Source organism: Pseudonocardia sp. EV170527-09, from assembly GCF_008369905.1.
Taxonomy (GTDB): Bacteria; Actinomycetota; Actinomycetes; order Mycobacteriales; family Pseudonocardiaceae; genus Pseudonocardia.
This window is the reverse complement of sequence record NZ_VRMC01000028.1, coordinates 1-57,671: the sequence shown is the minus strand read 5'-3', so window position 1 is coordinate 57,671 and position 57,671 is coordinate 1. Positions and strand designations below refer to the sequence as shown.

The window sequence follows — 57,671 nt, the reverse complement described above, 5'->3', positions numbered from 1 at the left end:
GGTGACGGCGCAGCGCGCACAGCATCTCCGGGTGGGCCCGGTCCAGGTGCTCCAGCCATGCCTGCTCGACCCGGCAGAACGGGTCGGGCTCGGCCGCCGCGAGCTCGGCCGGCGAGACCGGTGCGCAGCCCTCGGCGTCGGAGTACACCGCCGACGACGGGCGCAGCCGCAGCAGGGTGGCGCCGCGGCCGGCGTCGAGGAGGTTGGGGTGCGGGGCCTTCTCGGCGAGCCGCAGGGCCCGCTCCCGGCCGGTCGTCGGATCCGGCTCGCGCAGCGTCCCGACCAGCCACAGCAGCTCCCGGACCGGCTCGTCGAGCGGCACCGGCGTGCTGCCGGTCAGCTCGAGCATCACCGGGAGCCCGCCCGCGGTGAGCCGGGTGCGCTCGCGGAGCACGTGGTCGTCGGGCAGCAGCAGGTCGGTCGTGCCGTCCGGCCAGGTGTAGTGCATCAGCGGCGCACACGGTTCCGGCTCACCGGTGCCGACGAGTGCCGCGCGGCCACCACGGGTGACGAGGCTGCGGGCTCGCTCGGCGACGGCGGGCGTCGGGGGGCGGCGCACTCGGGTCGTTCCCACTCTCACCTCCGATTAGGTAACCCTTACCTAAGCAGGAGGAAGTGTCGCCTGTCCAGTGCCGCGTGACACAGGGGGACAACCCCCTCTGCGTGCGCTCCGTGACCCGACCGTTAGCGTCTGTCGACGTGATGACCGTGCCCTCGGGTTCCTCAGCCGACCCGTGGCCGATCCGTCCGCTGCTCGCCGCGCTGGTCGACGACACCAGCCTGCTGCAGCCGAGGACCGTCGCACCGGGCGTCGACGCCGTCGTGTCGCGCTATCTCGCCGCCCGCGACGGCCACTACGGAGGCCTCGTCGGACGGCTGGTCTGCCCCGCGTCGCAGCTGCCCGCCGTCGTCACCGAGCTCGCCCGGTCCGCGCCGAGCAGGCCCGCGGAGATGGCCCTCGTCGTCGACACCGGGCTGGGCGCGGTGCCGAAGGCGCTGTCGACGGTGTTCTCGCGCTCCAGCCTGCTCACCCCGAGCACCGTCGAGTGCGTCGCACCGCCGGACGTCGACGGGGTGTGGCTCGAGCGCGTGTCGGAGTTCGTGCCGGACGAGGTGACCCCGGTCGTCGAGCCGCGCCGCCCCGTCGAGGGCGACGCCGACGGCACGCTCGCCTGGCTCGCCGCCGTCCGCAAGGTCGCCGAGCACGGCTGCACCCCGAAGATCCGCCTCGGCGGGCCGCGCGCCTCCGACGTGCCGGAGATCGTCGACGTGCACAAGTTCCTGCTGGCGGGCCTGGAGAGCGGCACCGGCGGGATCTCCGCGCAGGGCATCGACCGGATCGTCCGTGAGGACCCGTCCGCCTCGACGCCCCGCGGCCGCCACGGCCTGCTGAACCTGATCGCCGCCGTCGCCCGGATGACCGGGGTCAGCGCCTCGCCCGACCCGGCCGAGGACGCCCTGTCCTGCACCGACGGCGAGAAGCTCGCCCGGGAGCTCGACGAGCTGCCCGAGGCCGCCGTCGAGCAGGTCCGCACCGTCCTGCCGCGCTGCGGGGTCGACCCCGATCCGGTCCCGATCGCCGACCTCGTCGCCCTCGGGCTGCTGGACTGATCAGGACGCATCGGATGCGGATCGGATTCCTGGGGCCGCACGCCACGTTCACCGAGCAGGCCCTGCTGACGCTGCCCGAGTCCCGTGGCGCCGAGCTGGTGCCGCTGCCCGGCGCCCCCGCGGTGCTGGCGGCCGTCCGCGACGGCTCCGTCGACGCCGGCTGCGTGCCGATCGAGAACACCGTCGAGGGCGCCGTCCCGCCGGTGCTCGACGGGCTCGTGGCCGACCCGCCGCTGGTGATCGCCCGCGAGGCCCGGATCGCGGTCCGGTTCTGCCTGATGGGCCGCGCGGGCACCACGCGGGACGCGATCCGCTCGGTCGCCTCCCACGGCCACGGCATCGCCCAGACCCGCGGCTGGCTCGCCGAGCACCTGCCCGCCGCCGAGGTCCGGGTCAGCTCCTCCACGGCGGAGGCCGCCGCCCAGGCCGCCCGGGGCGAGGTCGACGCCGCCGTCGCCGCCCCGCTCGCCGCCACCCAGCACGGGCTGGAGGTGCTGGCCGACGACATCGCCGACAACGCGGGAGCCGTCACCCGGTTCGTGCTGCTCACCCGCCCCGGCCCGCCGCCGCCGCCGACCGGCTGGGACCGCACCACCATCGCCGCGACGACCACGAACCGGCCCGGCACCCTGCTCGGCCTGCTCACCGAGATCGCGGTCCGCGGGATCGACCTGACCCGGATCGAGTCCCGCCCGGTGAAGGACCGCCACGCCGAGTACTGGTTCCACCTCGACTGCTCGGGCCACGTCGCCGACCCGGCGATGGGGGAGGCCCTGGCCGCGCTGCACCGTCGCTGCGACCGGCTGATCTACCTCGGGTCGTTCCCGCGATCCGATCCCGCACCGGCCGCCCCCGCGGCCGGGGTGGGGAGCCCCGTGGCGGCGCTCGGCGTCGCCACCACCGACGACTACGCCGCGTCCGAGCGCTGGCTCGCCGCGGTCCGACGGGGAGCCGACACGTGAGCCACCCGACCGACGACGAGCACGACGGCGCCGCCTCCTTCGCCGCCGTCGGCACCGGCAGCCGGACCGCGCAGGTCCCGCCGGACGACGACATGCTGCGCCTGGTGCTGGTCCGGCACGGCCGCACCCCGTCCAACGTGCGGCACCGCCTCGACACCGCGTTGCCCGGCCCCTCGCTCGACGAGCTGGGCCGCGCCCAGGCCGAGGAGGTCGCCGGCCTGCTCGCCGGCTGGCCCGTCCGGGGCCTGTACGCGTCACGGGCGACCCGCGCGCAGGAGACCGCCGCCCCGATCGGGCGCGCGCTCGGCCGCGGGGTCACCCTGCTCTAGGGCCTGCACGAGGTGTCGGTCGGGGACCTCGAGGGCCGGGAGGACGACGACGCCCGCGCCGCGTTCGACGAGGTCTTCGAGGCCTGGTGGGACGGCGACGTCGACCGCGCCATGCCCGGCGGCGAGTCCGCCCGCGACGTGTGGGACCGGGCGCTGCCCGACCTCGCCGCGGCGACCTCCGGCGTGTCGGAGGGTGCGGTCGTCGTCGTCAGCCACGGGGCGGCGATCCGGGTCCTGTCGCTGGCGCTGCTCGGCGGGCACGACGGCTCCGGGCCCGGCCACTCCGACGTCACCTACGGCCGCGAGCGCCCCGTCCCCAACACCGGCCGGGTCGTGCTGCGTCGCGACCCCGGCGGCTGGGTCCCGGAGCTGTGGGACGCGATGCCCGGCGGGCGGCGCGCCACCCACCGGTAGCGGCCGGGCGGCGGCTCAGCCCCAGCCGAGCTCGTGCAGCTTCTCCTCGGAGATGCCGAAGTGGTGCGCGATCTCGTGGACGACGGTGATCGCGACCTCGTCGACGACCTGCTCCTCGTCGTCGCAGAAGTCGAGGACGGCGTCGCGGTAGACGGTGATCCGGTCCGGGAGCTCGCCGGCGTAGTCCGCCGTGCGCTCGGTCAGCGCGATGCCCTCGTAGAGCCCGAGCAGGTCCGGCTCGTCGGGGTGGCGCGGCTCCACCAGCACCACGACGTTGTCCATCGCCGCGGAGAGCTCGGCGGGCACGAGGTCCAGCGCCTCGCCGACCAGCTCGTCGAACCGGTCGGCGGGCATCGCCACCGGCACGTCAGTTGTCCGACAGCCCGGGCAGGCCGGGTGGGATGTCGAGGTCCGGCCGCCCGGCACCGCTGTCGGGGGCGGCGGGCTGTTCGGCGTCGGGCTGCTGGACCGGGGCCTGCGAGCCCGGGGCCGGAGTGGCCGCACCGTCGGTGGGTGCGCCCCCCGGGGTGCCGGGCGCGGACGGCGCCGGGCCGGCGGGCTGCCCGGACACGACCAGGTTGCCCTTCACCGAGCCGGTGATCGAGGCGAAGCCGCTCTTGTCCGGCAGCAGGGTGCCGATGCTGCAGTTGACCTTGCGGCTGCCCGCCTTCCAGGACTCCTCGGAGAGGTTGCCCCAGTAGACGACGAGCCCCTTGGCGTCGATCACGGTGTCGTTGCCGGCGAAGGTGTTGGCGGCGGTGGTGCAGGCGGGCTGGAGGAACTTGTCCTGGTCCTCGACGGTGGGCCAGGCGTCCGGGAACTGGGTGCCCAGGTCGACCAGCCCGACGGCCTCGGCGGCGTGCGGACCGGCGCAGTCGGTCGGGTCCCCGACGGTGCGGCCGTCGATGGCCAGGCAGGTGCCCACCGGCTGGACCGCGGACTGGTCCTGCGCGGCGACCTTCCCGGTGATCGGGAACATCTCCCCGCTGCGCGAGGCCATCTGCAGGCCGCAGCGCATGCCCTTGTCGCCGCCGTCCCAGCGCTGCTGCGACGGCTTGAGCGCGCCCACCCGGAACTTCCCGTCCGGGTCGAACTTGCCGTTCAGGTACTTCGTGACCACCGGGGTGCAGCGGTCGGCGACGAGCTTCTGCCAGGCCCCGTCCGCCGGGAACGTCGGCTGGTCGGTCAGCACGACCCGCCCCGCCTGCTCGAACAGGTGCGGCCGGGCACAGTCGACGGCGGCGGTGTCGGTCGCGTCGGACCGGGTCCAGTTGAGGCAGGTGCCCGGGGTGTCCGGTGGGGGCGGCAGCGGCGGGGGCTCCTCCACCTTCGGGACCCCGGAGGACGCGAACGACCCCAGGACCGGCACCTCGGCGCCGAGCAGCGAGTCGACCGACGCGACGGTCAGCATCAGCAGCGCGCCGACGAGGATCCCGATCCCGACCCGGCGGGCCCCGAGGAACCCGCTCCGCCCGGCGCCCGCCCCTCCCGAGGCGTCCGACGACCGTCGCCGACGGGTCGGGACCACCGGGGTGGCCGACGGCCGGGACAGCACCGAGGTCGTGCCCTGCCCGCCGTGGACGGCGGTGCGGCCGGTCACGTCGGGCCGGTCGGAGCCGGCGGGGGAGCGGGAATCCATGACGCCCCCATCATGCAGCCGGGGTCGGCCCGGCTTCACCCGGCCGGTGCCCCGGCGCGGCGGTCGGTCGGCCGGATGCTGTGAACGAGCAGGTCCGTCCGGTGCGACGGGGTGGCGCGGCCACTCGTCCGGGTGGTCGTGGGCGAACCGCCGCCGAATCGTCATCCGGGAACGGCCGGTGGTCGTCGGTCGGTCCCGGTACGGTGCGCGCGGGGGGACAGGAGTGACGATGGGGGACCAGCGATGACCGACGGACCGCGCACCGGCGGCGGCCCGGACGACAGCACGCCGCCCGCCGGTACGCCGAGTGCGACACCGGGCGGCGCGCAGCCGTCGGGCTCGCAGCCGGCGACGCCGGCACCGCAGACCGACGGATCGGCGCCGGCGCCGTGGGCGAACCCGCCCGCCGAGCAGCCCGCCGAGGCCCCGCGCGGCCGGATCCGGCAGCAGGACGGCAGCACCACGCCCCGCGAGCCCACGCTCGCCGAGAAGCGCGCCCGCGAGCAGAAGCTGCGCGCGGACCGCGAGGCGGTGCGGCTGAAGGAGGCCCGCTCCAAGACCACCAAGCGGGTGCTGATCGGCGCCGGCTCGACCGTCGGTGTCGTCGCCCTGATCGCCGCGGTCTACGCGGCCTCCGGTGGGGCCGCGGAGGACGAGGAGCGGATCGCCGACGCGCGCTGCGTCGACAACCAGGGCGTCGTCGTGCCGGACGAGAACTGCAGTGGCACCCAGAGCCAGGGGCAGGTGTCCACCGGTGGCGGCGGTTTCGCCTTCGTGCCGATCTTCCTGGGCGGCGGCGGGCGCCAGTACCACTACAACTACGGCGGCGCCGGCGGTGTCGGTCAGGTCGCGACCGGGGGGACCGTGACCCCGCCGCCCAGCGGCACCACGGTCCGCAGCGGCACGACCGGCTCGACCATCGGCTCGGCGACCCGCAGCGGCACGATCTCCCGGGGCGGTCTCGGCGTGGGCGGCGGATCGTCGTCGTCCTCGGGCGGGTCCGGCTCGTCCAGCGGGAGCTGAGGGCGTGCGACGCGAACGCGGCACCCCCCGCCCGGACTGGCAGCGCACCGTCGCCGAGCAGGGGCTCGCCTTCGGCACCCCCGGCCGGGACGGCTCGGGCAACGAGCGGCCCTACTGGGACGAGTCGGTGCACTACGTCTTCGAGATGGACGAGATCCTGTCCCTCGAGGCCGACGTCGAGGTGCTCCAGTCTATGTGCCTGTCGGCGGTCGACCACGTCGTCACCACCGAGCGGTTCCGGGACTTCGCGCTGCCCGAGTGGTGCTGGGAGCAGGTCGCGCAGTCCTGGCGCCGCTCGGACCCGCACCTCTACGGCCGCTTCGACCTGCGCTACGACGGGTCCGGCCCGGCCAAGCTGCTGGAGTACAACGCCGACACCCCCACCTCGCTGCTGGAGGCCTCGATCCTGCAGTGGCACTGGCTGCAGGACGTCCACCCCGGCGACGACCAGTGGAACTCCCTGCACGAGAAGCTCGTCGAACGCTGGAGCGAGCTGAAGGGGCTGCTGCCGTCGTCGGAGGTGCACGTCACCTGGTCCGGCGCCGAGTCCACCGGCGAGGACCACATCACCGTCGGCTACCTCCAGGAGACCGCCGCCGAGGCGGGCCTGGACACCGTCGGACTGTCCATCGAGGACATCGGCTGGGACTCCGCACTGGACCGCTTCGTCGATCTCGAGGAAGCTCCGATGTCGACGGTCTTCAAGCTCTACCCGTGGGAGTGGATGCTGACCGACGAGTTCGGCAAGCACGTCACCCGCAGCCTCCCCGAGACACTGTGGCTCGAGCCGCTGTGGAAGACCCTGCTGTCGAACAAGGCGCTGCTCGCGGTGCTCTGGGAGATGTACCCCGGGCACCCGAACCTGCTGCCCGCCTCGCTCGGCAACCCCGGGATCCTCACCGAGTACGTCCGCAAGCCCCTGCTGGGCCGCGAGGGCGCCAACATCGCGATCGTCGCCCCCGGCTACGAGACCGCCACCGGCGGCGTCTACGGCGACGAGGGCTTCGTCTACCAGATGTTCGACCCGCTGCCCGAGTTCGACGGGTTCCGGCCCTGCCTGGGCGCCTGGCTGGTCGGTGACACCGCCGCCGGCCTCGGCATCCGTGAGACCGCCGGCCTGATCACCGACGACGGTGCGGCCTTCGTGCCGCACCGCATCCCCGAGTCCTGACCGTTCCGCTCTGCTCCGCTCCCTGCACACCCCCGCTCCCGGAGGTACCTCCCGTGATCCTCGCCCAGGCGTTCGACGCCACGTACTGGGGCTTCCTCGGCCGCGGTGTCGGCGCGATCCTGCTCTACGCCGTGATCGGCACCCTGCTCATGCTGATCGGCTTCTGGGCCATCGACCTCACCACGCCCGGCAAGCTCCCGGCGATGGTGCGCGGCGGCCTGCCGAACGCGGTGACCATCACCTCGGCCGGCATGCTGTCGATGGCGTTCATCATCGTCACCGCGATCTACGGCTCCTACGGCTCGCTGCTGCAGGGTGTCGTGTCGTCGCTGGTGTTCGGCCTGATCGGGATCGTCGCCCAGGTCGCCGCGGTGCGGCTGCTGGAGTGGGTGACCGGCATCGACATCGGTGAGGTCATCCAGTCCGACGAGCCGCGGGCGGTCGCGAAGGTCGTCGCGGCCGCGCACGTCGCGCTCGGCCTGATCGTCGCGGTCGCGGTCTTCTAGACGCCCGTCCCGGCCGGACCCGCGTCCCGGCGCCGCTCAGGCCAGGGCGGTCAGCACCTCGACCCTGGCCTGCGGCGGTGGCATCGCGGCGATCTCCGCGCGCACGTCGCGGGCGGCGGCGGCGAGTTCGCCGTCGTGCAGCAGTCTGCGCAGCGCGTCGGCGGTGAACGGGCCGCCCAGTCCGGCGCCGCGGGCCGCGACCAGCTCCGCGTTGTGCCGCCGGTCGCCCGGACCGGGCAGCGCGAGCTGCGGGACGCCCGCGGCCAGCGCGGCGAGCACGTGCGCGGCGCTGCCGTCGTGCAGCACCGCGGCGCAGGCGGGCAGCAGCTCGTCGAGCGGGACCCGCCCGACCGTGCGCACACCGCGTCGGCCGTGGCGCAGCAGCCGCCCCGGGGGCCGGACGAGCACGAGCTCGCAGTCCGGCCCGTCGTCGCGGACGTCGTCCAGCGCGCGTACCGCCGAGGCCTGCAGATCGCCCCGCAGTGGCCCGCCGCCGCGCAGCACCAGCACCCGCGGCCGCACCGAGGGGCCGCTCAGCCACGCCGGCAGCGCCGACCGGCCCGAGCCGCGGGCCCGGCCCGGCCGCACGGCCAGCGCGTCGCGCGCGCCGACCAGGCTCGACGGGGCGATGGTCAGGGCGATCGCCGGTGGCGGGACCCCGCGCAGCCCGTGCCGCAGCCGGGCCCGCTGCAGCGGGCGGGAGTCCAGCAGCGTGCGGACCAGCGCGAACCCGTCGAGCAGACCGTTCTCGTGCAGCACCGCGGGGACGTCGTGCCGGGCCGCCGCGAGCGCCCCCGCGACCGCGAGGGGCTCGTACACCACGACGTCGGGCCGCCACTGCTCGGCGACGGTCACCAGCGCGTCGGTCAGCTCCTCGTTCACCGGGCCGAACAGCGAACGGACCCCGGCGTCGCCGCCGCGCCCGGCCAGCTCGGCCCGCGCGGTCACCGGGTGCGCGACGAGCGAGCGCGCGGCGAGCCTGCCCACCCGCAGGCTGCGCGCGACGTCGATGAACGGCAGCGGGTCCGCCCCGGGGAGCGGGTGCGCGTCGCCGCCGCCGGCGAGCAGCACCTCGTGCCCGGAGTCCCAGAGCGCGTGGGCGAGCGGCAACAGCGGTGTCAGATGCCCCGACAGCGGGGCCGCCACCACCAGAACACGCACCGTCCGAGGGTAACCGCCACACGGTCGTCCGGGGGCCGTCTCCGGGCGGTTCCGTACGCTCTGGGTGTGATCGTCGAGAACGCGCCCCGGCTCGTCGCCACCGACGTCGACGGGACCCTCCTCGACGACGGCGGCGTGGTCACCCCGCGCACCGTCGCCGTGCTGGAGCGGGCGGTCGCCGCCGGCGCCGGGTTCGTGCTGGTGACCGGCCGCCCGCCGCGCTGGATCCCGCCGGTGCTCGCGCGGCTGCCCGAGGGCCTGGTGCGGCTGTGCGTGTGCGCGAACGGCGCGGTGCTCTACGACGCCGTCGACGACGTCGTGCTCGGCGCGCACACCCTGGATCCGGCGGCGATCGGCGAGCTCGCCGCCCTCGCCGCGGAGCTGTTCCCCGGCTGCGGGTTCGGTGTCGAGCGCGTCGGGAACGCCGAGGGTGACGACGGCGTGCGGGGCATCGTCGACCAGTTCCTCACCGACCCCGGCTACGTGCACGCCTGGGGCGAGCACGACGGCGGCTCCACCAGCCGCGAGGACCTGCTCGGACACCCGGCGACGAAGGTGCTGATCCGCTCCCCGGAGCTGACCAGCGAGCAGATGATGACCGCACTCGCGCCGAAGGCGGGCGGGCTGGCCGACCTGACGTTCTCGCACCCGTCCGGGCTGATCGAGGCCTCCGCGCCCGGGATCACCAAGGCGACCGGTCTGGCCGAGGTCGCCCGCCGGCTCGGCGTGACCGCGGCGGACACCGTCGCGTTCGGCGACATGCCCAACGACCGGGAGATGCTGCGCTGGGCCGGGCTCGGCGTCGCGATGGGCAACGCCCACCCCGACCTGGCCGGCCTCGCCGACGAGGTGACCGCCCCGCACACCCACGACGGGCTCGCCGAGATCCTGGAGCGCTGGTTCTGAGCGGACCCGGCGGCGTTCACCTGCCCGTCGACGAGCGGTCATGCGCGGTCCGCCGGGCCGCCCCGGCCCGGCCCACCACCCCGCCCGCGCGTACCATCACCGGCTGTCATCGCCCGCGAGCCGGGTGCCAGCGCCCGCGCCAGGAGGCCCCCACCCGTGGCTGACACGGCAGACACCCTGGACCGGTCCGGTCCGCAACCGCCCGCCGACGTCCCGCCCACCGGCGAGGTCGCCGTGCTGGCGTCCGTGCAGCGCGCTCTCGGAGGCGACACCACCGTGCGCGTCGCCCGCGGGATGTCGCTGTTCGGCGAGCACGCCGCCGGCTGGCTGGCGATCGGCGTCCTGGGTGCCGCGCTGGACCGTCCCCGCCGTCGCGAGTGGCTCGGCTCCGCCGCCGCCGTCGCGGTCGCGCACGGCGCCTCGATCGGGATCAAGCGCGTCGTCCGGCGCCGCCGACCCGACCACCCCGCGGTCCGGGTCCTGGTGGGCACCCCGAGCCGGCTGAGCTTCCCGTCCTCGCACGCCACGTCCACCACCGCCGCCGCCGTGCTCTACGGCGGCCTGCTGGGCAGGCGCTCCCGCCCGGTGGCCGCGGCGGGTGTGGGCCTGATGGCGCTGTCGCGCCTGGTCCTCGGCGTGCACTACCCGACCGACGTCGCCACCGGCACCGCGCTCGGCGCGGCCGTCGCCTGTACCGCGCGACGCGTGATCTCACGCAACCCCACCACCGGAGGGTGAGCGCATGACCAGCACCGACCCCACGAAGGTCGACCACGACGACTCCGAGAAGGAGAAGGTCGCCCGGGCCGCCGACCCGCAGACCCCCGTCGTCCCGGACGCCCCGGACGACGCGGGCGCGCCGGAGGGCCACGAGGACGAGGCGGCCCCGACCGTCGCCGCCGAGCACGCCCCGCACGTGCCGATGGACCCGTCCGAGCGGACCACCGCGATGGTCGCCCGCGGCCTGCTGAAGACGATGCGCCCGCGCCAGTGGGTGAAGAACGTCCTGGTCTTCGCCGCGCCGTTCGTCAGCGGCCAGCTCTTCGACGTGCCGGTCCTCGTCGACTGCCTGATCGCCTTCGTCGCGTTCTCGCTGGCCGCGTCCGGCGTCTACCTGGTCAACGACGCGCTCGACGTCGAGGCCGACCGCGCGCACCCGACCAAGCGCCGCCGCCCGATCGCGTCCGGCATCGTCCCGGTGCCGCTGGCCTTCGTCGCGGCGGGCGTGCTGTTCGCCGGCTCGATCGCGCTGTCGTTCGCGGTGACCTGGCAGCTGATCATCGTGCTCGCCGTCTACGTGGCGGTGCAGCTGTCGTACTGCCTGTGGCTCAAGCACCAGCCGGTGCTCGACATCTGCATCGTGGCCTCCGGCTTCCTGATGCGGTCCATCGCCGGTGGTGTCGCCACCGGCATCCCGCTGTCGCAGTGGTTCCTGCTGGTCACCGGGTTCGGGTCGCTGTTCATGGTCGCCGGCAAGCGCTACGCCGAGATCAACCTCGCCGAGCGCACCGGCGCGAAGATCCGCAAGTCGCTGGAGAACTACACGGCGTCCTACCTGCGCTACATCTGGTCGCTCTCGGCCACCGTCATGATCGTGATGTACGGGCTGTGGGCGTTCGAGATCCGCGAGGACCACAACTCGGTCTGGTCGGTGCTGTCGATCGTGCCGTTCGTGGTCGCGGTGCTGCGCTACTCCGTGGACGTCGACCGGGGGACCGGCGGCGAGCCGGAGGAGATCGCGCTCGGGGACCGGGCGTTGCAGGTCCTGGCGCTGGCCTGGATCGCGATGCTCACCCTGGCCGTCTACAGCTGACGCCGACCGCCTCCCGGGCCCGGTTCCCCGTACGGGGGCCGGGCCCGCGGTGTGTCAGAACCCGTGGTGTCGGCGCCCGGTGTGCCAGGACCAGGTGTGCGCGAGTCCCTCGGCCAGCGGGGTCGGTGCGGGCAGGCCGAGTGCGGCGATCCCGCGCGAGGGGTCGAGGCAGCTGCGGCGCAGCTCCCCGGGCCGGGCCGGCAGGAACTCGGGGGCGAACTCCTCCGGCGCGAGGCCGGCGATCGTCCCGATCGTCGCGGCCAGCTCGACGATCGTGGACTCGGTGCCGGTGCCGACGTTGAACACCTCACCGGCCAGCTCCCCGGCCGCGAGCCGGTCGGCCGACGCGAGCGCCGCCCGCGCGACGTCGCCGACGTAGAGGAAGTCGCGGGTCTGACCGCCGTCGCCGAACACGGTCGGCCGGGCTCCGGTGCGGGCCCGGTCGCAGAACAGCGAGACCACACCGGCGCCGCCCGCCGGGTGCTGGCGCGGCCCGTAGACGTTCGCGAACCGCAGCACCAGTGCCGGCAGACCGTGCGTCCGGACGAAGAACCGGGTGTAGCGCTCCGCGGCCAGCTTGCTCATGCCGTACGGCGACTCCGGCTCGGCCGGCTCGGCCTCGGTCGTCGGCAGGGGAGCGCCGTCGCCGTAGATGGCACCGCCGGTGGAGCACACGACGACCGCGCCCGCACCCGCGTCGCGGGCGGCCTGCAGCACGCTCAGGGTGCCGAGGACGTTGACCGAGGCGTCGTGCACCGGGTCCGCCATCGAGCGGCGCACGTCGATCTGGGCGGCCAGGTGGAACACCGCGTCCGGTCGGAACTGCGCGCCGAGCGCGGTCAGCGCGGCGGTGTCGCGGATGTCGAGCTCGGCCACCGTGACGCCCGGGGCGAGGTTGTCCCGCGTCCCGGCGGAGAGGTCGTCGACGACGAGGACGTCGTCGCCGCGGGCGAGCAGGGACTCGACCAGGGTGGAGCCGATGAAGCCGGCTCCGCCGGTGACGAGCGCGCGCATACCTGCCTTCCTCCGGGGCGGACGGTGTGTGCACCCGGCTGCGGCACACGGTAACCGCGGGTGCCCGGGGCGCCTCAGCCGGTGGAGCGGGCGGGCTCCGTGCCGCAGGCGGTGATCCGGTAGAGCGTGCTGCCGCCCCCGGAGAGGACGGGCTCGAACCCGGGTGCACGGTCGATCTCGGACAGCCCGGGGTAGGTGTCGGCCCGCGGGTCCCACGGCCACCAGGTGACCGGGCCGTCGATGACGTAGCCGACGCCGGTGGCCCGCACCGCGGGACAGACGACGGGGTCGCGGGCGGCGTCGTGCAGCCGCAGCCGGATCAGCTCCTGGTCGGGCGTCCAGGTCCCGGACAGGTGCGGGAAGAGCACCTCGCGCCCGGTCAGCGGGTACAGCAGGCCGTTGCCGCTCCACGGGTTCGCCGCGACGACGGTGCCCGGTTCGGTCGCCCGGCCCGCCGCCTCCAGGAACTCCCGCTGGCCGGGCTGCAGCACCCGGCCGGTCTCGTAGCGGTAGGCGTCGGCAATCACGGCGGCGTGCACGCCGATGCGGAACCCGTCGGTGAGCAGGACCAGCGCCGCGGCGAGGACGGCGACGACCGGGACGGCCGTCAGCCGTCGTCGCTCCGGGGTGGTCTCCGCCCGCCGCACCGCTGTCACCGCACGGGCCACCAGACCCGCCGCGCCGAGCACGCCCAGCGTCGCCAGCGGCACCCCGGTGATCGGGACCATCGCGGCGAGCCGGTGCGAGTCGTTGTACCAGGCCCCGGTCAGCGCGGTGACGAGGTCGCCCTCCCGGGCGACGGCGAGGGTGTAGAGCAGCGCCGAGGTCAGGTGGGCCGGCACCAGCCACGCGGTGCGGGCGTGCCGCAGCGCCAGGACGGCGCCGACCACGACCAGCACCGACACCACGACCAGCTCGGGCCGCTTGTTCGTCCCGTTCCACAGCACACCGGTCAACGCCTCGCGAGCCCCCATCGAGGCCTGCCAGTCGAACGTCCGGACGCTGGCGAGGAAGGGCGACCACGCCAACAGCCACACCACGGCGGCGACCGCGGCGAGCGCACCCGCCGGGGCGAGGGCCGCCGTGGCGAACCGGCGCTCGCGCACGTGCCGGACCGTGCTGAGCCCGGCCGCGACCACCACCGGGGACAGGCCCAGCACGAGCAGGCTGACCGCGGCGTTCGGATGGGCCAGCGCCAGCGCCGGGACGGTCGTCGCACCGAGCAGCAGCGCGCGGATCCGGCCGACCACGCTGTCCCGGGCCAGACCCAGCACGGTCACCACGGCGGCCAGTCCGGCGGGCACCAGGGCCAGCCCGAGCAGGTTGGGCCACAGGACGCCCCAGTTCATCAGCAGCCACGGCATCGCGGTGAACGCCGTCGCGAGCACCGGGGTGACCAGCAGGGCGCCGGCCCGGCGCCCGACGATCTGGCGGACGAGCAGCGTGCAGGACAGCGGCCACACGACGGCCGCGGCGGTGAACGCGGCGAGGTTCGACGCGGCCGGGATCGACGCGCCGGTGCTCGCCACGACGAGCGAGACGACGTCGTGCCAGGCCGCGGGGTAGGCCGACGGCAGGCCGGGGCTGTTCAGCTCACCCAGCGTCAGCGACGACGCGTCGCCGGTCTGCAGGATCCGGGCGACCGCGCTGTAGTGGTAGATCGCGTCGTAGGTCGGGGAGACCGCGTCGACGGGGCCGAACGCGAGCATCACGGTCAGCCAGCCGATCGCGACGGTGACGGCCACGCCGACCGCCAGCGCGATCCCCCCCGAGGGGGCCGTCGGGTCCCGCGCGCAGCAGGAACGGCGGACGGTCGGCGGGATCGCCCGCGTCGTCCCCGGGTCCGGACCGGGACCGGCCCGCCCGCAGCCGGAGCGCCGCGGTCACCGCGGCGCACAGGAGCGCGAGCACGGCGGTGACGCCCAGCACCGGCCACGGTCCCCACGGCACCCCGGCCCGGCCGGCCAGCACGGCGGTGGTCGCGATCAGCGCGACCGACCCCAGCGGCCCGGCGCCCCAGCAGACCGCTCCGCGCAGTCCCGCGGCGCGGGCGACGAGCGCCCCGGGCAGGACGCACCAGGCCGCGGTCACCAGGGCCACGGGGACGGCCTGTGCCCACGTCATCCCCGGCTCCGCGCGTCGTCGATCGGCAGCCGCATCCGGCGCACCCTACGAGCGTCGTGCCGCGCGGCGGGACGCGCGGTCGCCGTGTCACCGTCCGCGACCGGATCGTGTCCCGTGCGGATCGCCGCTCAGCTCCTGGTGGAGCGGGCCGTCCCCACCTCGTCGGCGGTGGGCTCGGTGACGGCGGCCCGGTGCCCGTTGGTCCCCGCAGCGCGCTCCTCCAGGGCGGTCAGCCGCTGCTCCAGCTCGCTCTCCCGCCGGGTCAGCTCCGCGTCCCGGACGGCGATCTGGCGGGCCAGGTTCGTCAGGTGCTGGCTGATCTCCCGGTCCCGCAGGTAGGTGTTCAGCATGCCGAACACGAAGGCGACCACGAGCAGGTAGACCAGCAGGTCCGTGCCGCGGCCGATGCCCACCGCCCGGGCCAGGTAGGTCAGGTCGTCCGGGCGCAGGACCGCGTAGATGTTCAGCACGATGAACGCGCCGAAGGCGATCCGCTTGCTCGCCCGCACGCCGACGCTCTGGCCGCTGCGCACGAAGTAGACGAGCGCGCCGACCGCGGCGGCCAGGAGCAGGATCTGCAGGATCACGGTGTTCGCCTCCTGGGTCATCGCTGCCGTACCGACAGGTCGAACAGGATGTTCACCCCGTTGAACAGCGACTGGCCCTTGGATCGTGAGTACTCGGTGTAGCGGATCGTGACCGGGACCTCGCGGATCCGCCACGACGACCGGGCCAGCGACGCGACGATCTCCGACGCGTGCGCCATCCCGTTCATGGTGATCCGCAGGTCCTCCGCGACCGCCCGGTTCATGGCCCGCAGCCCGTTGTGGGCGTCGGTGAGCTTGAGCTTGCGGCTGGCCGGGGACAGCGCCGCGACGGTGCGCAGCACCAGTCGCTTGAGCGGCGGGACCGGCTCGGTCGACTCGAGGAAGCGCGACCCGAGGACGACGTCGGCCTCGCCGCCGCGCAGGATCGCGGCCATCCGGACGGCGTCGGCGACGTCGTGCTGGCCGTCGGCGTCGAAGGTGACGATCCGCTCCGCCCCGCGGAGCAGGGCGTAGTCGATCCCGGTCTGCAGCGACGCGCCCTGCCCGAGGTTGATCGGGTGCCGCACGAGGTGCGCCTCGGTGCCGGCGATGCGTTCGGCGGAGGAGTCCCGGCTGCCGTCGTCGACACACACGACGTTCGGGAAGGCCGTGCGGATCTCCGCGACGACCTCGGCGATGACGGTGTCCTCGTTGTACACGGGGACCACCACCCAGGTGCCGGTGTCGGCGACCACGTCCCACTCCCTCGTCACTGACCGGCGGCCGTTCACGGCCGCACCGCAGAGGCTATCGGTCCGGGTATCCGAGCCGTGCGACGGTGGGCAGGGTTCGGGGCGAACGTGATGTTCCGTACCGTTCGTGACATGGACCCGAGAACGCTGCTCGAGGTGATGCTGGCCGATCTGGACAGCGCGCCGGAGCTGTACCGGCCGACGGACTTCTGGCGGACCGGGCTGGAGAGAGTGGTCGCCGACCTGCGGGAACGCGGGTTCACGGAGTTCCGCAGGCACCCGTCGGCCACGTTCTTCTACGCCCCGCAGTACGCGCCGGTGTCCAGGCCGGCGGCGATGCTGTCGCGAGCGTTCGGGATGCTGGGTGCCCCCGGCGCGCTGCTGCGCGGGCGGATCGACCAGGTTCCCGTCGCCCGGGCCCACCACGCCACGGTGACCGCCCTCGACCCCGCCGACCGGTCGCCGTCGCTCGCCGGGTTCAGCGAGTCGACCGCCGGCGCCCCCGCCGAGCAGCTGGAGTTCGACGGCCGCCGGTTCAGCCGGTCGTCGCTGAACTACCTGCGCGGGCTGGTCATGCTCAAGCGCGCCGTGCCCGACCTCGACGTCTCGACCGTCCTGGAGATCGGCGGCGGGTTCGGCACGCTCGGGGAGATCCTGCTGTCGGGCAACCCCGGACTGCGCTACATCGACGTCGACATCCCGCCGGTCGCCGCCGTCGCCACGCACTACCTGCGCGAGGCCCTCGGGCCGGAGAAGGTCGGCGACTACGCGGCCACCCGCGAGCGCGAGAAGATCGTGATCGACGAGCTGGAGCACGCGGCGACCGTGCTGTGCTCCTGGCAGCTGCCCCGGCTCACCGGGACCGTCGACCTGTTCGCCAACTTCATCTCCTTCCAGGAGATGGAGCCCGAGGTGGTGGCGAACTACGCGAACCTGGTCACCGACCTGGGCGCCCGCTGGCTGCTGCTGCGCAACTCCCCGACCGGGAAGCCAGGAGTGCGCGAACCCATGCTGCGGCGCCACTACCTGGAGATGTTCGACCGGTTCGAGCTCGTCGACTCCGACGCCGGGCTCTACGGCCAGGACTCCGAGGGCACGGTGTCCGAGGTGATGGTGCTCGCGCGGCGCTCGTAGGGTGGCGCGCATGCGCACCCCGGACCCGATCGAGATCGGCGGCCACCTCGTGGGACCCGGCGAACGGCCGTTCGTCATCGCGGAGGTCTCCGGCAACCACAACGGCTCGCTGGACCGGGCGCTGGAGATCGTCGACGCGATCGCCGGGACCGGGGCGCAGGCGGTGAAGTTCCAGACCTACCGGGCCGACACGATCACCATCGACGCCGACGGCCCGGCCTTCCGGATCCGTGACGACCACGGTCTGTGGGGCGGGCGGAACCTCTACCAGCTCTACGAGCAGGCGCACACACCCTGGGAGTGGCACGAGCCGCTGTTCGCCCGTGCGCGGGAGCACGGCCTGGTGCCGTTCTCCAGCCCGTTCGACCCGACGGCGATCGAGCTGCTGGAGTCCCTCGACGCGCCGGCGTACAAGGTGGCCTCGGCCGAGCTGGTCGACCTGCCGCTGATCCGGGCGATGGCCGCGACGGGCAAGCCGATGGTGATCTCCACCGGGATGGCGACGCTGGCCGAGATCGACGCCGCCGTCGCCGCCGCCGGAGAGGGCGGTGCGACGCAGATCGTGCTGCTGGCCTGCACCGCCTCGTACCCGGCGGACCCGGTCGACGCGAACCTGCAGACGATCCCGGCGTTGCGCGAGGCGTTCGGCGTGCCGATCGGGCTGTCCGACCACACCCCGGGCATCGGGGTGCCGGTCGCCGCCGTCGCGCTCGGCGCGGTCGCGATCGAGAAGCACGTGACGCTGCGGCGTGACGACGGCGGCGTCGACTCCGACTTCTCCCTGGAGCCCGCCGAGCTGGCGTCGCTGGTCACCGAGACCGACGTGGCGCGCCGCGCGATGGGCCCGGCCCGGTTCGGCCCCCGCGAGTCCGAGCGCGACACCCTCGCGCTGCGCCGCTCGCTGTGGGTGGTCGCCGACGTCGCCGCGGGCGAGAAGGTGACCGCGGACAACGTCCGGTCGATCCGCCCGGCGGGTGGTCTGCACACCGACACGATCGGCACCGTCCTGGGCCGGACCTTCACCCGCGACGTCGCCCGCGGCACCCCGCTGACCTGGGACCTGATCTGAGCGGACCGCTCAGTCCAGGGTGCCCAGCGCCGCCTTGGTGAAGGGCACCAGCTCGGACTCGCGGCCCTCGAGGACCTTGCGGCCCCACTCGGGGTCGGCGAGCAGCGCCCGGCCGACGGCGACGAGGTCGAACTCGTCGTCCTCCAGCCGGTCGAGGAGCTTCTCGACGCCGCTCACGTCGGCATGGGCGTCGCCGCCGGCGAACATCGCCGGGTCGAAGACCTGGTCCAGGCCGACCGAGCCGACGGTGATCGTCGGCAGCCCGGTGACCTTGCGGGCCCACCCGGCGATGTTGAGCTCGGCGTCGGCGTCGGGGAACTCCGGCTCCCAGTAGCGGCGCCCGGACGCGTGGAGCGCGGTCACCCCGGCGTCGGCGAGCGGGGTCAGCACCTCGGTCAGCTCGTCGGGGGTGGCGGCGAGACGCGCGTCGTAGTGGCCGCCCTTCCACTGGGAGAACCGGAACACGACCGGGTAGTCGGGAGCGACGCGCTCGCGGACCGCGGCGACGATCTCGGCGGCGAAGCGGGCGCGCTCGGCCCGGCCGCCGCCGTAGCCGTCGGTGCGGCGGTTGGTGCGCTCCCACAGGAACTCGTCGATCAGGTAGCCGTGCGCGCCGTGCAGCTCGACGCCGTCGAAGCCGATCCGCTCGGCCTGCGCCGCGGCCTCGGCGAACGCGCCGACGATCCGGTCGATCCCGGCGAGGTCCAGCGCCTGCCCGGCGCCCTCGGTGCCGTCGAGCGCGACGCCCGACGGGCCGACGGACGGCGCCTCGGGGAACGGTGGTTTCCCGGCCTCGCGGGTGATGCCGACGTGCCAGAGCTGCGGCATGATCCGGCCGCCCGCGCCGTGCACCGCCTCGACGACCTTCGCCCACCCGGCCAGCGACGCCTCGCCGTGGAAACGCGGGACGTCGGCGGAGTCGCCCGCGGACGGGTCGTCGATGTAGGTCCCCTCGGTGATGATCAGGCCGGTCCCGGCGGCAGCCCGGCGGGCGTAGTAGGCCGCGACGTCGTCGCCGGGGACGCCACCGGGGGAGAAGTACCGGGTCATCGGGGCCATGACGATGCGGTTGGCCAGCTGCGCGGAGCCGAGCGAGTACGGACGGCCGAGCAGCCGTGCGGCGCGGGTGGACACGAGGCACTCCAGGAGGGATGAGCCGTCCAGGCACGTCGGCGGGTCCGGGCGGAGGCGTCAAATGGTTCCTGTCAAAGATACAGATGGGCCGGCGAACTGCAACAGTGACCATCGCCTTTTCGTCCGGGCGGGTAGTCTGGGGCTCCGACCGGGGAGGTGACGTGGTGCTGGACATCCGGTTCTCCCGTGCCCTGCAGGCGATGCTCTACCTCGCCGCGGCCGCGGAGGGTGACGGGTCGACGGTCAGCTCCGGGCGGCTCGCCGAGGCCCTCGGGACGAACCCGAGCCTCGTGCGCAGGCTGCTCGTGCCGCTCGGGGCCGCGGGCCTGGTCGAGTCGACGAGGGGGCGCAGCGGTGGTGCCCGGCTGGCCCGGCCGGCCGGGGAGATCACCCTCGCCGAGATCCACCGCTGCGCGGTCGGGGAGAAGCCGCTCTGGGCGTGCAGCCCGGAGACCGAGCACGTCTGCCCGGTCACGCCGCACGCCGCGGCGTACTTCGCCGGGCTGACCGCCGACGTGGAGCAGGCGGTGCAGGCGTCGCTGGAGGGGCGGACGCTGGCCGACGCGCTGCGCGAGATGCGCGGCCTGGCGAGCGCTAGCGGTCCAGGAAGTCCCTGACCAGGGCGTTCACCTCGTCCGGGGACTCCCGGTTCGACCAGTGGCCCCGCCCGGGCAGCAGCACGAACCGGGCGCCGGGCACGGCGTCGGTGGCCGCGTGCGTGGTCGCCACGGGGACGCCGGCGTCCCGGTCGCCCTGCACGAACAGCGCGGGGCAGCGGATCTCCGAGAGCCGGGGGCGCAGGTCGACCCGCATCCGGCGGAACCCGATCGAGCCGTTCTGCCAGTCCGAGCTGCCCGCGTTCCCGGACCGGGCCTCGGCGAGGACGGCGTCGACGATCTCGTCCAGGTCGGGCACGCGGCCGGCGTCGCCGAACAGGGCGCGGCGGGCGAACGCGGTGACCGCGGCCCGGCTGCGGAAGGCCAGGTTCGGCAGGGTCCGCGACAGCAGGGGCACCCGCGCGGTCAGCCACAGCAGCTGGTGCAGCCCGGGCGGGAAGCTCAGCGTCCCGGCCGGGGCCAGCGCGACGACCCGTTCCACCCGCTCGGGGTGCTCGATCGCGGTCGCCAGTGCGAGGGCGCCGCCCTGGGACAGCCCGACGACGGCGATCCGCTCGATGCCGAGGTCGTCCAGCACGTCGACGACCGTGCGCAGCAGAACCTCGTGGGTCGCCCGGCCGTGCCACGGCCGGCTGCGCCCCTGCTTCGGCCAGTCGGGGGCGACGACGCGGTGGTCGCGCGAGAGGTCGGGGATCAGGTGGCGCCAGCTGAGCAGCGCGTTGTCCAGGCCGGCGCCGGAGAGCAGCAGCACCGGCGGGCCGGCGTCGCCGGCGAGGTGGACGTGCAGGTCGCCCTCGGGACGGGGGATCACGTGGTCGCTCAGGTCGGTCATCGGCGCCTCTCGGTCGGCGGGTCCTCGTCGCCCCACCCGCGTGCGGCCAGTGCCTCCCCGAGTGCGTCGGCGTGCCGCAGCGTGCGCACCAGGAACGGCACCGCGAACGCGGTCGGCGACCGGTCCGCCCCCCGTGCCTTCGCCGCGGCCCGGACCTGCCCCGCGATGCCGGACAGGGTTCCGATCGACTGCACCGTCAATCCGACGAGAAGGCCGAGGCGCTCGGGTGCGAGACCGAACCGGCGCAGCGGGCCGAGTCCGCGTTCCACCGCGCTGACCAGGTCGTCCACCCGGGTGGTGAGGGTGAACAGGGTCGCCGCGCCCATCGCGGCGAGCAGCCGGAGCACGATCACCAGCGTCCGCTCCGGACCGAGCAGCCACCACTGGACCACGCCGAGCAGCACGGCCAGCAGCACCAGCGTGCGCAGCACCGGCCGGACCCGGTGCCACGGGATCCGGGCCACCACGTAGCCGGCGGCGACGGCCAGGCACAGCCCGCCGAGCACCCGCGGGTCCCCGGTGAGCACCGCCCCGATCGCGAGGGCCAGCACCACCAGCAGCGACGGCCCGGCGGGCGCCCGGTGCAGCAGGCTGTCACCGGGCGCGTAGAGCCCCAGCGGGGTCACGACCCGCAGAGCCTGCGGTAGTACGCGACGGCCGGTCCGGGCTCGTCGTCGGCGACGACCCGCCCGCCGTCGAGGACGACGACGCGGTCGAAGTCGTCGAGCAGGTCCAGGTCGTGCGTGGCGAGCAGGACCTGCTGGCGCAGGCCGGCGAGCCGCTCGGCGAAGGCTCGCTTGTTGCGCAGGTCGAGCAGGGTGGTCGGCTCGTCGCAGACCAGCACGTCCGGGTCGAGGACCAGCACCGAGGCCAGCGCGAGCAGCTGCTTCTGCCCACCGGAGAGCTGGTGCGCGGGGTGCTCCACGTGCTCGCCCAGGCCGAACCCGGTGAGGGTCTCCGCGGCGAGCCGGGCCCGCTCGGCGCGGTCGCGCACGGTGCGGCGCAGCGAGAACGCGACGTCCTCACCGGCCGTCGGCATGACGATCTGGGAGTCCGGGTCGGAGAAGACGAACCCGACCCGGCGGCGGACGGCCGCGCCGTCGCGTGCCGGGTCGCGGCCGTCGACGCGCACGGTGCCCGAGGTCGGTGCGACGAGCCCGTTCACGGTCCGGGCCAGTGTGGACTTGCCGGAGCCGTTCGCCCCGACCAGCGCGACCCGGGGCTCGGCGAGGGCGAGGGTGACGCCGTCGAGGACGGTGCGCTCGCCGTAGCGGTGCCCGACGTCGGCGAACTCGATCATCGGACCACCCGCCAGCTCGTCGCGACGCCGAGGCCGCCGCCGGAGGACAGCGCGGCGATCCCGGTCTCACCGCTGCCCTGCACGACGAGCCGGTGGAACAGCCGCACGACCAGCACCGCGCCCGAGGCGCCCCACGGGTGACCGAGCGCGATCGCGCCGCCGTCCTGGCCGGCCAGGTGCTCGTCTATCCCGGCCGCGTCGAGACAGGCCAGCGCCTGCCCGGCGAACGCCTCGGTGAACTCGACGGCGTCCGGGGCCGTCGGCCGGTCGCGCAGCGCGGCGAGCGCGGGGACGGCGCCGAGGCCGAGGTCGGCCGGGGGGCAGCCGCGGGTCGCGGCGGAGACCAGCGCGAGGCCGGGCACGCCCAGCTCCCGGCGTCGCCACTCCGGCACCAGCGCGACGGCGGCGGCCCCGTCGTTCACCCCGCAGGAGTTCGCGGCGGTGTGGACGCCGTCGGGGGTGAACGCGGGGCGGAACCGGGCGAGACGGTCGGCGGTGTAGCGGTCGCGGGGCCGCTCGTCGGCGGTGAGGGGCCCGCCGACACCGTCGACCGGGACGAGCTCGTCGTCGAAGCGGCCGGCCCGCTGCGCGTCGACGGCGCGGGCGTGGCTGCGGGCGGCGAACGCGTCGAGGCGGGTGCGGGGCAGGCCCGCCCGGGCCGCCGCGTCGTCGGCGGCCGGGCCCATGTCCGGGTCCGGGTCGCCGGCCGGGGCGAACGGCGCTCGGGTGTAGACAGTGCCGTCGGCCCACGTCCGGGTGGGTGCGGTCGACGGGGACTCGGCACCGCCTGCCAGGTAGCCGATGCCGTCGCCGGCACGGATCCCCGCGGCCGCGGTGAGGATCGCGGCCAGCCCGCTCGCGCACTGCCGGTCCACGGTCATGCCGGGCACCTCGTCGCCGAGCCCGGCGGCGAGCGCCGCGACCCGGGCCGGGTTGCCCCCGGGGCCGAAGACGTTGCCGAGCAGCACGTCGTCGACCGGGCCGCCGAGGGCCCCGGCCAGTGCGGCGAGCACGGGTGCGGCGAGCGCGTCGACGGTCACCGCGCGCAGCGCGCCGCCCGCGGTGCCGATCGGGGTGCGCCGCGCGGCGACGACGACCGGGGTGTCGGCCGGGGTGTCGCTGCCGGGGACGGTCACTCCGGGCCCCCGAGCGGGACCGCGTCGAGGGTCCCGTCGCGCAGCGCGGCGTCGACGGCGGCGCGGGCGGGCTTGCCGGAACCCAGCCGCGGGAGCGCCCGGGTGACCAGCCACCGGCGTGGCCGCTTCGCCGGGGACAGCCCGGCCCGCGCCGCGGCGCGCAGCGCCCGACGGTCCGGGACACCGTCACCGGCCTCGACGACCGCGGTGACCACCATCCCCAGCGACGCGTGCGGGGTCCCGGCGACGACGACGTCACCGACGCCCGGCACGCCGCGCAGGATCTGCTCGACCTCCTCGGCGGCCACCAGCGTGCCGCCGGAGGAGATGGTGGTGGCGGCGCGGCCGAGGACGGTCAGGCCGCCGTCGGCGGTGAGCTCGGCGCGGTCCCCGACCGTCGTCGGACCGGGACCGGCCGGGACCAGCTCGCCGCGGGTGAACCGGCCGCGCACCGACTGCGGGCTGTCCACCCACAGCTCGTCGTCGCGCACCGTGAGGTGCACGCCCTCGACCGGGCGCAGCGGGCCGTCGTCGCGGCGGGTGGCGATCAGCGAGTGCTCGGCCGAGCCGTAGTACTCGAGCAGCGTGGTGCCGGGCAGCAGCCGCGCGCACCGCTCCCGTATCCCGGGCGCGACGTGCGCACCGCCGCACACCACGACCTGCGGTGCCGGGCCTCCCGGGCGGCGCTCGCGCTCGTCGAGCAGCGCGGAGAGCTGGGCGGGGACGAGATGGACCGAGCCGCCGTCGGGCAGGTCGGTCGGGTCGAGCCGGCCGCGGGTGACCAGGCCCAGCCCGTGGTGCAGGGCGTGCAGGGCCCCGAACAGGTACAGCGTCGACGACGGCGGCCCCGGCACGAGGACCGGTCCGGGCAGCGCGCCGAGGATGTCGAACCCGATCCGCCAGGAACGCCGGTCGCGGGCCAGCACGGAGGGGACACCGGTGCTGCCCGAGGTCGTCGGGAGCAGGAACAGCCCGGGTGTGCGCGGTCCGCCGTCGGCGGTCTCGGCCCGCCCGTCGGTGCCGATGACGTGGTGCGGCGCGGCGTCGGCGAGCACCGCGTCGCGTTCGCGGCCGGTCCAGCCGGCGTCGGCGAGCAGCGACGCCGCGCCCAGCCGGTCCGCGGCGAGCAGGTAGGGCAGCACCGCCCAGCGGGCCCGGGTGGGGGTGTCGAGCACGACGCGCTGCCCGCTCCGCACCCCGAGCCGGGACAGCCGTTCCCCGGCCGCTCCGACGGCGTCGGCCAGCCCCCGGGGCAGCCAGGGTGCCGGGACGACGGGCGCCGTGTCGTCGTCGGCGTCCGGGGCGTCGATGCCGGCCCCGCTCACCGGGCCCGGGACTCGGACGCAGGGCGGACCGGCAGCAGGTCCGGCAGGGCCCGGTGCACCAGCGACGCGATCAGCGCGGCCAGCACCACCTTGATCAGGTCACCGGGCACGAAGACGAGGGACTGCACGATCCCGCCGGTGACGTCGCCGATGTAGACGCCCAGCCACGGCATGCCGACCACGTAGTCGGCGAGCAGCCCCGCCAGGCAGGCGAGCAGCAGCACGGGCAGCGACCGCGACCGGAACCGCTGCACGATCAGGCCCGCGACCAGCGCGGACAGCAGCCAGCCGACGAGGAAGCCGCCGCTGGGGCCGAAGAACGCGGCGCCGTTGCGGCCGCCGGACAGCAGCGGCAGCCCGACCGCGGTGAGCACCAGCAGCAGCGCGACCGATGCCGTGCCGAGCCGCCACCCGAGGATGACGCCGGCCAGGACCGGGCCGACGTTCTGCAGGACGATCGGCACCCCGGCCACTCCGGCGAAGCCGGGGAACAGCCCGAGGACGGCGATGAACGCGGCGAACACGACCACGCGGGCGAGGTCGGCCGCGGGGAGCGCGGGACGGGATCCGGACACGCGCGAAGGGTAGGTCTCGTCGGCGTGCCGGAGGTGCGTCGTGCGGGTTGCGTCACGGCGCCGAGCGCTCACAGCACGCGATGGAGTGTCCGGAATCCGTCGGCGTCGGGGGTGCCGGGCTCGCCGTAGCCCGCGCGGGCGAACAGCCGGGCAGAGGCGTCGTTGCGGGTGTGTACGACGGCGGTCACCGCGGTCCCGGCGCCGGTCCGGGCCCGCAGCGCGTCCTCCCCGGCCCGCAGCATGGGCAGGGCCAGCCCCTCGCCACGGCGCTCCGGGGCGACGGTGATCGAGACCTCCCAGCCGCTCCCGTCCCGGTCCCAGCGGACGGTGCCGACCGGCCCCCGGGCGTCGGCGACGACCAGGAGCAGCCGGTCGTCGCGATCCAGCGAGCCGGCGAGCCAGCGGCGGTGGGTGGCGAGGTCGACCGCGTCGTGGCTGCGTGACCAGCGACGGGTGTCGGGGTCGTTGCGCCAGGCCAGGAGCAGCTCGGCGTCGCCGGGACGGGCGGGGCGGGGCCGGACCACCCGGGCGAGCACCCTGCCCTCGGCGGCGACGCGTGCCTCCCGGCCGCCGGCCGTGCCCACCGCGGTGGCCACGGCGTCGACGACCCGGCCCGCGCCCTCGCCGTCGACGACGGTCGCGGCCCGGTCGGCGAGCGTGGCGCGGTCGCCCGGGCTGGTCAGCAGGGAGCGCAGCACGGCCGCGGCGGCGGCCGGGTCGACGAGGTCCGCGGTTCCGCCCAGCCCGGCGGCGGCCCCGGCGTCGACGACGGTCCGGTAGCCCTCGGTCTGGTTGTCCGCGGCCCGGACCAGCGCCATCGGGACACCCACGCAGCACAGCTCCCACACCGTCGTCCCGGCCGCGCTGACGACGAGGTCGGCTTCGGCCATCGCGGCGGGCAGGTCGGGCAGCGGCGGCACCGCCCGGAACGTCGCCGGCCCGTCGGCGGGCAGGTCGAGGGGCCGTCCACCGGGGACGACGACGTCGACCTCGGCGGGGACGTCCGCGGCGGCGAGGGCGGCGACCACCTGGGGCAGCAGTCCGGCGGCGTCGGTCCCGCCCATGACGACCAGTACACGGGGCGGCCCGGTGCCGGGGGCGTCGGCGGCCCGCAGGGCCCGCCGGGTGCGGGCACGGCGGACGGTCAGCCGCAGCGGGGCGTAGCCGGGGCCGCGGAGCAGGAGGGGGGAGCCGTCGTCGGGGCGGGGGTGGTCCTCGGCACCCATGTTCGGGTCGACCACCACGTCACCGGGACGCCGGCCGGTCGCGAAGTCCTCCACGGTGGACAGCACGACCCCGGCGGCGTTCAGGGCCGGACGCAGGTCGTCGCCGAGCAGGTAGTGGTCGACGTGCACGGCGTCGATCCGGTGCTCACGGGCCAGCGCCGCGAGCCCGCCGGCGGTGTCGGCCGAGGGCAGGACGGGGCCGGGCTCCCGGACCAGCCCGGACCACAGCCAGCCCAGCCCGTCGAGCCGGCCCGACCAGAACACCTCGTGCCCGGACAGCAGCGCCGCCTCGGCGACCGCGGCACACCGCACCGCGTGCCCCACCCCCGTCGACGGTCCGGCGTCGCAGCGCAGCAGCAGACGCATCCCGCTCACCCCTCGGCGAGGGACTTCTGACGGACGTGCGCGTTGCGCTCCACCAGGTCCGGCCGCGACCGCAGCACGTCGACGACCGCCCGCCACCCGGTGCGCCCGTCCAGGGCCTCGACCAGCCCCGTCAGGGCGTGCAGGTCGTCGACGGTGTCCAGGGTGACGCGCAGGTCGTCGGCAGCCGGGGCGACGACGAGCCCGAGGCAGCGGAACCGATCCGGGTCTCCGTAGAGACCGGAGGTCACGTGGATCCGGTCGTACCCGGTCGCGGTTCCGGCCAGCGCGCGCAGCGCGTCGACGCGGGCGAGCTCGACGTCCAGGCCGCGCGGCAGGGTGCGCACCAGGGTGGTGGCGACGTAGTCCTGCTCCGGCGCGGACCGCCAGGTCGCGGCGACCAGCGACACCAGCGCCGGGTCGAGCAGCGGGCAGTCCGCCGTCAGGCGCACCACGGCGTCGCAGGGGTGCTCGTCGACGGCCTGTACGAAGCGGGCCAGCACGTCGTCCTCGGAGCCGCGCACCACCGGGACGCCGATCGTCGCGGCGCGCTCGGCCACGGCGTCGTCGCCCGGGGCGGTCGAGGTCGCGACCACGACCCGGTCGACGCCGGAGGCGGCGCGGGCGGCCCCGACCACCCGGTCGAGCACCGGTGTGCCGCCGAGATCGGTGAGCACCTTGCCCGGGAGCCGCGTCGACCCCGTCCGCGCCTGGATGACCGCGTTGACCCGCACCCGTACCTGCTTCGATTCGTCCGATCGATCGCGTGCCATCATGCCGGGCGGACGAAATTCCGCAGATCTGGAGGCGTGATGTCGGTACTCAAGGGCTCGTCGGTCCTGGTCACGGGCGGGACGGGGTCCTTCGGGAAGGCCTTCGTCCGCACCCTGCTCGACCGTTACGAGCCGCGCCGGCTGGTGATCCTCTCGCGCGACGAGCTCAAGCAGTACGAGTGCCGGTCGCTGTTCGACAACGACCCGCGGCTGCGCTGGTTCCTCGGTGACGTCCGGGACCAGCCGCGCCTGCGCCGCGCGATGCACGGCGTCGACTACGTCGTGCACGCCGCCGCGCTCAAGCAGGTGGACACGGCCGAGTACAACCCGTTCGAGTTCATCCGGACCAACGTCGAGGGCTCGCAGAACGTCGTCGAGGCCGCGATCGACGCCGGGGTGAAGAAGGTCGTCGCGCTGTCCACGGACAAGGCGTCGAGCCCGATCAACCTCTACGGCGCCACCAAGCTGTGCGCCGACCGGCTGTTCGTGAGCGCGAACCACTACGCCGCCGCCTACGAGACCCGGTTCGCCGTGGTCCGCTACGGCAACGTGCTCGGCAGCCGCGGGTCGGTCGTCCCGCTGTTCAAGAAGCTCGCCGCCGACGGCCAGTCGCTGCCGATCACCGACAAGCGGATGACCCGGTTCTGGATCACCCTGCCGGACGCGGTGCAGTTCGTCATCGACTCCTTCGACGCGATGCAGGGCGGCGAGCTGTACGTGCCGCGCATCCCGTCGATGCGGATGACCGACCTCGCCGAGGCCATCGCCCCCGGCGCCGCGACCCACGAGATCGGGATCCGGCCGGGCGAGAAGCTGCACGAGGAGATGATCGCCGCGGACGACTCGCGGCGGACCCTCAAGCTGGCCGACCGCTACGTCGTCGAGCCCTACATCGCCGGCTGGGGCTACACCTCCCCGGCCGACGGCGAGCCGGTCCCGGACGGGCAGGCCTACCGGTCGGACACCAACGACCTGTGGCTGTCCCCCGAGCAGCTGCGCGCGATGGTCGAGGCGCTCGACTGATGGGCGGCGCCTGATGCTCCCGTACGGCCGGCAGTCGATCTCCCCCGCCGACGTCGAGGCGGTCACGGCGGTCCTGGGGACCGACTGGCTGACCACCGGCCCGGCCGTGACCCGGTTCGAGGACGACCTCGCCGCCGTCTGCGGGAACCCGGCGGTGGCCGTGACCAGCGGCACCGCGGCGCTGCACGTCGCCTACGCCGCGGCCGGGGTCGGCCCGGGCCAGGACGTCGTCGTCGCCCCGCTGACCTTCGTCGCGACGGCGAGCGCCGCGGCACTGCTCGGCGCGAACGTCGTGTTCGCCGACGTCAGCCCGGACACCGGGAACCTCGACCCGGACGCGGCGAAGGCCGCGCTGACACCGAACACCACCGTCGTGGCCGGGGTCGACTACGCCGGCCACCCGATCGACGCGGCACCGCTGCGGTCGCTGGCACACGACGCCGGCGCCCTGCTGCTGGAGGACGCCGCGCACTCCGTGGGCGGCACCTGGCACGGCCGCCCGGTCGGTGACCTGGCCGACCTGACCACGCTGAGCTTCTTCCCGACCAAGAACCTCACCACCGCCGAGGGCGGCGCGGTCGTGTCCCCGCGCGCGGACCTCGTCGCGGGTGCCCGGTCGTTCCGCAACCACGGCCTCGTCCGCGACAAGGACGCGCAGCGCTTCCCCGACGAGGGCCCGTGGCACCAGGAGGTGCACGCGTTCGGGCTGAACTACCGGCTGCCCGACCTGCTCGCCGCGCTCGGATCCTCCCAGCTCACCCGGCTGGCCGCGTTCACCGCGCGGCGCAGGGAGATCCACGCCCGCTACGACGCCGCGCTCGCCGACGTGCCCGAGGTCCGCACCCCGGTCCGCCGCGACGGTGCCGAGCCCGCCTGGCACCTCTACCCGCTGCGCGTGCTCGACGGCCGCCGCCGCGCGCTGTTCGAGCACCTGCGCGAGCACGGCATCGGGGTACAGGTCAACTACATCCCCGCCTACTGGCACCCGGTCTTCGCCGACCTCGGCCACCGCCGCGGCCTGTGCCCGAACGCCGAGGAGTACTACTCCCAGCAGATCTCGCTGCCGCTGTTCCCCGATCTCGCCGACGCCGACGTCGACCGGGTCGCGGGCCTGGTGCGGGAGTTCCTCGGGCACTCGGCGTGAGCGCGGGGTGAGCGCCGTGGACGCCAGCCGGGAGGTGCTCGGGCGCGGCTCGCTCTACACCCTGGGCAGCGTCGCCCCGATCCTGGCGAACGTCGTCGTCACCCCGTTCGTGACCCGGCTGCTCGGCGACGCCGAGTACGGCGTCGTCGCCGTCGGGCTCATCCTGGTGCAGGTCGGCGCGATGGTCGTCGGGTTCGGCCTGGCGTCGTCGATCACCCGGCACGGGATCCTGGAGAGCTCGGGCACCGACGGAGCGCGGGCGCTGGTGCTGCAGGGCAGCGCGCTGTCGCTGGCGGTGGTCGTGCTCGCGGTGCTGGCCGGCCCGTGGTGGAGCCTGCCGGTGCTGTCGGTGCCGTGGCGGGCCGGGCTGGTGTTCGCCGGGCTCGCCGCCGCCGGCTTCGTGGTGGTGCTCAACGCCCAGGCGTTCCTGCGGGTGCAGGACCGGCCGGTGCCGTTCGTCGTCATGTCCGGGGTGGCGACGCTCGGCGGACCGCTCGCCGGGCTCGCGCTCGTCGCGTGGCGGGCGAGCGACGCCGACGACTACCTGTTCGGCCTGCTGCTCGGCTACCTGGCGGCCGCGGTGATCGGGCTCGCGCTGGCCCTGCGCGGTGGCCGCCCGCACACCGCGCGGGGCGACTTCGGCCGGGCGCTGCGGATCGGGCTGCCCGCCGTCCCGCACCTGGTCGCGCTGCTGCTCGTGCAGAACGCGCTCGTGCTGATCGTGAGCCGGTACTTCGGGGTCGCCGACGGCGGCCGCATGCAGATCGCGCTGCTCCTCGGCTCCGCCCCCGCCATGATCGTCTCCGCGCTGAACAACGCCTGGGCGCCGGTCATCTACCGGACTGCTCCCGAGGCCCGCGGCGCCGCGTTGGAACGCACCGCCCGCGACGTCGGCGTCGTCACCGCCGCACTGGCCGGCGGGGTCGCGCTGCTCGCCCCGTTCCTGCTGCGGATCCTCACCCCGGCCTCGTTCGCCCCCGAACAGCTGGTGCCGGTCACCGCGGTCGCTACGCTCGGCGCCGTGGTCAGCGTCGTCTACCTGGCCAACGTGCACCTGGTGTTCGCGTCCGGCCGCAGCGGCGGGCTCGCCCTCGCGAGCCCGGTCAGCCTGGTGCTCGGGGTGGTCGCGGCGGTGCTGCTCGCCCGGACCGGGTCGCTGACCGCGGTCGCCGCCGGGTTCCCGCTGATCTACCTGGCCCTGGCGGCCGGGACGTCGCTGCTGCGTCGGCGGGTGTCACCGACCCGCTGGCGGGAGGCGGTGCTGGCCGGGCCGCTGGCCGTCGGCGTCGTCGTGTGCGGGGCCGGGGTGCTGCTGCCGTCCGACGGCGTGCTGTGGCTGTCGGTGCGGTTCGTGCTGGCGGCGCTGCTCGGGGTGGCCCTGCTGGTGCTGGTCCGCCGGATCTTCCGACCGTCATGATCGCCGGGAGTGGAGCGCGGGGAGCAGTCGGCTGCGTCCTCCGCTCCGCTCCCGGCGATCATGGTCAGGCGTCGAGGGGCTCCTCGGTCGCGACCGGCGTGGGCAGTCCGCGCGGCAGCGGCCTCGGCAGCGCGGCCAGCGGGTGGCGCAGCCACAGCAGCGGGTTCGAGCTGCCCGCCGACATGGCCTGCGTACTCGCCGCGGAGCGCTGGGTCAGCCCGAGCACCATCGCGGCCTTCGCCAGCGGCGACGCCGCGTAGTACTGCAGGCCGGGCCCGACGCTCGGGGTGCGGCCCCAGCCGAGCACGGTGCGCAGTGCGTCCGGGTCGAGCAGGTGCTCGGCGCCGAGCTCGCGGCGGGCGAGCGCGGTCGCGGCGGCGTCGGCCTCCGCGGCGCCGGACTCCGGGCGGGCCCCGTCCGTCGGATCGACCGTGTGGAACTCCGGCCAGGTCGCGCGCAGCTCGTCGACCGCCGACGACGACTGCGCCCCGAACGTCAGCGGGTCACCCCACACCCCGGCGGGGGTGCCGACGGCGGCCGCGTACAGCACGGCCGTCGACAGCCGGTTCGACGAGACCCGGCTCGCGTTCCCGACCAGGTGCATGATCCGCAGCAGGAAGTGCGGGTCGTCGCGCCGCCCGGCGGTGACCAGCGTGTGCCCGGCGTCGCGCCAGGAGGTGGTGATCTCCGGGTCGGTCATGTCCTCGTGGTGCAGGCACACCGTCGACGGACCGTCCACCTTCGCGACCTGACGGGCGAGGTCGGCGTGCGCACCGGTCACACGGACGAGCCGGGTGCCGTGGAACGGGACGAACACCGGCCCGAGCCGGTCCGACGGCGTCCAGCCCTGCGCGCGCAGCAGCGCCTCCAGGTAGAGCACCGGGGCACCGATCGGGGTCGTCTCGCGGTCCTCGTCGGCGGGGGACCAGCCGCGGCAGCCGTGCGACCACACCAGCAGCCGTCGCCTGTGGGGGTCGGTGCCGACCTTCGGGAAGTCCGCGAAGTGCGCGGCGACGGGGGAGACCGCGGTCCAGCCGTGCTGCAGCAGACCGGCGATGTGCCGGGGCCGGGACAGTCCGGCGTAGGCGGCGAGGACGGCCGAGTGGCCGTAGTAGTGGTTCTGGATGTCCATCGCCGTGCTCCGGGTCGTGGCTGGTGTCGTGGCCGGTGAGGCCGGGTGATCCTAGCCAGGGGGCGGCTCGCTACCGTCGGGTGCGTGCCCGTCGACGTGATGCTCCCCTTCTACGGCGACCCGGAGCTCCTGCGCCGCGCGGTCCGCAGCGTGCAGGCCCAGCGCCGCACCGACTGGCGGCTCACGGTCGTCGACGACGGCTACCCCGACGACTCGATCGGCCCCTGGTTCGCGGGCCTGGGCGACGACCGGATCCGGTACCGCCGCAACGCGACGCGGCTCGGCGCGCAGCCCAACAACCGGTACTGCATCGAGGCGGTCGAGCTGCCGTACTTCGTGATGATGGGCGCCGACGACCTGATGGAGCCCGACTACCTCGACACCGTCCTGGCACTGCACGAGCGTTGGCCGGACGCCGCGGTGGTGCAGCCGGGCGTGGCCGTGATGGACGCCGACGACCGTCCGGTCCGCCCGCTCGCCGACCGGGTCAAGGCGCTGCTCGCGCCGTCCGGATCCGGCCCTCGGGCGGTCGGCGGCGAGGACCTGCTGGTGAGCCTGCTGCGGGGGAACTGGCTGTACAACCCGTCGCTGTGCTGGCGGACCGACGCGGTCGAGCAGGTCGCGCTGCCGGAGTCCGCGGACGTGTTCGACCTGGCGCTGCCGGTCGCGGTGATCGCCGACGGCGGGACGATGGTCGTCGACGACCACGTCTGCTTCCGCTACCGGCGGCACCGCTCCAGCGACTCGGGATCGGGTGCGGTCGCCGGGAACCGGTTCGCCGAGGAGCGCCGCTACTTCGCGGCGGAGGCGGACCGGATGGAGGCCCGGGGGCTGCCCCGTGCCGCCCGTGCCGCCCGCGCGCACGTGTCGTCGCGGCTCAACGCCGCCGTCCAGCTGCCCGGGGCGGTGCTGCGCCGCGACGCCGCCGCGCTGCGTGCCCTGGCCGGGCACGCCCTCGGCCTCAGCTGATGTGGAGGACCCGCTCCAGCCAGCGGGAGTAACCGGGGTCGAGGCGGGCGTCGGTGACCGCGCGGCCCTCGGCGAGGCGCCGGTCCAGCGCCGCCCGGACCTGCGGGGCGACGTCCGGCTCGGCGAACACGAGCTGGAAGTACTCCGGGCGCATCTGCGCGACGCCGACGAGCTCGCGGCCGGCGAGCACCGGAGTGAGGTCGGTGCGCCACGACGCGGTCGGTGGCCTGGGTGAGGAGCTGGTGACGACGACGACGGACGGGTCGTCGGTCCGCAGGACGTCGGTCGGGTCCGCGCCGTGCGCGATCCGACCGTCGTTCAGGCCGATGTAGTCGGTGGCGGTCCATCCGGAGAAGTACGGGATGGCGCCCGCATCGGACACCGCGACGGTTCGCCGGTCCGGCGCAAGGTCGGTGTCGGCCAGCGCCAGGCCGACGGCGACGTGCGCGCGCCGGAGGTCGTCACCGTAGTTGACCATGCTCGGCCCGTCCGGTGCGAGGACGCCGGCGACCGTCGTCCAGCCGACCGCGATCATCGCCGCCGTGGCCGCGACCCGGCGCATCTCGACCGTGTCGAGCGCCCACGCCGCGGCCAGGCACAACAGCGGGAGGCCGTGCCACGCGAACCGCGACAGATAGTCCATCGCCGGGGCGGTGAGGGCCGGGATGATCCACAGAGCCGTGCAGCTCGCCAGCACCAGCGCTGCCGAGGCCGCGGTGCGTACCCGGAACAACGCCGCAACGGCGAACGCCAGCAGCGGCAACAGCGTCGCCGCCGTCAGCTCGATCCAGCGACCGTCGGTCGTGGCCTCCACACCCACCTTCACGTAGAAGGTGTTCGGCAGTGGGTGGCCGTAGTACGCCCATCGTGCGACCACGTAGCCGACGCCGATGGCGCCACCGGCCGCGGTCCACAGCCAGGTCGACCTGCGGGATCTGCGCAGCCACAGCCACACCAGCAGCGCGGGGGCGACTCCGAGCACCCCGTCAGGGCGGAGGGTCCCCGCCAGCAGCAGCAACGCCGGGATCTCCCAGGGGCGGACCACGGCGTCCCGGTCGTGCAGCAGCCGCGCAGCGAGGACGACGGCCCGCAGCACGACCAGAGCGAAGGGCGCTGTCTCCAGGCCGGCATCGACGTGGACCCAGGTCGGGAGGAACAGGACGAAGCCCCCCGCGGCCACCACGGCGCCGCTTCGGGTGCGAGGCTCGGTGACCAGGATCCACACGGTGGCAGCGGCACAGGCGGCAGCCGTCAGCTTCGAGACCACCGGAAGGGGCACACCCAACCACACCCACGGTGTGTGCCACACCATCCACGCGAAGTTGGTGAACCCCTCCACCGGCATACGCCCCGGGTTCCAGACCGGCCCGAATCCGTGCGCGAGGTTCTCGCTGTAGCGGTAGGTGATGTAGGCATCGTCGACGGTCACCGACCAGCACGCCCACACACCGACGGCCAGGGCCGTGAGGGCGGCGACCAGGAGGATCCTGCGGTCCGGGGGACGCCGGCCCGTGTCCTGGCCGCGGTCCGCAGCCTGTCGACGTGCACGCAGCATGGCCGCCAGTGTTCCGCGAACGGCGGTGACCTGTGGACCGAATCAGTCACAGTCCTGGACGAGTGCGGGGCGTGGCTCGCGCTCGACCCGCCGATGGTCGCCCGAGGTCCGAGGCCTCAGGGCACCGCGGGGACGCCGGCCCGCACCAGCACCGCGTACGGGCCGACGTCGCGCCGCTGCCAGGCCGGGGCGTCGAACAGCTGCGGTGCGAACACCGCGGGGTCGGCACCCTGGCGGGGGTCGGGGAACCGGTCCTGCGACAGCGGCAGCCGCAGTGTCCCGTCGGCGGCCCGTTCCAGTACGAACACCGACGGCGCCCGCACCGGGCTGCGGTCCAGCGCGGCGAGCAGCCGCCCCGGGTCGGTCGCGGCCGCCCACCGGCGGAGCTCGTCGGTGCGGGCCGGGTAGTCGGCGAGCGGGTTCGCGTACTGCGGCTGCGAGGCCTGGAACGCGAAGTACGGCGTGTAGCTGAGCAGGGTCGCGTTCGCGCTCGCGACGACGACCTCCCGCGGCGGACGACCGGTCAGACCGTCGATCGTCGTGCGCAGGTCCCCGAGCCAGGCGTTCGCGTCGGCCGGGTCCCGCGAGCCGTCGGGCCGCGTTCCGTCGGGGCGGTAGTCCTGTGCGGTCCCGGTCCATGCGTAGTCCTGCGGGACCGACTGCACCTGCCCGACGACGACCGCCGCGGCCAGCACGGTCACGACCGTCGCCGTGGCCCCCACCCGCGCCCCGCCCCCGCGCAGCCGCTCGGCCACCTCGGCGACGGCCCACACCGCCCCGCAGGCCAGCGCCGCGGTCAGGATCGGCTGGATCCGGAAGGCCAGCAGTGTCGTCCCGGCGGCGAGCGCGACCGTCGAGAGCAGGTACCAGGCGTAGCCGCAGAGCGCGGTGACCGCCAGTGCCCTGGCCACCGTCGAGGTGCGGGCGCGGACCACGATCCACACCGTCCCGAGCAGGCACAGCGCGCCGACCGGGGTCGCCTCCAGCATCGGCAGCGGCCACCGGGCGCCCGCCTCGGCGAGGAAGTGCTGGCCCGCGCTGTGGGTGGGCCGCCCGGCCGAGGCCAGCACGTACGGCAGCCAGTGCACCATGGCCGGCGGCAGCGCCGCGACGAGGACCACCGCCACCGTCGTGCCGAGCCCGGCCGGGCCGGTCGTGCGGGTGACGAGGCCGTCCACCGCGAGCACGGCCAGGACGAATCCCGCGAAGGCCAGGATCTGGGTGTGGGTGACGGCGGCCAGGCCGAGTACGAGGCCGACCAGGAGCGCGGTGCGGACCCAGGCCCCGCGCCGCCGCACCAGCCGCAGCCCGAGCACCGCCAGCGGCGGGACGAGCGCCGCGGTCAGCCACGAGTACGGCGAGTACGCGGCCAGTGTCACGAACCCGGCCAGGGTGGTGGCGACGGCGGCCCCGACCGCCCGCGGCCGGGACGTCACCAGCGCCCACAACGCGTAGGTCAGCACGGCGGTGACCGCCAGCGTCGCGATCGAGTACGGCTTGTGGAACGCCCAGGCGTCGACGCCCAGCAGCGCCGCCGCCCGCCCACCGAGCCAGAACCACGCGGCCGGGTAGTACGGCGGCATGTCCGCGTAGGCGAAGTCCGCGAGCCGCGCCGAGTCCGCGAACCGGGTCAGGAACGCGACCCGGAACTGCTGGTCGCCACCGACGCCGAACAGGTAGTGCGGGGTGTTCGCCAGGAACAGTGTCAGCGGCACCGTGGGCAGCGCCGCCAGCCCCACCCACGCCAGCGGCGCGGCGACCAGCGGGGATCGGGCCCACGCCGCGGCCGCGAGCACCGCCGCGACGAGCGCCCCGCCGGTCGCGGTGAGCGCCAGACCCACGTTCGACCCCGCCGGGACGGTGATCCGGTCGGCGACCAGCAGCCCGACGGCCACCACCCCGACGGCGACGACCGGGCCGACGACCAGGTCGGCCGCGGCGAGGAGCCGTCGCGCCACGGTCAGTTCTGCTTCTTCTTCACGGCGACGACGAGGAACGCCTTCGAGATCGCCCACAGCGGCGGGAACCGGCGCAGCGCAGCCACCCCGAGCGAGTACAGCCGGGATCCGCCGCACTCGGCGAGGCTCACGTCGCCGGGCACGGTGAACCGCGCGTCGAGGTCGGGTCGCTGCGCGAGCAGCCGGCGCATCCGCAGGTAGCTGGGGGCGTAGCTGGCGTCGGTGTAGTCGCTGCCGCGTCCCGACCAGCGCAGGTAGCGGGTCGCCAGCGGCAGCGGCAGCCACGCGAGGAACGGCAGCGAGTAGTGCGCCTCGATCGGCCACCATCGGTTCGGCACCAGGATGTAGGCGACGCCGCCGGGTCGCAGGCAGGACGCGATCCGCTCCAGCGCGTCGTGCTGGTCGTCGAGGTGCTCCAGGACGTTGTCGAGCACGGCCACGTCGAAGGCCCCGGCGTCGTCGCCGTGGCCGAAGTCGCCGATGCCCTGGACACGGAACGTGAAGTTCTCGCGGCCGCCCTCGGCGGCCAGCGCACCGTTCGGCTCGATGCCGACGACCTCCCGGCACAGGCCCGCGAGCTCGAGTGCGGTGTAGCCGTACCCGCAGCCGAGATCGACCACCCGTGCGTCACGGAAAGGCACGTCGAGAGCGGGTTCGGTGGTGATCGCGATCTGCTTCGCGAAGCCGGTCGCGAGCCTGCGGCGCTCGACCATCCGCAGGGAGCGTTCGTACTCGGGGAGTTCGGTCACGGGGGCTCCGTCGAGGGCGTCGGGGGGTCACCCACCGTACGGGGACGGGGACGGGGCGTCGGGACCGGGCGGGGCGAAGGCCTGGGCCTGCGGGGTGGCCGGCGCGCCCGGTGTGCAGGCCGTCAGCCGCCACAGTTCCTGGCCCCCACCGGTCGCGACGAGCTCGAACCCGGGCACCGGTGCGATGTCGTGCAGACCCGGGTACCAGCGGGCGCCGCCGTGGCCCGGCCAGAACGTGATCGGCCCCGTCAACAGCCAGTCGACACCCAGGTCGGCGGCCGCCGTGCAGACGGCCGGGTCGGTCCCGACGTCGCGGAACCGCGTCGCCAGCAGCGTCTGCTCCGGGGTCCAGTTGCCGATGAGGTGCGGGAACAGGACCCGGCGGCCGGTCAGCGGGAACAGCAGTGCGTCGCCGGTGAACGGGTCCGCGGCCACGACGTCGTCGGGGCCGACGATCCTGCCGACCTCGTCGAGGAACTCGCGCTGCCCCGGTTCGAGGAGCGGGTCGGACGGCTGCTGGTACGGCCCGGCCAGGACGTCGGCGTGCGTCGCCACCGACATCCCGCCGGTCGTGGCGACGACGACCGCGAGCAGCGCCGCCGCGAGCGCGGGCGCGACCACCCGGCGACGCGCCAGGGCCGAGGTTCTCGGGATCCGCAGCAGCACGTGGCGCAGGACCGACGCGAGGGCGCACAGCCCGACCACGGCCAGCACGGCCCCGGTGACGGGCACCATCGCCGCCAGCCGGTAGGAGTCGTTGTACCAGGCACCGGTGAGGGCGGCGGAGGTCTTCCCGTCGTCGGCCGCGGCCAGCACGTAGAGCGCGCCGGAGGCGAGGTGCGCGGGTACCAGCCACGAGGTCGCGACGCGCCGCAGCGCGGCCACCGCGCCGACGACGACCAGCACCGACAGCACGACGAGCTCGGGACGACCGTTGGGGGAGTTGAACAGCACCTGCCCGATCGCCGTCGGCACGTCGGTGAACGCGGGCCAGTCGAAGCTGCGGACCCCGGCGGTCAGCGGCGAGGCCGTCATGAACCACAGGACGGCGGCGACGATCCCGGCGACGCCGAGCGCGGCCAGCACCGGCTGCCAGAACCGGCGGGTGAGCAGCCGTCGCCGGGCGAGCACTCCGATGCCCCACAGCACCGGGAACAGGCCGAGCACCGCGAGGCTGAACAAGGCGTTCGGGTGGGCGAGACCGAGCGCGGGGAGTGTCAGGACCAGGGTGAACGCCGCCCCGCCTGCGCCGATCACGCTGCGCTCGGCCACCCCGACGACGGCCAGCAGCAGCGTCAGGTACCCGGGCAGCAGCGCCACCCCGAGCAGGTTCGGCCACAGCACCCCGAACGACATGAGCGCCCACGGCAGCGCGGTGAACCCGGTCGCGAGCACCGGCGCGGCCAGCGCGGCACCGGACGAGGGGCCCATGACCTGACGGGTCAGCGCCGCCACGGACAGCGGGAACACCACCCCCGCCACGACCCAGGCCGTCAGGTTGGTCGCGACCGGGACCCCGCTGCCGGACAGCATCGCGACCAGCGACACCAGGTCGTGCCAGCCCGCCGGGTACAGCGCCACCGCCGACGACGGGTTCGTCAGCGACCCCAGCGTCAGCGACGACGCGTCGCCGGACTGCAGGATGTGGGCGACGGCGTTGTAGTGGAAGACGCCGTCGTAGGTCGAGGACAGGCCGTCCACCGGGCCGAAGCCGAGCACCACCGTCCACCACGCCAGCCCGGCCGCGACGACGACGCCCGCCGCGGCGGCGATCCCCGCCCGGCGGCCGTCGGCACCCGCCCGCTGGGCCGAGGTCCGCCACACCTGGGGCATCGCGGCCGTCATCGGCTCGGGGCGCTTGGCGAACCGGCCCCTCGGGGTGCGGACGCGGTCCAGCGCAGCCCGGAGCCGCCGGACCGGGGCCCACGACCGCAGTGCCGTCCGCCAGCCCCGGTGCAGCGCGCTGCCGGGCGGGCGCCGGGCGACGAAGACCCGGAACAGCCCACCGAGCAGCGCGAGCACGACCGCGACGCCCAGCGGCACCCATGGCCCCCAGCGCACCCCGGCGAGGGTGCCCAGCACGGCCGTGGACGAGATCACCGCGGTCGACACGACCGGTGCGAGACCCCACGCCGTGACGCCCCGGACCCCGCACGCCCGCAGCACGAGCAGACCGGGCCCGACCACCCAGAACACCGCGACGAGTGCGGTGGGCAGCGCGGACAGCCAGGTGGGTCCGGCCATCGAGGTCGCGGCTCCTCTCCCGGCGCCGGTCCCGGAGCCGTCGACGACCCACCGGACCCGATCCCCGGCGCTGGCCGGTCTCGGAGACTACCGGCGGCCGTGCGGCCCCGCCGGTCCCGTGCCCGACCGGGTGATCAGGAACCGACGACCCGGCCGGCGTCGCAGGCGGTGATGCGCCACAGCGCGTTGTCGCCGTCGCGGGCGAGCAGCTCGAACCCGTCGGCGTCGGCGAGGTCGTCGAGGCCCGGCCACTGCAGCGCCAGCGGGTCCGGCTGCCAGAACGTCGGCGGCGCCGTGATCACGTACCCGGTCCCGGTCTCGGCGACGGCCGCGCACACCGCGGGGTCGTTCGACGCGTCGCGCAGCCGCTCGGCGATGATCTGCTGGTCCGGCGACCACACCCCGGTCAGGTGCGGGAACAGCACCTGCCGGTCGGTGAGCGGCCACAGCATCGCGGTACCGGCCCACGGGTTCTGCGCCACCACCGCGTCCGAGGGCAGCAGCTCACCCGCCTCGCGCAGGAACCGCGCCTGCTCCGGGCCGACCAGCACCTCCTCCGGCGTCTGGTAGATCGCGGCGAGCGAGTCGACGTGCGAGCGCTGGTAGAGCCCACCCGAGGTGATGACGACCGCGACCACCCCGATCGCGACGAGCACCGCCGCCCGCGGCCGGGGCAGCCCGGCGACGGCGGGTGCGGCCCGGGTGAGGCGGTCGCGGACCAGGCAGGCGAGGCTGCGGGCCAGCGAGCACAGCGCGACCAGACCGAGCGCGGCGAGCGGGGCCGCGGTGACCGGGACGAGCGCGGCGATCCGGGGCGAGTCGTTGTACCAGACCCCGGTCCACACCGAGGACCATGTGGTGGCGCCGACGACGTAGAGCGTGCAGACCATCAGGTGCGCCGGGACCAGCCAGGACGTCCGGGCCCGGCGCAGCGCCCACACCGCGCCGGCCACCGTGAGCACCGCGATCGACCAGGCCGGGGCGTTGTCCTCGGGGCTGTGCAGCACCGCGTTCCACACGGCGTCGGTGACCGAGAACTCCGGCTCCCAGTAGTAGCCGCGGATCCCGTCGAGGGCGGGGGAGGCGAACATGAACCAGCCGACGCCGCCGAGCGCGGCGAGCACGACCGGCACCGCCGTGACCGCGCGCACGGTGGGCTACGTGCCGCCGCGCAACCCGCGGCGCACCGCGCCCACGAGCCCCCACAGGATCGGCGGCACCGCGACGACCACCGCGCCGAACAACGCGTTCGGGTGCGCGAACCCCAGCGCGACGACGGCGGCCACCGCCGGGAACCAGCGCGCCACCCGCCCCGGGGGGAACGGCCCCGGCCGGGCGGGGGACACCGGGTCCGGCCCGAGCCCCGGACGCGCGGCGAGCGCCGTCGCCGCCAGCGCGGCCGGGACCAGCGAGACGCCCAGCAGGTTCGGCCACAGCGCGCCGTAGGTGACCAGCGTCCACGGGAACGCGACGAAGCCGAGTGCCAGCACCGGGGCGGCGAGCGCCGCACCGGCCGAACGCCCGACGAGCGTCCGCACCAGGAACAGCACCGACAGCGGCCAGACCAGCAGCGTGGTGACCAGCGCGACCACGTTCGACGCGACGACGATCTCGCCGGGGCCGGGGGCCAGCGGCGCCACCAGCGAGACGACGTCGTGCCAGGCGGCGGGGTAGAAGCCGGGGGAGTTGACCAGGCCGCCGACGGTGAGCGACGAGGCGTCGTGCGTCCCGAGGATCCGGGCGACGGCGTTGTAGTGGAAGTTCGCGTCGAACGTCTGCGACAGCGCGTCGGGCCGGGCCATCCCGCGGACGGCCGCGCTGAACCCCAGCGCGCCGGCGATCACCAGCCCGGTCAGTGCCGCGAGCCCGGTCCAGCGCCGGTCGGGTCCACCGCGGAGCAGCGTCCGGACCGACTCCCCCGCAGCGGCCCGCACCACGGTGGGTCGCGGCAGCAGCGGGAGGCCGAGCACCAGCCGTCGCACACCGACCACGAGCAGCGCGAACGCCGCCGCCGCGGTGGCCGGGGCGGCCCCGCTCCAGGGCACACCCAGCATGCTCGCGCCGACCGCGGAACCGGCGATCACGCCGACCGACAGCATCGGGGCCGCGCCCCAGGCGGCGATCCCGCGCAGACCGGCGGCGAGGCCGACGACCAGACCCGGGAGCGTGACCCAGGCGGCGGCCAGCACCACGAGGGGGACGGCGGACGACCAGCTCACGCCATCTTCTCCTCGGGCCACGACGGTGCCGGATACGTCCGCTTCTCCGACCTGCCTGCGAGGGTACCGAAGCCGCCGGGTGCCCCGGATCACGCCTGCCCTACCCTCGGTGGCCGTGAGCGTCGACAGTGCCGACCTGAACGGTTACGACCTGAGCAGCTACGACCTGATCGTCGTCGGGTCCGGTTTCTTCGGACTCACGGTGGCCGAGCGGGTCGCCGAGGGCCTCGGCAAGCGCGTCCTGGTCCTGGAGCGCCGGAACCACATCGGTGGCAACGCCTACTCCGAGGCGGAGCCGGAGACCGGCATCGAGATCCACCGGTACGGCGCGCACCTGTTCCACACCTCGAACGAGCGCGTGTGGGCCTACGTCAACCGGTTCACGAGCTTCACGAACTACCAGCACCGCGTGTTCGCCCGGGTGGGCGAGCAGGTCTACGCGTTCCCGATGAACCTCGCGCTGATCAACCAGTTCTTCGGGAAGGCGCACACCCCGGACCAGGCGCGCGCGCTGATCGCCGAGCAGTCCTCGGAGGTCGAGACCGGGCAGGCGACGAACCTGGAGGAGAAGGCGATCTCGCTGGTCGGCCGCCCGCTCTACGAGGCCTTCGTCAAGGGCTACACCGCCAAGCAGTGGCAGACCGACCCCACCGAGCTGGACGCCTCGATCATCACCCGGCTCCCGGTCCGCTACACCTACGACAACCGCTACTTCAACGACACCCACGAGGGACTGCCGACCGACGGCTACACCGCGTGGCTGGAGCGGATGGCGGCGCACGACAACATCGACGTCGTGCTCGACACCGACTTCTTCGCGGTGCGCGAGCAGCTGCCCGCCGACGTCCCGGTCGTCTACACCGGCCCGCTGGACCGCTACTTCGACCACGCCGAGGGCGAGCTCGGCTGGCGCACCCTGGACTTCGAGATGTCGGTCGAGCCGACCGGCGACTTCCAGGGAACCTCGGTGATCAACTACAACGACGCCGAGGTCCCCTTCACCCGCATCCTCGAGTTCCGGCACATGCACCCGGAGCGGGACTATCCGAAGGACAAGACGGTGATCGTGCGCGAGTACTCGCGCTTCGCCGAGTCCGGGGACGAGCCGTACTACCCGATCAACACCCCCGACGACCGGGCGAAGCTGGAGCGCTACCGCGAGCTGGCGCGCAAGGAGACCGCGAACCGGAACGTGCTCTTCGGCGGGCGCCTCGGGACCTACAAGTACCTCGACATGCACATGGCCATCGGGTCGGCGCTGACGATGTACGAGAACCGGCTCGTCCCGCACTTCACCGAGGGGCGCCCGCTGGCGGGGACCGACGCCGAGGACTAGCTTCACGCCACCTGTCGGCATTTCTGATGAGACCTGTCGGCGGAGTGCAACGGCTCACACGTCTACGGCGACCAGCCGTACGTGACTTCTCAGAACGGCCCCCGGCACGGGGCCACCCAGCAGCCGTGGTGGGACGAGCAGCAACCTGTCACCGCACGGATCCCCAGTCAGATCCCCGCGCAGCGCGGCGCGCCGACGCCCGGCGCGCAGGAGGGGCCTCCGGCCCCGGAGGTCTCGCGCGGTACCGGTCGCCGTCTCGCCCGCTGGTCCGGGGTCCTCGTCGCGACGGTGCTGGTGCTCGCCATCGGCATGGCGATTGGGGGGAGCGGTACTCGGCAAGAGACCGCTGCGGCGGCCCCGGCGAGCAGTAGCGCCGACCAGGGCCGGATCGCCACCCTGGAACAGCAGCTCGCCGACGCCCAGCGGTCCAACCAGACGCTGCAGTCCGAGCTCGACAGCCGGACCACGGCACCGCCGGTTCCTGCGGCACCCGCAATCCCGGCCGCGCCGGTCGAGACCGGGCCCGCGACGACCGTCTCCGACGGCACCTACGAGGTGGGGGTCGACCTCGCTCCCGGCCGCTACAAGACCCCTGGTCCGAACGGTAGTGGTGCCCTGGACATGTGCTACGTCGCGCGGAGCAGGAACGACTCGGGCGAGCTGGGCTCGATCATCGCGAACGACATCGCCCAGGGCCCGTCGTCGGTCACGGTCAAGAAGGGCGAGTTCGCCAAGTTCTCCGGTGGCTGCACCTGGACCAAGCAGTAGCCCGCCACACCACGGCGGACTCGAACCATGATCACCGGTTGTGGAGCGGAGCGTACGCGAGGTGGGTCGCCCGCTCCACAACCGGTGATCATGGCGAGGAACGCTCCGGTGCCCACCCCAGCTCCGCCGACACCGCCGCGGCGGCGGCCGCGGTCGCCCGGCCCACCTCGTCGAACCGGCCGTCCAGGCGCGTGACCGGCCCGGACACGTTGAGTGCGGCGACCACCCGGCCGCGGAAGTCGCGCACCGGTGCCGACACCCCGGCCACGCCCGGCTCGAACTCCTCGTGCGACTCGGCCCAGCCGTGCTCGGCGGCCTCCCGGATCGCGCGCCACAGCTGCGGGACCGTCCGCACCCGCGAACGCGGGTAGTCCGGTACCAGGTCCTCGACGGCGCCGAAGCGTACGAACAGCTCGTCGGGGGTGGCGTCGGAGAGCAGCACCCGGCCCGCCGAGGTGCACGGCAGCGGGGCTCGCCTGCCCTCCCAGCCGGTCGTGCGGAACGAGTGCCCGGACACCGTCCGCGCCGTCAGCAGCGCGTCGTCGCGCAGCACGCACAGGTGCACGGTCTCCTCGGTCGCGGCCGCCAGCCGGTGCAGCACCGGTTCGGCGACGGCCGTCAGGCGACTGTCCGTCCCCCGCGCGGCCAGGGAGAACAGCCGCCACCCCAGCCGGTAGACGAGCGTGTCCTCGTCCCGCTCGACCAGCCCCGCGTCGGCGAGGGCCCGCAGCGCGCGCGAGACCTGGCTCTTCTCCCGCCCGGTCAGCCGGGCGACGGCGGTGACGCCCAGCCCGTCGGTGCGCACCGCCTCGTCCGACGCCAGCGCCTCCAGCAGTGCGACGTCGCGGCCGAGCCCGTAGCCGTTGTGCACCCCGGCCACGCTAGTCCCGGTTGCCCTGAGCGCAACAATGATCTCGATTCCCGGCCGGACCTGGCGCGGCCGCGCGGACGTCGGAGATTCTGCGCTCAACCGGCTCGGGGCGCACCGCCCCCGATCGCGCCCCGAGCCGGAACCAGCTCCCGACACGATCCCGGACCTGATGAAGATCACCGACATCACGCTGGACCGGGTGCGGCTCCCGCTGGACCCGCCGCTGCGTGCCGCCTGGGACCCCGATCCCCGCCCCGTGTTCGACGCGACGATCGTCCGCGTCCATGCCGACGACGGCGTCGTCGGCATCGGTTCCGGCGACACGATGGACGGCTTCGACGCCTACCGGCACCTCTTCGTCGGCACCGACCCGCTCGCGATCGCCCGGCACGTCCGCGCGATCGAGACCTGCGCGCTGCACGGCGGTCACTACTGGCCGCTGGAGGCGGCGCTGTGGGACCTCGCGGGCAAGGTCGCGGGCCTGCCCGTCGCGACCCTGTTCGGCGGTACCTACGAGGCCGTGCCCGCCTACGCGTCGTTCTGCGTGCTGCGCCCGCCCGCCGAGCGCGCCGAGGTGGCGCAGCGGGTCGCCGAGGAGGGCTTCCGCGCGGTCAAGATCCGGGTCGACCGGGACCGCGCCGACGAGGGCGTCGCCGCCGTCGCCGCGGTGCGGGAGGCGCTCGGCGCGGACGTCGCGATCATGGTGGACCTCAACCAGGCGTGGCGGATGGCCGGCGACGTCGCCCCCGCCACCGACCTCGCCGCGACCCGGCGCCTCGTCCGGCGGCTCGCCGAGCTGGACGTGTTCTGGGTCGAGGAGCCCCTGCCCTACGCCGACGTCGACGGCATGCGCACCCTGCGCGCCGACAACCCGGGTCTGCGGATCGCGGCGGGGGAGATGCAGCGCTCGTTCGGCGAGCTGCTGCGCCTGCTCGACGGCGACGCGCTCGACGTGTACCAGCCCGACGTCGTCCTGGCGGCCGGGATGAGCCGGGTCCGCACGCTGGCCGAGCTCGCGTTGCTGCGCCACCGCGCGTTCACCCCGCACAGCTGGACCAACGGCATCGGCGTGCTCGCGAACCTGCACGTCAGCGCCGGCGTCGGCGGCGGACCGTACTTCGAGTTCCCCTACGACCCGCCGGACTGGACACCGGCGCGTCGCGACTTCCCGCTGGCGCAGCCCCTGACCGTCGGCGACGACGGCATGCTGGCGGTCCCGAGCACCCCCGGCCTCGGGTTCACCCTCGACGAGGAGGCGATCGCACGGTGGCGGGTCCGGTGAACGGGTTCACGGTCGAGGCGACCTGCGCCCTGGAGTTCGGTCCCGGCGCGGTCGCCCGGGTCCCCGCGCTGCTCGCCACCCAGCACGGCGCCCGCGCCACCGACGACCTGTGGCCCTCCCCGACCCCCGGGCTGCCGCTGGTCGCGGTCCCCACCACGGCCGGGACGGGCGCGGAGACCAACGGGTTCGGCGTCGTCGAGGACACCTGCGCCAAGCGGAAGGTCTACCTGGGCCACGCCTCGGTCCGGCCGCGCGTCGCCGTCCTCGACCCGGAGCTGACCGTCGGCCTGCCACCCGCGGCGACGGCCGCGACCGGCTTCGACGCGCTCGTCCACGGCGTCGAGTCGCTCGCCTCCCGCGGCGCCAACCCGGTCTCCGACGCCGCCGCGGCGCAGGCCGTCGCGCTGGTGGGCCGGTGGCTGCCCGTCGCCGTCGACGACGGCACCGACCTCGAGGCCCGCGCACAGCTGCTGCTCGGCGCGCATCTGGCGGGCCAGGCGCTGACCGTCTCCGGGCTCGGCCTGGTCCACGGCATCGCGCACGCGGTCACCGCGCACACGGGCACCCCGCACGGGGTCGCGCTCGCGTCGGTGAACGAGCAGGTCATGCGCTGGAGCGCCGACGCCGCGGCGCAGGCGTACTCCCGGGCCGGAGCGGCGCTGGGGACCGGCGACGCCGTGGCCGGGATCGCCGCTCTCGTCGAGGACATCGGTGTCCGGCGCCCGCTGCGCGAGCTCGGCGTGGACCGGGAGCTGCTGCCGGTGCTGGCGGCCGCCGCCGTCGTGGACCCGGTGACGGCCAACGCGCCGCGGACACCGACCGAGGACGACGTGCGGGAGATCCTCGACGCGGCCTGGTGACCCAGTGCCGACGGCGCAGCACGGCCGTGGCCTCCGCGCGCAGGGCCGGCTCGTCCATCGCGCTGGTCTGGCACGGTCGGTGACCCGGACGATCCACACCGCTCGCCCGCCGCGCCCGCCCGCCTCCCGGCTCCCGGCTCGTGCGCGGCTACGCTCGCGCACGACTCCACCCGGACCCGGGCGGACCGGCAGCGCCGCCGCCCGGGACCCCAGCGCCCCCCGCGACGACAGAGGCAGCTCCTGCGATGACCACGACGGACCAGCGAGGTCAGGTGTCCCCGACCACCCCGGCCACGACCAGCGGCGAGACGCTGCTGCAGCGGGTGGTCCTGCCCCGGCCCGCCGACCCCACCGCCGTCCGCGCGCTCTACCTCGACGAGCGCCCCGGCACCACGCTCTCCCCGGTCGAGCCGCTCGCCGACGAGCGGGCGCGTCCGCTCTCGCTGACCGTGTCGACCATCGGTGGCCGCCGCACCCGCATCCTCGACCGCACCGGCGCCACCGTCCCCGCGGCCACCGAGGTCTCCTTCGGCGCCTACTTCAACGCCTTCGCCGCGGGCTACTGGCGGGCCTGGTCGACGCTCACCAGCATCGAGCTGCGGCTGGACCTGGAGGGCTCCGGCCGCGTCGACGTGTACCGGACCAAGGCCGACGGGTCGCAGATCGTCGTCGCGGGTGAGGTCGTCGAGGGCCGTCGCCGGGTCACCCTCGAGCTGGACCTGCGCCCCTTCGAGGACGGCGGCTGGTACTGGTTCGACCTGTCCACCGACGACGCCGACCTCACCCTGCACGGCGGCGGCTGGCACGCCCCGCACGACGCGCCGGGGCGCGCGGCCGTCGTCGTCGGGATGCCGACGTTCAACCGGCCCGCCGACTGCGTCGCCACCCTCACCGCGCTCGGCTCCGACCCCCAGGTGCGGGACGCGATCACCGCGGTGATCCTGCCCGACCAGGGCACCCGCAAGGTCCGCGACGAGGCCGGCTACGAGCAGGCCGCGGCCGCGCTCGGGGACCGGCTGCGGATCATCGACCAGCCCAACCTGGGCGGCTCCGGCGGCTACGCCCGGATCATGTACGAGGTCCTGCACGGCACCGGCCCGCACGCGGGCGGGATCGACTGCGAGCAGATCCTGTACATGGACGACGACATCCTGCTGGAGCCCGAGTCGGTGCTGCGCGCGATCGCGTTCAGCCGGTTCGCCCGCGAGCCGATGCTCGTCGGCGGGCAGATGCTGTCGCTGCAGGCGCGCTCGCAGCTGTCCACGATGGGTGAGGTCGTCGACCGCAACCAGTTCCTGTGGCGGCCCGCGCCGGACACCGAGGCCCACCACGACCTCGCCGCCCGCACCCTGCGACAGACCCGCTGGCTGCACCGCCGCGTCGACGTCGACTACAACGCCTGGTGGATGTGCCTGATCCCGCGCCGTGCCGCGGAGCAGCTGGGCCTGCCGCTGCCGCTGTTCATCAAGTGGGACGACGCCGAGTACGGCCTGCGCGCCCGCGCCGCCGGCTTCCGCACCGCGACCGTCCCGGGCGTCGCGATCTGGCACATGTCCTTCATCGAGAAGGACGACTCCTCGGACTGGCAGGCCTACTTCCACTACCGCAACCGGCTCGTCGCCGCGGCCCTGCACGGCCCCGACGACCCGCGCGCGATGCTGAAGGAGACCTTCAAGCGCACCCTGCGCCACCTGATGCTCATGGAGTACTCGGCGGTCGCGCTGCAGATCAAGGGTTTCACCGACTTCCTCGCGGGCCCCGAGGCGCTGTTCCCGAAGCTGCCCGTGGTGCTCGACGAGATCCGGGCCCTGCGGGCGCAGTACGACGACGGACGCCCGCTCGAGTCCGCCACCGAGGTGCCGCCGGCCGAGCTCGACGCGCTCGGCGCGCAGCTGTTCCCGAAGCCCCCGGTGGGCCGGGCGAAGGCCGCGGTCGGTCTCGCCCGCGGGGTGCTGCGCAACCTGCGCACCCCGGACCCGGCGCTGCGCGAGCGCCCGCAGCGCAACGTGCCGTGGCGCAACGCCCAGTGGTTCGTGCTGGCCGGCCTGGACTCCGCGACGGTGTCCACACCGGACGGCCGCGGGGTCACCTTCCGCCGTCGTGACCCGGCGATGTTCAAGGAGATGGTCGCGGAGTCGTTCCGGCTGCACCGCGCCGTCGCCGCGGACTGGGACGGCCTGCGCGCCCGTTACCGGGCGGCGGCGCCCGTGCTGACCGGCAAGGACGGTTGGAAGCAGATCTTCGAGTGAGCCCCGCCCGCCGGGGGCCGCTGCTGCTCCTGCTCGGCGTCGTCACCTGCCTGCTCGGCCTCGCCGCCGCGCTCGCCCCGGTCGACGCCGAGGACCCGGTCGTCACCTGGCCCCGGGCCGGCCAGGCACCGACGAGCACGGTGCTGCCGCTCGCGCCTTACCGGCCGCTGGAGTTCTCCGCGACCGTCCCGTGCGCCGCGGCGGCCGCTCTCGGCGAGGGCGACGTGCTGCGGACGATGCCCGCCGCGCAGGAGAACCCGGTGACCGCGCCGGGCTTCGTCGCGAGCGTGTCCGGGGGGACGCTCACGCTGCGCACCGGCGACCGGGTGCTCGCCACCGCACCCGCCGCGTCGGGCTGTGTGTTCGAGGTGACCGCCGCCGACGGCGGCACCGTCCTCACCCGCGGCGGGGCGATCCCCGCCGAGCGCCTCGACATCGCCCCGCCGCAGGTCGCCGAGCTCGCCACCGACGTCGCCGGGCCCGCCGCGGCCGGGCTCGCGGTCACCCTGCACACCGATGCGCGCTACGCGTCGTCGCCGTCGCCGCTGAAGGTGGCGCTGCTGGTCGCGCACCTGCTCGCCCTGGCCGCCACCCTCGCCGTCGTCGTGCGGACCTGGACCGGCACCCGCCGGGTGTTCGACGCGCCGGTCCGCCCGGGGGCCGCCGACCTCGTCGTGCTCGTCGTGAGCTGCGCCTGGGCGGTGCTCGGGCCGCTCAACATCGACGACTCCTGGTACGCGCTGATGGCCCGCCAGGGTGCGCAGACCGGGACGATCGGCAACGCGATCTACCAGTTCGACGTCACCGAGGCACCGTTCGCGACCAGTCAGTACCTGCTGCAGTGGTGGGGGTCGCTGGTCGGCTGGGGCCTCGGGCCGCTGCGCGTGGTGCCGGTCGTGCTGGGCCTGCTGACCTGGGTGCTGCTGCGGTACACCCTCGCCGCGCTCGCGGGACGGGTCGGCGTCCGGCCCGGGGTGGTCGCCGTGCTCGCCGTCGCGCACCTGGCCTGGTTCCTGCCCTACGGCATCTCCCTGCGCCCCGAGCCCGCCGGGACCGCGGCCGCCGCCGGGGTGCTGCTGCTCGTCGCCGCCGCCTGCCGCACCGGGGCGGTCGGGCTGCTGGCGCCGGCCGTCGTCGTCGCGGTGGTGGGGATGACGACCGCGCCGACCGCGCTGGTCGCCGCGATGCCGTTGCTGCTCGCGCTGCCGCTGGTGTGGTGGCACCTCGTGCACGCGCGGTGGGCGACCCGGCTCGCGACGGCGGCCGTCGCGTTCGCCGCCGCGAGTGCGGTCGTACCGCTCGGGCTGGCCGACCAGACCCTCGCCGACGTGCGCGAGTCCGTCGCCGTGCACCGCTGGTACTACTTCCAGTACCAGTGGTACTCCGAGTTCGTCCACTACGCGAACCTGCTCGGCCCCGACGACCAGGGCACCTGGGGGCGACGCCTGCCGGTCCTGCTGACCGTCGCCGTCCTCGCGCTGGGCGCGGTGCGGCTCGCGGCGCGGCGCGGCACCGGCGGCCCGCTCGGCCGGGCACTCGGCTTCGCGCTCGCGGCGACCGCGCTCGGCCTCGTCGCCGTCGCGGTCAGCCCGACCAAGTGGGTGAACCACTTCGGTGCCGTCGCCGCACCCGCGACGCTGCTGCTCGGCATCGCGCTCGCCCGCGGCCCGCTGCCGCGCCACGCCCCGGTCCGGCTCGTCGGGGTGGGGACGGTCGTGCTCGGCGTCGTCGCCGCGGTGGTCTACGCCGGGCCGAACCTGTGGCGCCCGTTCTCCGACTGGGGCCAGCCCTTCGGCAACCACTCGGTCCTCGACGCGCCGATCCACCAGCAGGTCCTCGCCCCGCACCTCGGGCCGCTGTACCTGCGCAGCCCGCTGCTGTGGCTGCTCGTGGCCGCCGCCGCGCTGTGGTGGGCCCGGCGGCGGGGGCGGGCTCCCCGGCCGGACCGGGCGGTGCTGCGCGTCGCCACGGCGGGTGGCGTCGCGCTGATGCTCGCCGTGTTCAGCGTGGCTCCGGTGCAGCAGGCCCCCGGCGCGTCGGTGGCCTCGATGAACCTCGCCATGCTGACCGGCGACGGCTGCGGGCTGGCCGACGCGCTGACCGTCACCGTCCCCGACGACGCGACGTCCCCGCCCCCGAGCGCGCCGCCCCGCCTCACCGGGGTGATGCGGGAGGGCCCGCCGCCCGACCGCTCGTCGATCCCCGGTCCCGTCTGGCACACCGATGACGCCGGCACCGGCGCCCTCGACGCCGGCTGGTTCGCCGTCCCGGCCGGGACCACGCGGCTGCTCCTGCCACTGACCGGGGACCTGCGGAGCGGCCAGAGCGTCCGGATCGACACCGGGGCGGGCGCGGTGACGGTGGACCTGCCCGGGGAGAAGCTCGGCGACTGGCGGGACGTGGCGGTCGCCCTTCCCGGCCCGGCCGACCGGGTCCGGCTCGTCGTCGACGACCGGACGGACGGCCCCGACTCCTGGCTCGCCGTCGGCGCCCCGCTGCCCGCCCGCGAGCTGCCCGCCCGCACGGTGCTCGGTGACGCCCCGGTGTTCGCCGACCAGGCCTCGGCGGTGCTGTGGCCCTGCCAGGACCAGATCGCGGTACGCCACGGCATCGCGCAGGCGCCGCAGTGGCGGCTGCGCACCGGCGACAGGCTGGAGGGCGCGACCGAGTCCACCGCGTTCTTCCCGGCGAACGGCGGGACGCTCGCGGGCATCGACCGCACCGCGACCTTCGACGAGCTGCCCTCGCGGCTCGACCCGCCGGCCGGGCGGGCGATGTTCGCGCCGGCGCACGTCGAGCGGGTGCGCTACGAGCACCCCACCGACGGCTACGACCTCACCGTCGGCTCCCAGCGACGGTGGGGCTGGGAGCGGCTGCCGACCCTGGCCACCCGCGACTACACCGGCCGGGACTTCCTGGGCTGAGCGGCGCACGCCCGTCCGGCGTCGGTGTCCACACCCGTTCGCCGGTGTCCACACCGGTCACGACCGGTGTGGACGCCCGGGGAGGGGTGTGGACGCCGCGGAGCCGGGCCGGCTCAGCCCGCGTCGTAGAGCCGGGTCCAGGTCTCCCGCGAGGTGAGCCTTGGCTCGGCGGCCTTCCACTCCCTGGCGGCCTGCGGGCCCTCGTTCCAGAGCCGGCGCACCGTCTGCACCCCGCGCGTGGTGAGTTCGCGCAGCCGCTCCCGGTCGCGGGTCCGGATCCGGACACCGGTCTCGGCCATGTCGGTGACGATCGCGCGCTCGAACAGCGACACGTGCCACCAGTGCGCCTCACCGGCCGGGACCATCCCGGAGCGGAACGGTACCCGCCCGGTGGCCTGCAGCACGGCGCGCTTCACCCAGGTCCGCACGACCTTCGACGGCTTGTGCCCGGCCAGGTGCACGACGGACTCGCGCACGTCGAGCCCGGCCTGGGCCAGCGGCACCGCCGTCGTCTCGGGGTAGGCGGCCCGGATCCGGCGGATCTCCGCCGCCGCGGCGGCGGAGCCGTCGTCGAGCACCGAGGGGCCGCGCAGGAAGTCGTCGACGGCGGTCAGCAGCGTCGCCGCCAGCCCGTACTGCATCGCGACCAGGTACTGGGCCAGCAGCTCGACGATCGTCGTGGTCACCGTGCGCCGGTCGAAGCCGGTGCGCAGGGCGGCGGTGATCAGGCCGTTGCGCTGGTTGAAGTAGCGGTGCCACTCGTCCCAGTCCTTCCAGCCGAAGTCGGCGTGCCACACGGCGGCACCGGGCAGCGACACCGTGGCGAAGCCGCGCTCGCGGGCGCGATAGCCGAACTCGACGTCGTCCCACTGGAAGAACAGCGGCAGCGGGTAGCCGATGGCCCGCACGACCGGCGCGGGGATCAGGCAGGACCACCAGCCGTTGTACTCGGTGTCGACCCGCTGCTCCTGCACGATCGGCAGCAGCCGCTCGTCGCGGCCGAGGAGGAAGCCCTCCTCCAGGGCGCCGGGGACGGGCTTGCCCACACGCAGCTTCTCGGGCACGGCGTACTCGGCGGTGATGTGGACGTGCCCCGGGTGGAGCAGGTTCAGCATCTGCCCGCCGACGATCGTCGGCGCGGTGGTGCAGGCGGCGAACCCGGTCAGCCGGACGACGATCTCCGGGTCGAGCAGCACGTCGTCGTCCATGAGCAGGACGTCGTGGTCGTCGGCCGGGTCGCCGGCGGTCGCCTCGTAGAGTCCGCGGGTGAAGCCGCCCGCGCCGCCCAGGTTGGGCTGGCGCTGGTAGGCGAGCCGCTCGCCGAACGCGGCGGCCAGCGGCGCGAACCGGTCGCGCGACTCCAGCGGGTCACTGCCCTGGTCGACCACCCGGACGGTCGCCACGCGGGCCAGCGCGGCCGGGTCGTCGAGCAGCGCCTGCAGCGTGTTCAGGCAGTCCTCGACGCGGTTGTGGGTGCAGATCGTGATCGAGGTGGGCCGCGGCGGGCGGGGCACCGCGACCGTCCACTCGACGTCGGACACGGTCAGCGTGCCGGTGTCGGTCGCGAACTCCAGCCAGAGCCCGCCGCCGTCGACGAAGCGGTCGATCGCCCCGGTCAGCTCGACGACTCCACCGCCGTCGACCCCGGTGGTGGCGACGGCACGGGCGACCTTGTTCGTGTCCGAGGCCATCAGCCACACCCGACCGCGACCCGCGGCGCGCAGGGACACCCGCACCTCGGGTACCGCGGTCCAGCGCTGCCAGTAGGTGGCGTGCAGCCGCCCCCAGTAGGTGTTGGTGGTGACGTGAGTGGCCGGGACCAGCTCGATCAGGCCCCGCTCGCGGCGGGCGGCGCCGCGCAGGACCTCGGCGTAGAGGTCCTCGGGCACCAGGTGCGTCGGCCCGGTGAAGGGGCCACGCTGCACGACCAGCCGTCCGGGGCGGGCCCCACCGGCGGTGTCGTCGGCCGGGGCGGGCTCGCCCCCACGGAGGGGCCGGGCGGTGTCCAGCATGGCTCTCGCTCTCGCCTCACATCTCGGATCGGACAGGACGAAGTCTGCCGGGGCCTCAGTCCGGCAGCGGCGTCGGGTCCGGCGAGGGTTCCCCGGCCTGCCCGACCTGCTTCCAGCCCCACAGGGTCCGCTCGCCGTCCTGCACCGGGGCGGGGACCGCCCGCGGGTCGTAGGGCTCGACGAGCCGGATCTGGCCCCAGTCGAAGTCCCAGGCGCCGGGCAGGTAGGTCGGGACGTAGCGCTGGGCGGCGGTCCGGACCAGCCAGCCCTGCGGGCCGCCGAACCGGCTGCGGCCCCACTCGTCGGCGACGGTGCGCTGCTGCGGGTCGGCGAGCATCCGGAACACCGGCACGTCGGCGATGCCCCGGTGCACGCCGAAGCGCGTCACACAGGGATGCACGAACGACGTCGCCCAGTCCAGGTACGCGGTGCCGCGGGCGGCGATCGTCGTCAGCGGGGTCAGCCGCGGCACCCGGGGCTGCGCGACGGCGACCCACGCCCCGGTGCCGATGCCGCGGTCGGACACGATGACCCGCACCCGGTCGGCGTCGGCGGCCGGCCGGCCCGCGAGGTCGACGCGCAGGTCCCGCCACGCCTGGCCGCCCGAGGCGCCGCCGGAGTAGTCCGAGGTGCTGCTGACCGCCCCGCCGGGCTCGATCTCGTCGACGACGGCGCCGTCCCGGGCGAACTGCAGGGTCACGGTGTTGCCGCCGCCGATCGTCCCGGCGACGCCGAGGACCAGCGGTGCGGAGCCGTCGCGGGCCGCGGCGGGCAGCGTGTGCCACGCCGAGCGGTAGTCGCCGACGTTCTCCGGGTCCGGCGACCAGCTGCCCATGACCGGTCCGCCCAGCGGGCCGGTGCCGGTGACGCCGGGTCGGTCGTCGCCGTCGCCGGTGTTGTCGCGCAGTGATCCCGGTCCGGTCGGGGGCAGGCCCTCGGGCGTGAAGCCCTCGGCCAGCGGGCCCGGGTCCGCGACGCCCGCCGGTTCCGGCGCGGTCGGCAGCACGTTCGCGGCCGGGTCGGTCTCCACCTGGATGCGCCCGGCGAGCCCGCAGCGGGACCCGGTGGGGTCGGTCAGCACGTCGGCACCCAGGGAGTACGAACCGGCCTGCTTCTCCATGCCCTTGGCCATCGACGCGACCTGGAACAGGACCATGAGCGCGCAGATCACCGCGATCGGCGCCGACCCGAGGCGGACGGCCTGGACGGTGCCGATGCGGCCGCGCCGGCGGCCGAGGGTCCGTCGCACCGGGCGCGGCACCCCGGAGGCCGAGCGCAGGTGCTCCACCCCGGCGACGACGAGCGACAGGAACGCCAGGACCAGCAGCACCGTCGTCGCCTGGATCCCGCTCACCGACACCGGCTTGTCGAACCACGGCACGCCCCAGTTCGAGACGTACCACCAGGTGTTCGGACCGCGGAACGCCAGTGCCGTCACCGCGAGCACCGCGGCCAGGAACAGCGCCTGGTTGCGCCGCGAACGCAGGACCCCGGTGCTCGTCGCGAGCGCGGCCAGCGCCGCGACACCCGAGGCGAGGGCGGCGAACGCGCCGAAGTGGTGGGTCCACTTCGTCGGGGTGAGGGCCAGCACGGCGAACGACAGCGCGGTGCTCGCGAGCAGCCGCCGCGAGAATCCGAGTGCGGCGCCCGGGATGCGGCCCCGGCGCAGCAGCACGACCGTCGAGACGGTCATGCACAGCCACAGCAGCAGGACCGGGAAGCGGCGCTGCAGCGAGCCGTCGCGGCTGTCGCTGAACAGCAGGTCGTAGCGGGCGAGCTCCTGGTACCAGGGCAGGTTCGGGCCGATGTCCTGGCGGACCCGGGTGGCCTCGGTGACGGTGGCGAGGGTCTGGTCGCCGAACACGGCGGTGAGCACGATCAGCCCGGCCGCGAGCAGCGGTCCGAAGGTCGCCGCCCAGCCGGTGGTGCGGATCCGTTCGGTGAACAGTCGCAGCAGGGGGCGGGCCGCGGCCAGGAACGGGGCCAGCGCGATGAGACCGGTCGGGGTCGCCGCGACGGCGAACGCCCCCGCGACGAGTGCCCCCGCGACCGGCAGCAGCCGCCGGGTGGCCAACGCGCGCTCCAGCATCACGAACGACACCAGCGCCGCGATCACGACGACCGTCTCCGGGCGCAGCCCGTTGTTGAACGGCAGCCAGAAGCAGAGGAACACCCCGGCCGCGGCCCAGCCCGCGGAACGGCTGCGCCGGACCTGGGCGCCGAGGCGGGGCAGCAGCGCCCGGCTGATCAGGAACCAGGACGCGACGCCCATCGCCAGCGCCGGGACCCGCAGCCACAGCACCGACTCCGAGACCCCGCTCCACAGCGAGTACAGCTGGTAGAACCAGCCGAACGGCGCCTCGGGGACGTCGAACCAGCGGTGGTAGTTGCCGATGTAGCCGGCGGTGTCGTTGCCCCGGGAGATGTCGAGGATGTACCCGTCGTCGCTGGTCATCGACCCGATGAGGGCCCACACGACCAGGACGCCGACGACGACGGCGTCCCGCAGGTCGTCCTGCCCGCGCAGCCGCCGGGCCAGCCGGCGGCCGTGCACGACGCGGCGGGCGTCGGCGTCGTCGATCCGGCGCAGGAAGAACAGCGCGCCGAACAGCGCGACGATCGCGACGCCCCCCGCGACGAGCTTGAGCGTCGAGGCGTCGGAGTCGTAGCGGTTGTCGGTGTCGAACCGGACGCTCGTGCCGCCCATCGGATCACGGGCCGCGTCGAGGTCGGAGTGGATCCCGGTGAGCTGCGGGCGGCCGTCACCGGCGAACTCGTACAGCGTGGCGCCGCCCAGCGTCGCCGTCGTCGCGTCGAAGTCCGAGGTGAACGTGAGGGCGCAGGGCTCGCCCGGCGGGGGGAGCGGCGCGGTGGCGATGCGCTGGCCGCGGTTGTCGAGGGTGACCACCCCGTCGGCCACGGCGACGCTCAGCCCGACCGTGTCGCCGTCCGGGGCGCCGGTGGGCGTCGTGGACAGCACGGTCGCGCGGCCGGGGGACCGGTCGTCGAGGCTGCGGATCGCGTCGCAGCCGATCGTCGCGGTCAGGCTCTCCGGCCGGTACGCGACCAGTGGGGCGTTCAGCGGTGCGGTGCCGGTCGTGGCGTTCGGCCAGGTGACGGTCGCCGTGTTCTGCACGACCGGCAGGAACGGGATCGCCAGCGCCAGCACCGCCGACAGCAGGCCCAGTGCGGCGGCGAGGAGGCGGTCGGTCGGACGCGACCGGCGGTCGGTGGAGCCCGATCCCGGGCGGGGATCGGCCTCCGTTGCGGCGGTCAGCACCCGGACGAGGCTAGACGCCACCCCGTGATCATCCGTGACACCCCCGTGACCCGTAACCGTTGGACCGGTCGGCCTAGTTGTGATGTCCAGGGAGGTTGGTCAGCCTGGTGACTGGTGGCTGGCCGCCGATGGCGGAGTGAGCGCGGTGGTGATTGTAGAAGTGCATCCAGCCGGGTAGGGCGTCGTTGCGTTGGCGGGTCGACTCATAGAGTCGGGCGTAGGCCCAGCCGTCGGCCAGGGTCC

The 57,671-nt window shown here is 75.0% G+C and carries 47 protein-coding genes and 3 pseudogenes (1 of these 50 running past the window's edge); 22 read left to right on the top strand and 28 right to left on the bottom strand.

Annotated features, from left to right (window positions below):
- Nucleotides 1–574: the 5' portion of a DUF2470 domain-containing protein gene (locus tag FVA95_RS11315; protein ID WP_149664173.1), read on the bottom strand. 194 nt of this gene lie to the left of the window's left edge; 574 of the gene's 768 nt are visible here — the first part of the coding sequence; its start codon is at nt 572–574; the stop codon falls past the left edge of the window.
- A 128-nt stretch (nt 575–702) separates the two neighbouring features.
- On the opposite strand from FVA95_RS11315, the gene FVA95_RS11310 reads away from it, so the two are divergent.
- From FVA95_RS11310 to FVA95_RS32845, 3 genes and pseudogenes are all read left to right on the top strand, one after another.
- Nucleotides 703–1,611, top strand: coding sequence for a hypothetical protein (locus FVA95_RS11310; protein ID WP_020625022.1), 909 nt, complete (start codon nt 703–705; stop codon nt 1,609–1,611).
- A 14-nt stretch (nt 1,612–1,625) separates the two neighbouring features.
- On the top strand, nt 1,626–2,573 hold the full coding sequence (gene pheA / locus FVA95_RS11305) for a prephenate dehydratase (protein ID WP_149664172.1): 948 nt from the start codon (nt 1,626–1,628) through the stop codon (nt 2,571–2,573).
- A gap of 92 nt (nt 2,574–2,665) precedes the next feature.
- A pseudogene (locus FVA95_RS32845) lies at nt 2,666–3,316 on the top strand (histidine phosphatase family protein).
- Nucleotides 3,317–3,331: 15 nt separating this feature from the next.
- Here FVA95_RS32845 and FVA95_RS11290 read toward each other — a convergent pair.
- Nucleotides 3,332–3,682, bottom strand: coding sequence for a metallopeptidase family protein (locus FVA95_RS11290; RefSeq protein ID WP_205015822.1), 351 nt, complete (start codon nt 3,680–3,682; stop codon nt 3,332–3,334).
- A gap of 1 nt (nt 3,683) precedes the next feature.
- Nucleotides 3,684–4,955 carry a septum formation family protein gene (locus tag FVA95_RS11285; protein ID WP_161992276.1) on the bottom strand — a complete coding sequence of 424 codons (1,272 nt, stop codon included), beginning with the start codon at nt 4,953–4,955 and terminating at the stop codon, nt 3,684–3,686.
- Nucleotides 4,956–5,198: 243 nt separating this feature from the next.
- On the opposite strand from FVA95_RS11285, the gene FVA95_RS11280 reads away from it, so the two are divergent.
- The 3 genes from FVA95_RS11280 to FVA95_RS11270 are packed head-to-tail and all read left to right on the top strand — an operon-like array spanning nt 5,199 to nt 7,655.
- The gene (locus FVA95_RS11280) at nt 5,199–5,978 is read left to right on the top strand and encodes a hypothetical protein (RefSeq protein ID WP_240051418.1); all 780 of its coding nucleotides are present in this window, start codon (nt 5,199–5,201) and stop codon (nt 5,976–5,978) included.
- A gap of 4 nt (nt 5,979–5,982) precedes the next feature.
- A complete protein-coding gene (locus FVA95_RS11275; protein ID WP_149664168.1) occupies nt 5,983–7,149 on the top strand; it encodes a glutathionylspermidine synthase family protein in 1,167 nt (388 codons plus the stop codon).
- A gap of 53 nt (nt 7,150–7,202) precedes the next feature.
- Entirely contained in the window at nt 7,203–7,655 is a 453-nt protein-coding gene (locus FVA95_RS11270; protein ID WP_020625029.1) for a DUF350 domain-containing protein, read from the top strand.
- Between the two features lie 36 nt (nt 7,656–7,691).
- Here the strand turns inward: FVA95_RS11270 and FVA95_RS11265 are convergent, their stop codons facing one another.
- Nucleotides 7,692–8,816 carry a nucleotide disphospho-sugar-binding domain-containing protein gene (locus tag FVA95_RS11265; RefSeq protein WP_149664167.1) on the bottom strand — a complete coding sequence of 375 codons (1,125 nt, stop codon included), beginning with the start codon at nt 8,814–8,816 and terminating at the stop codon, nt 7,692–7,694.
- 66 nt (nt 8,817–8,882) lie between these two features.
- Here FVA95_RS11265 and FVA95_RS11260 point away from each other — a divergent pair, with 66 nt between their 5' ends.
- The 3 genes from FVA95_RS11260 to FVA95_RS11250 all read left to right on the top strand — a co-directional run bounded on the left by FVA95_RS11260 (nt 8,883) and on the right by FVA95_RS11250 (nt 11,535).
- Nucleotides 8,883–9,722, top strand: a complete 840-nt coding sequence (locus FVA95_RS11260) for an HAD family hydrolase (protein ID WP_149664166.1) — start codon at nt 8,883–8,885, stop codon at nt 9,720–9,722.
- 156 nt (nt 9,723–9,878) lie between these two features.
- Nucleotides 9,879–10,460, top strand: coding sequence for a phosphatase PAP2 family protein (locus FVA95_RS11255; protein WP_240051417.1), 582 nt, complete (start codon nt 9,879–9,881; stop codon nt 10,458–10,460).
- 4 nt (nt 10,461–10,464) lie between these two features.
- Nucleotides 10,465–11,535: a decaprenyl-phosphate phosphoribosyltransferase gene (locus tag FVA95_RS11250; protein WP_149664165.1), complete on the top strand. Its 1,071-nt coding sequence runs from the start codon at nt 10,465–10,467 to the stop codon at nt 11,533–11,535.
- Between the two features lie 54 nt (nt 11,536–11,589).
- Here the strand turns inward: FVA95_RS11250 and FVA95_RS11245 are convergent, their stop codons facing one another.
- The 5 genes and pseudogenes from FVA95_RS11245 to FVA95_RS11230 all read right to left on the bottom strand — a co-directional run bounded on the left by FVA95_RS11245 (nt 11,590) and on the right by FVA95_RS11230 (nt 15,955).
- Nucleotides 11,590–12,549, bottom strand: a complete 960-nt coding sequence (locus FVA95_RS11245; protein WP_149664164.1) for an NAD-dependent epimerase/dehydratase family protein — start codon at nt 12,547–12,549, stop codon at nt 11,590–11,592.
- Nucleotides 12,550–12,623: 74 nt separating this feature from the next.
- Nucleotides 12,624–14,372, bottom strand: coding sequence for a DUF6541 family protein (locus tag FVA95_RS11240; protein WP_368667319.1), 1,749 nt, complete (start codon nt 14,370–14,372; stop codon nt 12,624–12,626).
- 34 nt (nt 14,373–14,406) lie between these two features.
- Nucleotides 14,407–14,673, bottom strand: a pseudogene (locus FVA95_RS33915) (DUF6541 family protein); the annotation flags it as partial.
- 128 nt (nt 14,674–14,801) lie between these two features.
- The gene (locus tag FVA95_RS11235) at nt 14,802–15,281 is read right to left on the bottom strand and encodes a DUF2304 domain-containing protein (RefSeq protein ID WP_149664162.1); all 480 of its coding nucleotides are present in this window, start codon (nt 15,279–15,281) and stop codon (nt 14,802–14,804) included.
- The gene (locus FVA95_RS11230) at nt 15,278–15,955 is read right to left on the bottom strand and encodes a glycosyltransferase family 2 protein (RefSeq protein WP_020626830.1); all 678 of its coding nucleotides are present in this window, start codon (nt 15,953–15,955) and stop codon (nt 15,278–15,280) included. Before FVA95_RS11230 ends, FVA95_RS11235 begins: the two co-directional genes overlap by 4 nt.
- A gap of 129 nt (nt 15,956–16,084) precedes the next feature.
- On the opposite strand from FVA95_RS11230, the gene FVA95_RS11225 reads away from it, so the two are divergent.
- Together FVA95_RS11225 and pseI are read left to right on the top strand one after the other, a co-directional pair.
- Nucleotides 16,085–17,086: a putative sugar O-methyltransferase gene (locus FVA95_RS11225; protein ID WP_161992274.1), complete on the top strand. Its 1,002-nt coding sequence runs from the start codon at nt 16,085–16,087 to the stop codon at nt 17,084–17,086.
- Between the two features lie 10 nt (nt 17,087–17,096).
- Nucleotides 17,097–18,155 (top strand): pseudaminic acid synthase, encoded by a 1,059-nt coding sequence (gene pseI, locus FVA95_RS11220; protein ID WP_149664160.1) that lies wholly within the window; start codon nt 17,097–17,099, stop codon nt 18,153–18,155.
- 9 nt (nt 18,156–18,164) lie between these two features.
- Here the strand turns inward: pseI and FVA95_RS11215 are convergent, their stop codons facing one another.
- Nucleotides 18,165–19,289, bottom strand: coding sequence for an NADH:flavin oxidoreductase (locus FVA95_RS11215; protein WP_149664159.1), 1,125 nt, complete (start codon nt 19,287–19,289; stop codon nt 18,165–18,167).
- A gap of 161 nt (nt 19,290–19,450) precedes the next feature.
- Between FVA95_RS11215 and FVA95_RS11210 the strand changes: the two genes are divergently transcribed.
- Nucleotides 19,451–19,906: an Rrf2 family transcriptional regulator gene (locus tag FVA95_RS11210; protein WP_240051416.1), complete on the top strand. Its 456-nt coding sequence runs from the start codon at nt 19,451–19,453 to the stop codon at nt 19,904–19,906.
- Here the strand turns inward: FVA95_RS11210 and FVA95_RS11205 are convergent.
- The 8 genes from FVA95_RS11205 to FVA95_RS11170 form a co-directional block, all read right to left on the bottom strand.
- Entirely contained in the window at nt 19,884–20,738 is an 855-nt protein-coding gene (locus tag FVA95_RS11205; protein WP_149664157.1) for an alpha/beta fold hydrolase, read from the bottom strand. The genes FVA95_RS11210 and FVA95_RS11205 overlap by 23 nt on opposite strands.
- Complete coding sequence (locus tag FVA95_RS11200; protein WP_149664156.1) at nt 20,735–21,364, bottom strand: energy-coupling factor transporter transmembrane protein EcfT; 630 nt, start codon at nt 21,362–21,364, stop codon at nt 20,735–20,737. The genes FVA95_RS11205 and FVA95_RS11200 overlap by 4 nt, the downstream gene beginning before the upstream one ends.
- Complete coding sequence (locus tag FVA95_RS11195; protein ID WP_149664155.1) at nt 21,361–22,038, bottom strand: energy-coupling factor ABC transporter ATP-binding protein; 678 nt, start codon at nt 22,036–22,038, stop codon at nt 21,361–21,363. The genes FVA95_RS11200 and FVA95_RS11195 overlap by 4 nt, the downstream gene beginning before the upstream one ends.
- Nucleotides 22,035–23,174 (bottom strand): thiolase family protein, encoded by a 1,140-nt coding sequence (locus FVA95_RS11190; RefSeq protein ID WP_149664154.1) that lies wholly within the window; start codon nt 23,172–23,174, stop codon nt 22,035–22,037. Before FVA95_RS11190 ends, FVA95_RS11195 begins: the two co-directional genes overlap by 4 nt.
- Nucleotides 23,171–24,499, bottom strand: a complete 1,329-nt coding sequence (locus FVA95_RS11185) for a class I adenylate-forming enzyme family protein (RefSeq protein ID WP_240051415.1) — start codon at nt 24,497–24,499, stop codon at nt 23,171–23,173. The genes FVA95_RS11190 and FVA95_RS11185 overlap by 4 nt, the downstream gene beginning before the upstream one ends.
- Nucleotides 24,496–25,074, bottom strand: a complete 579-nt coding sequence (locus tag FVA95_RS11180; protein ID WP_149664153.1) for a biotin transporter BioY — start codon at nt 25,072–25,074, stop codon at nt 24,496–24,498. The genes FVA95_RS11185 and FVA95_RS11180 overlap by 4 nt, the downstream gene beginning before the upstream one ends.
- A 68-nt stretch (nt 25,075–25,142) precedes the next feature.
- Nucleotides 25,143–26,666, bottom strand: a complete 1,524-nt coding sequence (locus FVA95_RS11175; RefSeq protein WP_161992273.1) for a bifunctional UDP-2,4-diacetamido-2,4,6-trideoxy-beta-L-altropyranose hydrolase/GNAT family N-acetyltransferase — start codon at nt 26,664–26,666, stop codon at nt 25,143–25,145.
- 5 nt (nt 26,667–26,671) lie between these two features.
- Nucleotides 26,672–27,436 (bottom strand): cytidylyltransferase domain-containing protein, encoded by a 765-nt coding sequence (locus tag FVA95_RS11170; RefSeq protein WP_149664152.1) that lies wholly within the window; start codon nt 27,434–27,436, stop codon nt 26,672–26,674.
- A 39-nt stretch (nt 27,437–27,475) separates the two neighbouring features.
- Between FVA95_RS11170 and pseB the strand changes: the two genes are divergently transcribed.
- From pseB to FVA95_RS11155, 3 genes are read left to right on the top strand one after another with little or no spacing between them, the layout of a single operon-like run.
- The gene (pseB, locus tag FVA95_RS11165) at nt 27,476–28,459 is read left to right on the top strand and encodes a UDP-N-acetylglucosamine 4,6-dehydratase (inverting) (RefSeq protein ID WP_075309157.1); all 984 of its coding nucleotides are present in this window, start codon (nt 27,476–27,478) and stop codon (nt 28,457–28,459) included.
- A 13-nt stretch (nt 28,460–28,472) separates the two neighbouring features.
- Nucleotides 28,473–29,603, top strand: a complete 1,131-nt coding sequence (locus FVA95_RS11160) for a DegT/DnrJ/EryC1/StrS aminotransferase family protein (protein WP_149664151.1) — start codon at nt 28,473–28,475, stop codon at nt 29,601–29,603.
- Between the two features lie 16 nt (nt 29,604–29,619).
- Nucleotides 29,620–31,020 (top strand): lipopolysaccharide biosynthesis protein, encoded by a 1,401-nt coding sequence (locus tag FVA95_RS11155; RefSeq protein ID WP_161992272.1) that lies wholly within the window; start codon nt 29,620–29,622, stop codon nt 31,018–31,020.
- A 64-nt stretch (nt 31,021–31,084) separates the two neighbouring features.
- Here FVA95_RS11155 and FVA95_RS11150 read toward each other — a convergent pair whose 3' ends face one another.
- A complete protein-coding gene (locus tag FVA95_RS11150; RefSeq protein WP_149664149.1) occupies nt 31,085–32,152 on the bottom strand; it encodes a hypothetical protein in 1,068 nt (355 codons plus the stop codon).
- Between the two features lie 84 nt (nt 32,153–32,236).
- Here FVA95_RS11150 and FVA95_RS11145 point away from each other — a divergent pair, with 84 nt between their 5' ends.
- Entirely contained in the window at nt 32,237–33,121 is an 885-nt protein-coding gene (locus FVA95_RS11145) for a glycosyltransferase family 2 protein (RefSeq protein ID WP_149664148.1), read from the top strand.
- Here FVA95_RS11145 and FVA95_RS11140 read toward each other — a convergent pair.
- The 5 genes and pseudogenes from FVA95_RS11140 to FVA95_RS33910 form a co-directional block, all read right to left on the bottom strand.
- Nucleotides 33,114–34,676, bottom strand: a complete 1,563-nt coding sequence (locus FVA95_RS11140; protein ID WP_149664147.1) for a hypothetical protein — start codon at nt 34,674–34,676, stop codon at nt 33,114–33,116. The genes FVA95_RS11145 and FVA95_RS11140 overlap by 8 nt on opposite strands.
- Before the next feature lie 116 nt (nt 34,677–34,792).
- Nucleotides 34,793–36,634 carry an arabinofuranosyltransferase gene (locus tag FVA95_RS11135; RefSeq protein ID WP_161992271.1) on the bottom strand — a complete coding sequence of 614 codons (1,842 nt, stop codon included), beginning with the start codon at nt 36,632–36,634 and terminating at the stop codon, nt 34,793–34,795.
- A 2-nt stretch (nt 36,635–36,636) separates the two neighbouring features.
- Nucleotides 36,637–37,383, bottom strand: coding sequence for a class I SAM-dependent methyltransferase (locus FVA95_RS11130; RefSeq protein ID WP_149664145.1), 747 nt, complete (start codon nt 37,381–37,383; stop codon nt 36,637–36,639).
- Between the two features lie 27 nt (nt 37,384–37,410).
- Complete coding sequence (locus FVA95_RS11125; RefSeq protein ID WP_149664144.1) at nt 37,411–39,627, bottom strand: DUF6541 family protein; 2,217 nt, start codon at nt 39,625–39,627, stop codon at nt 37,411–37,413.
- A 134-nt stretch (nt 39,628–39,761) separates the two neighbouring features.
- Nucleotides 39,762–41,816, bottom strand: a pseudogene (locus FVA95_RS33910) (DUF6541 family protein).
- Between the two features lie 139 nt (nt 41,817–41,955).
- Between FVA95_RS33910 and glf the strand changes: the two are divergent.
- Nucleotides 41,956–43,182 (top strand): UDP-galactopyranose mutase, encoded by a 1,227-nt coding sequence (gene glf, locus FVA95_RS11110; RefSeq protein WP_149664141.1) that lies wholly within the window; start codon nt 41,956–41,958, stop codon nt 43,180–43,182.
- An 81-nt stretch (nt 43,183–43,263) separates the two neighbouring features.
- Nucleotides 43,264–43,950, top strand: coding sequence for a hypothetical protein (locus FVA95_RS11105; protein WP_149664140.1), 687 nt, complete (start codon nt 43,264–43,266; stop codon nt 43,948–43,950).
- Nucleotides 43,951–44,038: 88 nt separating this feature from the next.
- Here the strand turns inward: FVA95_RS11105 and FVA95_RS11100 are convergent, their stop codons facing one another.
- Entirely contained in the window at nt 44,039–44,821 is a 783-nt protein-coding gene (locus tag FVA95_RS11100; RefSeq protein ID WP_240051413.1) for an IclR family transcriptional regulator, read from the bottom strand.
- A 169-nt stretch (nt 44,822–44,990) separates the two neighbouring features.
- On the opposite strand from FVA95_RS11100, the gene FVA95_RS11095 reads away from it, so the two are divergent.
- The 4 genes from FVA95_RS11095 to FVA95_RS11080 all read left to right on the top strand — a co-directional run bounded on the left by FVA95_RS11095 (nt 44,991) and on the right by FVA95_RS11080 (nt 52,136).
- Nucleotides 44,991–46,103 carry a mandelate racemase/muconate lactonizing enzyme family protein gene (locus FVA95_RS11095; RefSeq protein ID WP_149664138.1) on the top strand — a complete coding sequence of 371 codons (1,113 nt, stop codon included), beginning with the start codon at nt 44,991–44,993 and terminating at the stop codon, nt 46,101–46,103.
- Nucleotides 46,088–46,963 (top strand): iron-containing alcohol dehydrogenase family protein, encoded by an 876-nt coding sequence (locus tag FVA95_RS11090; RefSeq protein ID WP_149664137.1) that lies wholly within the window; start codon nt 46,088–46,090, stop codon nt 46,961–46,963. The genes FVA95_RS11095 and FVA95_RS11090 overlap by 16 nt, the downstream gene beginning before the upstream one ends.
- A gap of 245 nt (nt 46,964–47,208) precedes the next feature.
- Nucleotides 47,209–49,212, top strand: a complete 2,004-nt coding sequence (locus tag FVA95_RS11085; RefSeq protein WP_149664136.1) for a glycosyltransferase — start codon at nt 47,209–47,211, stop codon at nt 49,210–49,212.
- Nucleotides 49,209–52,136 carry an arabinosyltransferase domain-containing protein gene (locus FVA95_RS11080; protein ID WP_149664135.1) on the top strand — a complete coding sequence of 976 codons (2,928 nt, stop codon included), beginning with the start codon at nt 49,209–49,211 and terminating at the stop codon, nt 52,134–52,136. The genes FVA95_RS11085 and FVA95_RS11080 overlap by 4 nt, the downstream gene beginning before the upstream one ends.
- A gap of 113 nt (nt 52,137–52,249) precedes the next feature.
- Here the strand turns inward: FVA95_RS11080 and FVA95_RS11075 are convergent, their stop codons facing one another.
- From FVA95_RS11075 to FVA95_RS11065, 3 genes are all read right to left on the bottom strand, one after another.
- Nucleotides 52,250–54,148: a glycosyltransferase gene (locus FVA95_RS11075; RefSeq protein ID WP_149664134.1), complete on the bottom strand. Its 1,899-nt coding sequence runs from the start codon at nt 54,146–54,148 to the stop codon at nt 52,250–52,252.
- Nucleotides 54,149–54,203: 55 nt separating this feature from the next.
- Entirely contained in the window at nt 54,204–57,428 is a 3,225-nt protein-coding gene (locus FVA95_RS11070; RefSeq protein WP_149664133.1) for an arabinosyltransferase domain-containing protein, read from the bottom strand.
- A 73-nt stretch (nt 57,429–57,501) separates the two neighbouring features.
- On the bottom strand, nt 57,502–57,671 hold a 170-nt coding region (locus FVA95_RS11065; protein WP_149663805.1), incomplete at its 5' end, for an integrase core domain-containing protein.

Excerpts from the sequence above, each read along its gene's own strand:
- FVA95_RS11125 (WP_149664144.1), bottom strand. The coding sequence starts at position 39,627 with ATGGCCGGACCCACCTGGCTGTCCGCGCTGCCCACCGCACTCGTCGCG.
- FVA95_RS11085 (WP_149664136.1), top strand. The coding sequence starts at position 47,209 with ATGACCACGACGGACCAGCGAGGTCAGGTGTCCCCGACCACCCCGGCC.
- FVA95_RS11310 (WP_020625022.1), top strand. The coding sequence starts at position 703 with ATGACCGTGCCCTCGGGTTCCTCAGCCGACCCGTGGCCGATCCGTCCG.
- FVA95_RS11245 (WP_149664164.1), bottom strand. The coding sequence starts at position 12,549 with ATGCGCGCGCTCGTCACCGGCGGAGCCGGCTTCATCGGCTCCACCCTG.
- FVA95_RS11250 (WP_149664165.1), top strand. The coding sequence starts at position 10,465 with ATGACCAGCACCGACCCCACGAAGGTCGACCACGACGACTCCGAGAAG.
- FVA95_RS11075 (WP_149664134.1), bottom strand. The coding sequence starts at position 54,148 with ATGCTGGACACCGCCCGGCCCCTCCGTGGGGGCGAGCCCGCCCCGGCC.
- FVA95_RS11225 (WP_161992274.1), top strand. The coding sequence starts at position 16,085 with ATGGACCCGAGAACGCTGCTCGAGGTGATGCTGGCCGATCTGGACAGC.
- FVA95_RS11195 (WP_149664155.1), bottom strand. The coding sequence starts at position 22,038 with ATGATCGAGTTCGCCGACGTCGGGCACCGCTACGGCGAGCGCACCGTC.
- FVA95_RS11095 (WP_149664138.1), top strand. The coding sequence starts at position 44,991 with ATGAAGATCACCGACATCACGCTGGACCGGGTGCGGCTCCCGCTGGAC.
- FVA95_RS11285 (WP_161992276.1), bottom strand. The coding sequence starts at position 4,955 with ATGGATTCCCGCTCCCCCGCCGGCTCCGACCGGCCCGACGTGACCGGC.
- pseI (WP_149664160.1), top strand. The coding sequence starts at position 17,097 with ATGCGCACCCCGGACCCGATCGAGATCGGCGGCCACCTCGTGGGACCC.
- FVA95_RS11235 (WP_149664162.1), bottom strand. The coding sequence starts at position 15,281 with ATGACCCAGGAGGCGAACACCGTGATCCTGCAGATCCTGCTCCTGGCC.
- pseB (WP_075309157.1), top strand. The coding sequence starts at position 27,476 with ATGTCGGTACTCAAGGGCTCGTCGGTCCTGGTCACGGGCGGGACGGGG.
- FVA95_RS11170 (WP_149664152.1), bottom strand. The coding sequence starts at position 27,436 with ATGGCACGCGATCGATCGGACGAATCGAAGCAGGTACGGGTGCGGGTC.
- FVA95_RS11160 (WP_149664151.1), top strand. The coding sequence starts at position 28,473 with ATGCTCCCGTACGGCCGGCAGTCGATCTCCCCCGCCGACGTCGAGGCG.
- FVA95_RS11205 (WP_149664157.1), bottom strand. The coding sequence starts at position 20,738 with ATGACCGACCTGAGCGACCACGTGATCCCCCGTCCCGAGGGCGACCTG.
- FVA95_RS11175 (WP_161992273.1), bottom strand. The coding sequence starts at position 26,666 with ATGCGTCTGCTGCTGCGCTGCGACGCCGGACCGTCGACGGGGGTGGGG.
- FVA95_RS11280 (WP_240051418.1), top strand. The coding sequence starts at position 5,199 with ATGACCGACGGACCGCGCACCGGCGGCGGCCCGGACGACAGCACGCCG.
- pheA (WP_149664172.1), top strand. The coding sequence starts at position 1,626 with ATGCGGATCGGATTCCTGGGGCCGCACGCCACGTTCACCGAGCAGGCC.
- FVA95_RS11150 (WP_149664149.1), bottom strand. The coding sequence starts at position 32,152 with ATGGACATCCAGAACCACTACTACGGCCACTCGGCCGTCCTCGCCGCC.
- FVA95_RS11140 (WP_149664147.1), bottom strand. The coding sequence starts at position 34,676 with ATGCTGCGTGCACGTCGACAGGCTGCGGACCGCGGCCAGGACACGGGC.